Below are 56,445 nucleotides of genomic sequence, written 5' to 3'. Positions count from 1 at the left end.
CGCCCGGTACGAGAGGCGGCCGTGGTCAACCTGGCCAGCTCGGCGTCGCGGCCGACGAACGGCTCGGGCTCCAGCGGCGGCGGCTCGACGTGGGCGGCGGCCGGCCGCGGCGGCCAGGTGTCGGTGACCGGCGCGGGCCTGGCCGCGCGCAGCCGCGCGGCCAGCTCCAGCTCAGGGGACTGGGCCAGGATGTCGGACTCCAGCTTGCGCAGCGCGGGGCCCGGGTCGATGCCCAGTTCGTCGGCCAGCATGTTCCTGGCCCTGCGCAGCGCGGCCAGCGCGTCGCCCTGCCGGCCGCAGCGGTAGAGGCCGAGCGCCAGCAGCCGCCAGCCCTCCTCGCGCAGCGGATGCTCGGTGGTCAGCGCCTCCAGGTCGGGCACGGTCTCGGCGTGCAGGGCCAGCCGCAGGCCGGTGTCGGCGTGGCGTTCGCGGGCCACCAGGCGCAGCTCGGCCAGCCGGTTGACCTCGGCCTCTGCCCAGGGCTGGTCGGCGAAGTCGGAGTAGGGGGTGCCGCGCCACAGGCCCAGCGCCTTCTCCAGGCGGCCGCGGGCGGACTGCGGGTCGCCCTCCTCAAGGTGCTCGCCCGCCGCCCTGACCAGTTGCTCGAACCGCAGCGCGTCGACCTGGTCGGCGGCCACGCGCAGCGCGTAGCCGGAGGCGACGGTCACCAGCAGGCGGTTGGGGCCGCCGCGCGGGCGGCCCGGTTCGAGCACCCTGCGCAGGCGGGAGATGTAGACCTGGAGACCCGACTGGGCGCCCTTGGCGGCGTCGTCGTCCCACAGATCGTAAAGAAGCGTGTCAACCGGCACGACCTGACCTCTGGCCACGAGAAGTCGGGCGAGGACGGCCCGCTGCCGCAACCCGCCGAGGTCGAGTTCGTCGTCGTGTTCGTACGCCTCGACTGGCCCCAGAACTCGGAACGCCACCATGTCAGCCGCCACGCTATGCGCGCTTCCGAATCGCGCACAAGGTCTTTGATGGGTTTGGGATTGTCACTGGGGGGCCTTCGAGATCGCGGACGGGGACTCCGCGGCGGCGTTCCGGCCGTTGCGCCTGCGCAGGAGCGCCCACGCGCCCAGCGCGAGGCCGCCGAACGGGATCTCGATAGTGTAAGTCCAGAAGCCGAAAAGTAGTGCTGTCGCGACCGCCGGAGTGCCCGGCACCCCGAACGTGATCAGCAGCGCGGCCACCCCGCTCTCCATGATCCCGGCTCCGCTCGGCGTGATCACGGCGCTGGTCAGCACGCGTGACAGCGCGAAGACGGCGATCGACTGGGCCAGGCCCGGCCAGGCGCCGGTGGCCGACATGCACGCGGCCATGATCGCCCACTGGAAGCCCAGGAAGAACACCATGCCGAGCGACAGGCCGAGCGAGCGCAGACGGACGATCTCGGCGGTGTCGGCGCGCAGCCGGTGGAAGGCGTCGGAGGCGTGCACCTTCAGGCGCAGCAGCCGGGTGAGGCCGTCGAGCGCCTTGCCGAGCACGACGGCGGCGCGGTCCCAGTAGAGGGCGGCGGCCACGATCGCGCAGAGCGCCAGGATGGAGATCGCGCCCGTCCAGCCCGCCTTGACGAACATCGGGGTGAGCACGCCGCCCGCGAGGATCAGCGCGATGATGCCCACGGCCGGCAGGATGAACCTGAACAAGGTGTTCCAGATGCCGCTGACCAGCGTCATCACCACGATCGGCCGGTTGGCGAAGCCCCAGCCCCTCGTCATCGCGAACGACACCGCCACCCCGACCGCGCCGCCGAACGGCAGCAGGTTGCTGACCGCGCTGCCCGCCGCGTTGAGCGTCAGGCCTTGGAGGTTGGTCAGCCCCGGCAGCGAGTTGGTCAGCACGAACGTGTACGCCAGCAGGCTGAGCAGCCACAGGGTGGTCATCAGGGCGATCTCGCCGAAGCTGAGCGTGCCGAAGACCGCGCCGATCTCGTGCCAGGAGACCGGTTTGCCCGTGAGCGCGCGCACGATCTGCGGCAGGTAGACCACGAGCAGCATGGCCAGCCCGAGCGACACGACGGACAGGGCGATCTGGAGCGGCTTGTTCTTCATCGCCCACCAGTCTGACGGCTCATCGGACCCGGCACGTCACTCTCAGGTGCTACTTCGGCCACCGGTCGAAAGGATGAGTGAGTCTGGTGCCCGGGGGGAGGTCGCGGCGTACGTACCATTCGGTGCCGAAGACCAGGCGGTAGAGCGCGCCGGGGACCTTCAGCATGACGGCGAGGGTGCGGTCGCTGTCGCCGCCGGTGGCCTGGGAGGCGTGCGCGGCCATCGAGGCCCGCTTCTGCCGGGTGTACCGGCGGACGTTGACCCGGTGGGTGATGGCGTCGTTGGCCGAGTACGCGCTCTCGAACGTCCGTACGTCGAACTCCGGCGGGAACTTGTACACCCGGCCCGCCAGGCGCAGCAGACGTACCAGCGGGTCGCGGTTGACCGTCGCCTCCAGGACGATCTCCGTGCCGGCGATCTGCGCCGCCCGCTTGCCCACCCGGTAGACCTGGACGTGGTCGGGGTGACCGTAGCCGCCGGCCGGGTCATAGATCGACAGCAGGTCGGCCTTCTCCTCCTCCAGGATCGCCGCCAGCGCCCTGGCCGCGGCCTCGGTGTCGGCGTCGATGAAGGCGTTGTCGGGGCGTTCCTCGGCGATGCCGCCCTTGGGACTGAGCCCGGAGTCGCCATAGCCCAGGCACTCGACGCGGGCGCAGCCGAGCAGCGCGGCCGACTCGTAGAGCTCCTTGAGCCTGGTCTCGCGCAGTTCCTCCCCCGGGCCGATCTCGGCCAGGCCGCGCTCGCCGGCCGTCGCGACCACGAGCACGACGCGGTGCCCCTCGGCCGCGAGCATCGCCATGGTGCCCGCCGTGAGCAGGGCCTCGTCGTCGGGATGGGCGTGGAAGAAGACCGCGGTACGTGGAGGCACACGCCCAGATTAGTCTGGGAGGGGTGCGGATCTTTCACGTGAGTGACTGTTACCTGCCGAGACTCGGGGGGATCGAGGTCCAGGTGGCCGACCTGGTGCGCGCGCAGCGCGACGCCGGGCACGACGTGGTCGTGGCCACGGCGACCAGGGGCGAGGCGATGCCGGGCGTGCGCAGGGTCGTCGCCAGGATGCCCTTCGACCTGCCGGTCCACCCGTTCGGAGTGGGGCATCTCACTCGGGGCATCACCGTCATCCGGCCCGACGTGGTGCACGTGCACACCGGCGCGGTCTCGCCGTTCGCCTGGATGGGGGTGCGGGCGGCGCGGCGGGCGGGGGTGCCGTGCGTGGTGACCGTGCACAGCATGTGGGACCCGGTCACGCGGGGGCTCTACCGGCTGTTGCGGCTGGCCTTCGGGTGGCAGCGCTGGGGGCTGGTGGCCACCACGGTGAGCACCCCGGCGGCGGCGCCGATCAGGGCCGTGGCCGGGCCGGGCGTGCCGGTGCGGGTGGTCTCCAACGGCCTCGACCTGTCGGGCTGGGCGCCCTCCCCGGACGTGCCCGCCGCGCGGGAGGAGGTCCACGTGGTGGCCGTCGGCCGGCTGGCGCCGCGCAAGCAGCCCGTACGGCTGCTCAGGCTGCTGCTGGCCGCGCGGGCGCGGGTGCCTGCGGAGATCCCGATGCGCGCCACGATCGTGGGCGACGGTCCCGCGCGCGGTCGTATGGAACGTTTTCTCGCCAAGCACGACATGACCGGCTGGGTGTCGCTGCCGGGCCGCTACTCGCGCGAGCAGATCGCCAAGGTGCTGGGGTCGGCCGACGTCTTCGTGGCCCCGGCGGCCAGGGAGTCGTTCGGCATCGCGGCCCTGGAGGCGCGGGCCGCCGGGGTCCCGGTGGTGGCGAGGGCCCAGAGCGGCGTCGCCGACTTCGTCAAGGACGGCACCGAGGGGCTGCTCGGCCGCACGCTGGGCGACCTGGCCGGGGCGGTGGCCCGGCTGTGCTCCGACGCGGGGCTGCGCGGGGCGATCGCCGAGCACAACCGCTCGACGCCGCCCGTCGCGGGCTCGTGGGCCGGGGTGCTGGAGGGGTTCGACCGGGCCTACGAGCAGGTGATCGCGCGTTAGGCCAGGCCGCCCCTGCGCAGCGTGTACTCCGCGGAGGCGAAGTCGCCGCCCTGCGGGACGCCGTCGGTGAAGAAGTCGCCGGGCACGCCGGTCACGTGGGCGGCGTAGGACTCGGCGTCGTCCTGGGGCTCGTAGCCGAGCTCGGGGGAGAGTTGCCAGAAGCGGCGGGTGTTGGCCGAGACGGCGTAGGCGGCCAGGAAACGCAGGCCGGGCGTGGTGACGGCGGCGTGGAAGAAGCCGGCGCAGTCGCGGGGGCTCAGCCAGGTCGCCAGGTGGCGGACGTCGACGGGCTCGGCCTCCAGGCTGCCGATCCGCAGGCAGACCACCTCAAGTCCGAACTTGTCGGAGTACAGGCGGCCGAGGGCCTCCAACGCGGCCTTGCTGACGCCGTACAGGCCGTCGGGGCGCGGCGGGAGGTCGGCGGAGATCGTCGCGGTCGCCGGGTACATGCCGGTCATGCGGTTGCTGCCGGCCAGCACCACGCGCGGCACGCCGGCCAGCCGGGCCGCCTCCAGCACGCGGTGCGTGGTCAGGACGTTGCCGTCGAGCAGGTCGGGCAGGGGAGCCTCGTCCGGCACCCCGGCCAGGTGCACGATCGCGTCGGCGCCCTTGACCAGCGCCACGGTCTCGTCCAGGTCCGACAGGCCGGTGCGGACGGCCTCCTCGCCCGGCTGCGCCTCCATGGGCGCCCGGTCGGCCAGGACCAGCCTGGTGGCGGTCTCGCGGAGCCGCTCGCGTACGGCGCCGCCGACCATCCCGGCGGCGCCGGTGAGCACGATCATTCCCATGCAGGCATTCTGCGCCATCGGCCGGGTACGGTCAGCCGCGCCGGAGCACGACGTAGCCGTCGCGTTCGAACACCTTCGTGTACCCCTCGCCCAGGAGTTGCCCGACCCGGTTGCGCTGGTCGTCCGGGGAGCCGAACGGGAACTCCCAGCGGGCGGTGTCGGCGACGATCCACGGCGCCCCGCGCGGGGCGGCGCTCCACAGCAGGACGGTGGTGCGCGAGGTCAGCGCCGGGCCCAGGGAGTTGACCGCCTCGACCGTCACCCCCGAGGGCACCTTGCTCACCGCCTCGGCCGCCGCGGCGGCCTTGTCCTCCTTGTAGAAGGCCGGATGGTAGAGCTGGTCGAGCGCGAACTTGGGCACCAGCGTGAGGGCGACGGCGCAGGCCGCGGCCGCCCAGGCCAGCCTGAGCCCCCTGCCGTCGGCGCGGCCGGTCCAGCGCAGCAGCCTGGCCAGGCCGTCCACGCCGGCGCAGAACAGGATCATGACGGTGAACGCGCTGTACTGGAAGTCGGCCTGCCACCACTGGGGACGGTCGGAGAGCAGGCGTTCGAGCACGTGCGGCAGCGCCGCCAGCGACAGCGGCGACAGCAGGCACAGCAGCAGCGTCGGCCAGACCAGCAGGAACAGCGTGTCGACCTTGGCCTCTTCGCTGAAGGGCAGCAGCAGGGTGGCGAGCGGGTCGCGCACCATCGCCAGCAGCGCGGCGGGCGCGTCGGGCCCGAGGTGGCCGTAGGCCCAGAAGTCCTTGCTGTCGCCGCCGAACGAGGTGATCAGCAGGCCGCGGACGAGCACGACGGCGCCCGCGCCGATCGCCGCGCACATGACGCCGCGGATCCGGTCGCCGACGGCGAACAGGTAGAGCCCCGCCCCGATCACCAGGAGGCCCATGTCCTCCTTGACGAGGAGCAGCCCGAGCATCGCCAGGAACGCCGGCAGCACGCGGCCCGCGTGGTAGCGCTCGATCATGATCGCGGTGAGCAGCGGGACGAACATCACCTCGTGCGCGTCGAAGGCGACGGCCTGCGCGATCGGCCACGACAGCGCGTACGCGACGGCGACCAGGTAGGCGGGCCCGATCCCCAGCACGCGCCGGGTGAACAACCACAGGAACGGGATCGCCCCCGCGAACAGCAGCGCCTGCGCCACGACCAGCGACTCGGGGCCGTCGTGCACCCAGTAGAACGGCGCGAGCAGCGCGTAGATCGGTGAGAAGTGGTCGGCGAGCTGGAGGTAGTCCGCGCCGCGCCCGTGGAACACGCCGAGCACGGGCACGGCCGGCGGGCGGAAGTGCGCGTAGTTGCGCACCGCCTGATCCACGATGACCAGGTCGAACGTGGTCGCCCGGAACGTGGCCAGCTTGACCAGCCCGAGAACGGAGTACGCCACCGCGGCGAGCAGCGCGACGGCGCCGACCCGCACGCGATGGCGGAAGAGCACTCTGGCGGGGAGTGCGGTGCTTGCCGGAGGCCGTGCGATCACCGTTTCGTCCGTCACGGCAGCAAGCGTAAAGGGATCATCCGGCGATGTCCGTCCCCCGGTCCGGCGAGCCGGATGACGCGGCCGCCGCGCCGGCCTGCCCCCCACAGGCGGTGCGGCGGCCGCGGGCCGGTCAGGTGCAGGCGGCGGTGATCTTGGACTGGAACCCGGTCATCTTGCCGCTGAACTCGGTCGCCTTGCTGATGTCGCCGCTCTCCAGGCTCTCGAAGCCGGAGGCGAGGTCGTTCAGCGCGGCCGCGACGTCGCCGTCGTACTTGCCGGCGAGCTCCTTGGTCTTGGCGGCAGCCGTCTTGGAGGCTTCCCCGAGCGCCGCGGTGTCCGTGGCGTTCTTCGTGATCGCGCTGCTCCAGTCGGTGGCGATCTTGGTGACCTCGTTGGCGGCGCTGTTGCAGTCAACGGCCTGGCCGACGGCACCGCAAGCGGTGGACAGAGCGGCAAGAGAGATCGTCGCGACTGCGAGGGCGAGTCGGCGAGGGGGAGTCATTTTTGGTGCCCTTCGTTGGTTTTCCGAACGAGAGAGACATTATGGATCAATGCTTGATCGCCACTTGCACGCCGCTAACATCTGGGCCGTCAGGCGGGCGTAAAACCACGCAACAGCACCCGTACGGTCTCGTCGGGATCGGGCATGGGCAGGTCGAGCAGGCCGCGGTAGGTCACGAGACCCGCGAACAGGTCCGTGAGCAGCCACAGGTCGGCGTCCGGGGGCAGTTCGCCGCGGTCGATCGCGCGCTCGTAGACGACCTGCGAGCGTTCCATCCGGGTGCGCATGCCGGTGCGGATGATCTCGGCGACGGCGGGGTCGCGGCCGGCCTCGCCGTACATCTGCCTGGCCAGGCGGGCGACGCCGGGGTGTTGCCAGAGGGCGAGGGTGTCGGAGACCACCACGCGCAGGTCGCCTTCGAGCGAGCCGGTGTCGGGGACGGCGACGTGGGTGTTCATCAGGCCGCCGAGCGATTCGAGCAACATGTCGCGCTTGGTGGCGTAACGCCGGAACACGCTCGCCCGGCCCACGCCTGCCGCCCTGGCGACGTCGTCCATCGTGAAGTCGAGGCCGTGGGAGAGCAGCAGCTCGGTGGCGGCCTGCCTGATGCGGTGATCGACCGTGGGATCGGGCTTGCGGCCGCGCGCGGACATTGTGATACTCCTAGTATCTGATACTTGCAGTCTCTAAAAATGGGGCTTCTATGAGAGTAATCGTGGCGGGGGCCGGAGTGGCCGGACTCGCGGCGGCGCGCGGCCTGCTGGCCGCCGGTCACGACGTCGAGGTGTACGAGGAGGCGCCCGGACCGCGGACGGCGGGCGGCTCGGTCACCCTCTGGCCCGGCAGCACGGCCATCCTGGACGAGCTCGGCATCGGCTACGCGAACCTCGGATGGCGGCTGGAGACCATGGAGTCGTGGACCGAGGACGGCCGCCGGCTGTTCACCGTCGATCTCACCTCGGCCGAGCGGCGCTACGGGCATCCGTGCGTCCACGTGGCCCGCCGCGAACTGGTCGCGGCGCTGGCCGGCGACCTGCCCGTCGTCTACGGCGCGGGCGTCGAGCACGCGGTGCCGGAACGAGCCGAGGCACGACTGGCCGACGGGCGTACCGTGCGTGGCGACGTGCTCGTGGGGGCCGACGGCCGCAGGTCGGCGGTGCGGCGTGCCCTGTGGGGGGACGATCCCGCCACGTTGAGCGGCTGGGTCACCTGGCAGGGCTTCACCACCGCGCCGACCTCGCTGACCGGGGAACGCAGGGCGGTGATGATCGCCGGACGGCGGGAGTTGTGCGGGCTGATCCCGGCGGGCGGGGGCAGGCTGCTGTGGTGGTTCGACGTCCAGGCGTCGCCCGGCGGGCCGTTCTGGAAGGACGACCCCGACGTCGTGCGGCGGCTGCGTGAGCGGTTCGGCGGCTGGGCCGACCCGGTGCCCACGGTGCTGGAGACGATGAACGAGATCGACTTCTTCCCGCACCATCGGCACACGATCCCCGCGATCTGGGGCAAGGGGCCGACGACGCTGGCCGGGGACGCGGCCCACACCATGCCGCCGACCATGGCGCAGGGTGCCAATCAGGCGCTGGAGGACGCCTGGCTGCTCACCCGGTCGATCGGCGGCGACCTGCGCGCGTACGAGCGGGCCAGGGCGCGGATCGCGCGGCTGCGCGCCCTGCTCGCCGGCAGTGAGGTGACCAACAGGCAGCGGTCGTACGCGGGGCTGTTCCCCGACTGGATGGCGACCCGGCTGCACACGGCGTCGCTGCGCAGGTTCAGCAGCTACCTCTTGACAGCCTCGTGAAGGCCGCCGGACGATGTCGCATATAGAGCAACTCGGTGCGTAATACGCAACAAGGGGTGTCGGTTGACCACCACGTCGAGCTTGATCTCCACCCTTCCCGGCCGCTCCTACACCGATCCCGACCTGTTCGCCGAGGAGCAGGCCAAGATCTTCGAGGACATGTGGTTCTGCGCCGTACGGGCTGGTGACCTGCCGGGGCCGGGCGCGTTCCGTACCGTCCAGGTGGGCGCGGAGAGCGTGATCGTGGTCCGCGGGCGCGACGGGCGGCTGCGTGCCTTCCTCAACGTCTGCCGCCACCGCGGCGCCCGGCTGTGCATGGAGGAGCAGGGCGAGGTCAGACGGACGATCAGGTGCGCCTACCACGCCTGGTCCTACGACCTGGACGGCCGGCTCGCCGCCGCGCCCAACCTGGCGAAGATGCCCGACGTCGACCGCGTCGAGTACGGCCTGGTCCCGGTGCACCTGCGCGAATGGCTCGGGTACGCGTGGGTGTGCCTGACCGGCGAGCCGCCCTCCTTCGAGGACACCGTCACGTACGCGGCCACCGAGCGCCTCGGCGACCCCGCGGCCATCGAGAACTACCAGGTCGACCGGCTCGCCCTGGGCCGCCGGATCGTCTACGACGTCAAGGCCAACTGGAAGCTCGTCGTCGAGAACTTCATGGAGTGCTACCACTGCGCCACGATCCACCCCGAGCTGGTGGCCGTGCTGCCCGAGTTCGCCGGCGGGTACGCCGCCCAGTACTACGTGGGCCACGGAGCCGAGTTCGCCGAGCGCGCCGAGGGCTTCACCGTGGACGGCGGCGCGGGCTTCGGCCGGCTCCCCGACCTGGCGCCGGAGCAGGACCGCCGCTACTACGCGATCACGATCAAGCCGCAGGTGTTCGTCAATCTGGTGCCCGACCACGTGATCCTGCACCGCATGTTCCCCATGGCCGCCGACCGCACGGTGATCGAGTGCGACTGGCTCTACCACCCCGACGTGGTGGCCTCCGGCGCCGATCTGTCGTCGTCGGTCGAGCTGTTCCACCGGGTCAACGAGCAGGACTTCGACGCCTGCGAGCGCACCCAGCTCGGCATGGGCTCACGCGCCTACCGGGCGGGCGGGGTGCTGGTGCCGAGCGAGCACCACATCTCGGCCTTCCATCAGTGGGTGAACCAGCGCCTGCGCGGATAGCGCACCCGCAGGCCGCCGTACTTGGCCTGGCCGCTCACCACCACGTAGAGCGTGCCGGGCCGCCGTCTGCCCGGTACGTCGGAGACGGAGGTCTGGCCCCACTCGGTGTGGAAGGCGTCCACGTTCACCACGGCGCCCTCGGGCACGATGATCTTCGCGGAACCGTACGTGAGGTCGAGTTCGAGGTCGACGACCGGGTGGGGGATGACGGCCTGGGACAGGTCGAGCTCGGCGCTGCCGTACTTGGAGGAGACCCGCAGCCGCCGGGGGACGGCCCAGTCGCCCGAGCGGCGTACGTGGCCGCTCTTGGACTCCAGCTCGACCACGTCGTCGGCCGGGGGCGCCTCGGCGGGCAGATCGGTCAGGCGGCCGAGCAGGTCGCCGTAGGTCTTCGAGGTGAGCGCCAGCTCAAGCCGGTCTTCGAGCTCGGGGCGCGTGAGGCGGCCTTCGGCGAAGGCCCGCTGGAGCTGTCCTGTCGCACGCTCCCGGTCCTCGTCGGAGACCCGCATCTGCATTTCCGGCATGTCTAGAGCATAGGTTCGAAGCGGTCAGAACGGGAGGCGTCGCCCCGAAGGGGTCCGCAGATCGAGGTGGGAGTGCTGACGCCCCCGCCGGGGCCTGCGCACGATCTGAAGTCTCTTCACACCCCGTAGATACCCAGCAATTTGTCGGGAAGTCCTCAAGCGGAGGTAGCGTGAGCCTGATGTCGGCTGAGCCTTTCGCGCACCCGGCCCTCTTCTACCGAGGCGACCGGGAGTACGTGGCTGCCACCACGGCTTTCGTACGCGAGGGGCTGGCCGCGGGCGAGCCCGTCGCGGTGGCGGTGCCCGCGGGGAACCTCGCCAGGATCGAGGCCGGGCTCGGCGCGGACGCCGCGCGGGTGACCCTGCTCGACATGGGCGTGGCGGGCCGCAACCCCGGGCGCATCATCCCCGCCGTGCTGCGGGAGGTCGCCGACCGGCATCCCGACCGGCACGTACGGATCATCGGCGAGCCCGTCTGGCCGGGGCGCTCGGAGACCGAGTACCCGGCCTGCGCCCAGCACGAGGCACTGATCAACCTGTCGTTCACCGGCCGCCGCGTCACCATCCTGTGCCCGTACGACCTGGAGGGGCTCAAGCCCGAGGTGCTGCGCGAGGCCGAGCGCACCCACCCGGTGCTGCGCGACGCCACCGGCGAGCGGGCCAGCCCCCACTACGCGCCCGGCCTGGTCGTCGAGGCGCACAACCGGCCGTTCGGCGAGCCCGCGGGGGGCGTCGCGCTGCGCTTCGACCGCACCAACCTGTCGGCGCCCCGCGACCTGGCCGCCGAGCGGGGCGGCTCGGCGGGCCTGGCCGGCGACCGGCTCGACGACCTCCGCCTCGTGGTGGCCGAGCTCGGCGCCAACAGCCTCGACCACGGCGGCGGCGCCGGCCTGATCCGGGTCTGGACCGAGGACACGCGGCTGGTCTGCGAGGTCGCCGACACCGGTCACATCACCGACCCGCTGGCCGGGCGCAGGCCCGTCGAGGCCCACCGGTTCGGCTCGCGCGGCCTGCTCATCGTCAACCTGCTCAGCGACCTCGTACGCGTCCACACCCGCGCCGGCGCGACCACGATCCGCGTGTATTTCGACCTGCCGCCCTCACTGGTGTAGACATCGGAGGGTGATCCGCCTCCGGCCCATGCGGGCGCGCGACGTGGGCGAGTCCCATCGCACCGCCACCAACCTCGAACTCTTCTTCGACCTGTGTTTCGTGGTCGCGGTCTCGTTCGCCGGCTCCCAGCTCCACCACGCGCTCAGCGAAGGGCACGTGGCCCAGGGCGTCCTGGGGTATCTGACCACGTTCTTCGCCATCTGGTGGGCGTGGATGAACTACACCTGGTTCTCCTCCGCCTACGACAACGACGACTGGCTGTTCCGGCTGACCACGCTCGTGCAGATCTCGGGTGTGCTGGTGCTGGCCGCCGGGGTGCCCAGGGCGTTCCAGGACCACGACTTCCGGGTGGTCTACGCCGGATACCTGATCATGCGCCTGGCCATGGCCGCCCACTGGCTGCGGGCGGCCTCCGCCGACCGGCCAGGACGGCGTACGGCCGTCCGCTACGCCGTCGGGATCTGCGTCGCGCAGGCCGGCTGGATCCTGCTGCTGGTCGCGCCGGGGGAGTGGTACCTGGCCGCGTTCGCGCTCGGCGTCGTGCTGGAGCTCTCGGTGCCCGTCTGGGCCGAGCACGGCAGCCCGACCGCCTGGCACCCCCACCACATCGCCGAGCGGTACGGCCTGTTCACGATCATCATGATGGGCGAGAACGTGCTGGCCGCGACGGTCGCCGTCCAGGCCGAGGCGCGCGGCGTCGGCCTGGGGCCCGAGCTGATCGTCCTGGCCCTGGGCGCGCTGGTGATCGCGTTCGCCATGTGGTGGCTCTACTTCGACTCGCCCACCGCCGAGATCCTCGACTCCAGCAGGCGCGCCATCCTCTGGGGGTACGGCCACTACGCCATCTTCGCGGCCGTCGGCGCCTTCAGCGCGGGCGTCGAAGTGAACATCGACCACATCTCGGGCACGGCCCACCTGCCGTCCACGGGCGTGGCGCTGGCCGTGTCGGTGCCCGTCGCCGTGTTCCTGTTCATGGTGTGGGCGCTGCACGTGCGGCCCCACCGCTACGGCGTGGCCGACGACGTGGCGTTCCTGGGCGCGGCCCTGCTCGTGCTGCTGTCGGCGCTCACGCCGGCGCCGATCCCGCTGACGGCCGTCGTCCTGGTCGCGCTGGTGGCCGTGACCGGCGTGACCAGGCCGCGGGACTAACGCTCGACCTCCGCCATGCTCGCGTAGCGGTCCCCGCGGACGGCGTCCGGCGGCACGGCCCTGGCCAGCGCGTCGAGCTGGTCGACGGTCAGCGTGACGTCGGCCGCCGCGGCGTTCTCCTCCAGGTACGTCAGGCGCTTGGTCCCGGGGATCGGCACGACGTCGTCGCCCTGGGCGAGCAGCCAGGCCAGCGAGAGCTGCGCGGCGGTGATGCCGGCCGCCTCGGCGATCCTGCGCACCTCGGCCACCAGGGCGGCGTTGTGCTCGGCGTTCGCGCCGGACATCCGGGGCATGTGCTTGCGGAAGTCGTCGTCCGGGAGCTGGTCGGCGCTCGGCAACGTGCCGCCGAGCAGGCCGCGGCTGATCGGCGAGTAGGCCACCAGCGCGGTGCCCACCTGCCTGGCCGCGGGCAGGATCTCGGCCTCCAGGCCGCGGGTGAACAGCGAGTACTCGCTCTGCAGCGCGGCGATCGGGTGGACGGCGGCGGCCCTGCGCAGCGTGTCCGCGCTCACCTCCGAGAGGCCGAGGTGGCCCACCTTGCCCTGCTCGACCAGCTCGGCCATGGCGCCGACCGACTCCTCGATCGGCACGTCGGGGTTGCGGCGGTGCATGTAGTAGAGGTCGATGTGGTCCACGCCGAGGCGGCGGAGGGAGGCGTCGCAGGCGGCCCTGATGTACTCGGGGCTGTTCTCGACCGTACGGGAGCCTTCCTGGCGGTTGATGCCGAACTTGGTCGCCAGCACGACCTCGTCGCGGCGGTCCTTGACGGCCCGGCCGACCAGCTCCTCGTTGCGCCCCATTCCATATATGTCGGCTGTGTCTAGAAAATTCATGCCAAGGTCGAGGGCGCGGTGGATGACCGCGATCGACTCTTTTTCGTCGCCTTCGCCGTAGAACTCTGACATGCCCATGCAGCCCAGGCCGAGGGCCGAGACCTGCGGGCCGCCGGTTCCGAGAACACGCTTGTTCATACCCGTCCCTTGTAGACGTCGATCTTGTAGTCGAGGACCTTCATGTCCTGACTGAGCTCGGCGATCCTGGCCCGTACGCGCTCGCGGTGCAGCTCCAGCATGGCCAGGCGCTCGCCGGAGGTGTGCTCGCCCATCCGGCGCAGCTCCGCGTAGCGGCACATGTCCGCGATGGGCATGCCGGTGGTCCTGAGCTTGGTGAGGAAATCCAGCCACTGGAGATCCTCCTCCGCGTAGTCCCGATGCCCGCTGTGGTTGCGGCCGACCGAGTGGATGAGCCCAATACGCTCGTAGTAGCGCAATGTGTGGGCGCTGAGGCCCGAACGCTGGGCGGCCTCTTGGATCGTCATGCATCCAGGTTCACCCTTTGAGTGCACTCGAAGTCAAATCAGCGTGCAGTCAGCTGTAGCCACCCTGAGGGGGCAAGCCCTACCCAGGGTCATCTTTTCCCAGGTCGTGAGCACGACCCCGGAGTCCCGCGACCAAGGTATTAGGGGATGAGTCAGGGCTCGCTGGGGCTCATCTCCGATGTTGGTAAAAGCCGTGTTCCGCGAGCTTTAAGGCATGAGGGGATTGCTTGTCAGTGGATTCGCGGCCATCGGCACCGGGACCGGCGCCATGCTCACCTTGCACGCCGAATCGGGCCTCGACCCGTTGCACAGCGTCATCAGCGAGTACGCCTTCCAGGCGTCCGGATGGCTGCTGCCGACGTCGCTGACGCTGTTCGCCGTGGGCTCCGGGATGATCGCCGAGGCGCTGCGCCGTTCCGGGGCGAACCGCTGGGTTGTCGCGCTGCTGCTGGCGTGGGGGGCGAGCATGTTCCTGATCGGGGCGTTCCCGACCGACCGTCCGGGTGTGCCGCTCTCGCTGTCCGGAGGCATCCACCGGTACGCCGCCTTCGCCGCCTTCCTGGTGATGCCCGCCGCGGGCTTCCTGCTGGCCAAGGCCAGGATCCGGTACGCCAGGTCGATGCGCGTGCTGAGCGGGATCGCCCTCGGCGCCCTGCTGCTGGTCGTGGTCCCGTACGTGGTGCGCATGTTCGGCATCCCCCTGAGCAACGACGACATCCCGGCGGGCCTGACGCAGCGGGTCGTGGTCGTGACCGAGCTGGGGGTGCTGGCGCTGGCGGGCCTGTCGATGCTCAGGCCGGCGGCGCGGCGGGTGTCGGCCGTACTGGCCTGACGGGCGCCGGCCGGTGGGTCGTCGGGCAGGGGCGGGATGATCTTCCCGCCCCTTTCGCGTGAGAACGGTCCGCTCCTGGTAAGAGGACAGGCACCTGACCTCGGCCAAGGAGTTGTGAAGATGAGCATTTTGATCGCCTACGACGGTTCGGACGACGCCAAGGCCGCCATCGCCTTCGCCGGACGGGCCGTGCAGGACAGGTCGGCCGTCGTGCTGACCGTCTGGGAGCGGTTGGCGATGACCTCGGCCCGGGCCTCGGCCGGGCTGATGATGACCCTCGACAACACCGCCGCCGAGGACGAGGCGATCGGCCAGGCGATGACCGAGCTGGCCGGGCACGGCGCCGAGCTGGCCCGCGAGGCCGGACTTGACGCCACGCCCCGGTGCGACCTGGACTCGGTGGCGGTGTGGTCGACCATCGTGGACGTGGCCGACGAGATCGACGCCACGCTCATCGTGACGGGGACGCGGGGGCTGGGCGGGGTGCGGTCGTTGTTGCTGGGCAGCACGTCGGACCGGGTCCTGCATCATGCCCGCCGTCCGGTGCTGGTGGTCCCGGGGCCGGAGGCGATCTCGCGGGCCTCCTGACGGCCGCCGCGTCGTCCGGCTGCTCGGGGGCGCGGGGCGGGAATGTCCGTGGGATGCGGCAGAGCGGGGGCTGCGGGGCGGGAACGGCGGGCTTGCCTGACGGGTCTCCCGACCCCACGATGGGATCCGTCATCGGCGACGCCGCTGACCGGGGGTGTCCGTCACGGGGCCCGCGTGGTGGGCGTTGGGCGGGGGCGTTTCTGGTGGGTGGGTGTGGCTGAGGGGCTGGCGCGGCGGCTCGGGACCGGTGACGCGGTCGTGGTCGGGCTGAGCGCGATGATCGGCGCCGGCGTGTTCGCCGCCTTCGCCCCGGCCGCCGCCGCGGCGGGAGCCTGGCTGCTCGCCGCGCTCGCGCTGGCCGCCGTCGTGGCCTACTGCAACGCCACGTCCTCGGCCCGCCTGGCCGCCCTCTACCCCGAGTCCGGCGGCACGTACGTCTACGGCAGGCGGCGGCTCGGCCCGCTGTGGGGCTACCTGGCGGGCTGGGGCTTCACGATCGGCAAGACGGCCTCGTGCGCCGCGATGGCCCTCACCTTCGGCGCGTACGTCGCCCCCGGCGCGGCCAGGCCCCTGGCCGTCGCGGCGGTCGTCGCGCTCACCCTGCTCAACCTCTACGGCGTCCAGCGTTCGGCCACGGTCGCCCGGGTGATCGTCGTGCTCGTTCTCGCCGTGCTGGCGGCGGTGATCGCCGCCGGGCTGACCGGCGAGAGCACGCCGCCCGTGGCGCCGGGTGTGCTCGCCGGGCCCGGACTGTGGGGGGTGCTCCAGGGCGCCGGGCTGCTGTTCTTCGCCTTCGCCGGGTACGCCAGGATCGCCACGCTGGGCGAGGAAGTACGTGATCCGTCCCGGTCCATCCCGCGGGCGATCGGCATCGCGCTGAGCGTCACGCTCGTCGTCTACACGCTGATCGCCGTGGCCGCGCTGCGTACGCTGGGGCCGTCCGGGCTGGCCGGGTCCAGGGCGCCGCTCGCGGACGTCGCGCGCCGGGCCGGGGTCGAGTGGCTGGTCCCGGTCGTGGGGGTGGGGGCGGCGGTGGCCTCGCTCGGGGCGCTGCTCGCGCTGCTGCTCGGCGTCTCGCGTACGGTGCTGGCGATGGCCCGGGAGCGTGACCTGCCGGGGGCGCTGGCGGCGGTCGACCCGGTGCGCCGGGTCCCGCGGCGGGCCGAGGCGGCGGTCGGGGCCGCGGTGGTCGTGCTGCTGCTGGTGGCCGACCTGCGTGGCGCGATCGGGTTCTCGTCGTTCGGGGTGCTGGTCTACTACGCGATCGCCAACGCCTGCGCGCTGACGCTCTCGCGGGCCGAGGGCGCCCCGGTCAAGGCCGTTCCGCTGTTCGGGCTGGTCCTGTGCCTGGTGCTGGCGTTCACGTTGCCGCCCGCCTCCGTGGTCGCGGGCGCGGCCGTGTTCACCGCCGGTCTGATCGCCTGGGCGGTACGCCGTCGCCGCCGCGCGTGATCGTGCCGCCGGGGCCCGGTGGCGTAGACTGGCGGCGATTCCCTTCGGAGATGGCCCGGGCGTGCCGACGAAAGCGCCCTCCTCGTGAACGTCCGCGTTAGGAACCTCCGCCCGGCCGCATGAGCGGGATCCGGGTGCGTACCCCCAGAGAGCTCCGGGCCCAGCGGCGGCGCAGGCGGCCCCGATGCCTCGGCCACCTCACCGTCGCCCCCCTGTGGCCCATGTACGGCGTCAACCTCGGCACCCTGCTGCGCACCTGCGACGCCGCCGGAGCGTGCATGGCCGTGCCGCGACTGCCCTGGGTGCCCGACGCGCTGGCCAAGGGGAACACCCTGCGGGCCGGGGCGTGCGTGCACTGGGTGAACCCGCTGCCCTGGCTGGCCTCGCGGCGCGACCGCGTGCTGGGCGTCGAACTGGCCGAGAACGCCATCAGGCTGGCCGACCTGCCGATGGCCCGCGAGCCGACCGTCGTCGTGCTCGGCCACGAGGCCACCGGCATCCCCGCCGAGGCGCGCGGCCTGCTCGACGCCGTGGTCGAGATCCCGATGATCGGCACCGGGGCCAGCCTCAACGTGGCCGTGGCCGGATCGCTGGTGCTTTACAAGCTCGCCGGACTGGCCTGAGAACGGTACGATCCCAGGTATGACGACCAGCCCGGTGATGATGACCCCGTAGGGGGTTTCACCGGCGACGTCCACTTGAGGCCCTGCGATCCGGGGCCTCTCGTCGTGTTCGGGCCCCTTCTGGAGGCGACCGATGTACATCACGACGACCATCCCCTACGTCAACGCCCGCCCGCACCTCGGCCAGGCGCTGGAGCTCGTCCAGGCCGACGTGCTGGCCCGGCATCACCGGCGGCGCGGCGACCCCGTACGGTTCCAGACCGGGACCGACGACAACTCGCTCAAGAACGTGCTGGCGGCCGAGGCGGAAGGGGTGCCCGTACGGGAGCTGGTGGACCGGAACGCGGCCGCCTTCGAGGGGCTGCGCGGGCCGCTGGACCTGTCCTTCGACGCCTTCATCAGGACGAGCAGCCACCCCGGCCACCGGGCCGGGGTCGAGCGCATCTGGAAGGCCGTCGAACGCGACCTCTACCAGCGGCACTACGAAGGGCTCTACTGCGTCGGCTGCGAGCAGTTCTACCCCGAGGGCCTCTGTACGGAAGGGCACGAGGCGCCGCTGCAGGTCGTGTCGGAGCGTAACTGGTTCTTCCGGCTCTCCCGTTACCAGGACGCCCTGCTCGACCTGATCCGCGGCGGCGGCCTGCGCATCGAGCCCGCGGCCCGGCGCAACGAGGTGCTGGCGTTCGTCGAGGCGGGCCTTGAGGACATCAGCGTCTCCCGGTCCGCGGCCCGTGCCCGCGGCTGGGGCATCCCGGTGCCGGGGGATCCCACCCAGGTCGTGTACGTGTGGTGGGACGCGCTGGCCAACTACATCACGGCCTTGGAGGGCGACGACCACCAGCGCTGGTGGGTGGCCGAGCCGCACAAGGTCCATCTGCTCGGCAAGGGGGTGATCCGCTTCCACGCGGTCTACTGGCCGGCGATGTTGCTGGCCGCGGGCGAGCCGCTGCCCTCGGAGATCTTCGTGCACGACTACCTCACCGCGGACGGCCGCAAGATCAGCAAGTCGTCCGGGACGGCCGCCGATCCGGTGGCGCTGGTGGACGCGTACGGCGTGGACGCCGTGCGGTGGTGGCTGCTGCGCGAGGTGCCGCGCGTGGGCGACGCCGACTTCACCGAGGAACGCCTGATCGCCAGGGCCGACACGGACCTGGCCAACGGCGTGGGCAACCTGGTCAACCGGGTGGTCACCATGGTCCACCGCTTCCTGGACGGGCACGTCCCGGACGCCTGCGCGGAGTTCGGGCCGGGGGACGTGCACGGGGCGCTGCGGGACTTCGACTTCCGCCGGGCCGCCGGGGCGGTGTGGCGGCTGGTGGAGGAGGCGAACAAGTACGTCGAGACCGTCCGGCCGTGGCAGCAGGGGGCCCGGGAGCGGGAGGCGTCGCTGGGCGTGCTGGTGGCGGCGTGCCGGACGCTGGCCGTGGAACTGGAGCCGTTCCTGCCGACGGCGGCGGGGCGCGTGGCGGCGGCGGCGGCGGGGGAGCGGCTGCCGCGACCCGAGCCGCTGTTCCCACGACTGACCCGCTGACTCTGGTGTGCCCGCCGCTCCGCTGACCCGGTGCGTGGTGCGGACACGCCGGGGTGATCTCGTCACGAATGGTTGACGGTGCGGCAGGGGCGGCCTAGGTTGGGCGCACTTCCCGACCAGTCGGTATGGAGGCTCCCATGCCCACCGTCAACACCGTCCGCGGCCCGGTCGACGTCGGCGAACTCGGCCAGACGCTGATGCACGAGCACGTGTTCGTCGTGGCCACCGAGCACCTGGACAACTACGGCAAAGGCGCCTGGTGGGACGAGGAGTTCCGGGTCGCCGACGCGATCGCCAAGCTCGGCGCGGTGGCGGCCAAGGGCGTACGCACGATCGTCGACCCGACGGTGTGGGGGCTGGGCCGCTACATCCCACGCGTCCAGCGCGTGGCCGCCGGGGTGCCCGACCTCAACATCATCGTCGCCACGGGCATCTACGCCTTCGAGGAACTGCCCCACCAGTACGAGCACCGCGGCCCCGGCCTGTTCATCGACGTGCCGGACCCGATGATCGACGACTTCGTCAGGGATCTCACCGAGGGCATCGCCGACACCGGGGTGAAGGCCGCGTTCCTCAAGTGCGTGGTGGAGCACAAGGGCCTGACGCCGGGTGTCGAGCGCATCTGCCGGGCCGTCGCGCGGGCACACGTACGGACCGGGGCGCCGATCACCGTACACACGAACTCCTTCACCCAGAGCGGGCTGCTCGCGCTCGACCTGTTCGCCAAGGAAGGGGTGAACCTGGAGAAGGTGGTCATCGGGCACGCCGGCGACAGCAACGATCTCGACTACCTGATGCGCCTGGCCGACACCGGCGCGACGCTGGGGATGGACCGCTTCGGGCTCGACGTCTACAACCCGACCGAGCAGCGCGTGGCCACGATCGCGGCCCTGTGCGGGCGCGGATACGCCGACCGGATGGTCCTCAGCCACGACGCGGCCTGCTTCATGGACTACTTCGGCGGCGCATGGGACGAGGCCAGGGGCACGCTCGCGCCGAACTGGCGCTACGATCACATTCACGATGACGTTTTGGCCGCACTGCTCGCCTCTGGTGTGACCGACGACCAGATTGAGCAGATGCTGGTGTTCAACCCGAGTCGCTACTTCTCGTAAAGTGGTCGGGAAGTGACGGCAAACGGGAAGCGACGCGGGTAGGTGGAGCTGGGTGACTTCGGAGCAGGCCTTGTCGATCAGCCTCGGACTCCAGGGACCCTGCGTCATCGCACGGCTGACAGGGGATTTCGACTTCGGGTCCGCGGCCGAGGTTCGCGACCGTGTCACGAAGGCGCTCGACCTCACCCAGCCGCCGCTCCTCGTCATCGACATGCAGGCCGTCAGCGTCTGTGACTCCTCCGGCCTGTCCGTCCTGGTCTACCTGCACAAGGCCGTCACCGCCTCCGGCGGCAAGCTGCTGCTGTCCGGGCTCAACGGCCGGTGCAAGCATCTGTTCGCGATCACCGCGCTGGACAAGTTCTTCGACATCCGCAGCACGGCCGAGCTGGCCATCGCGGAACTCAACGAAGCCGGGAGTTCACCGCCGTTCAGCGGGTAGTGCCGGAACATGTCGGCTGCAGAGCCCGACCTGCTCGGTCTGTACCTGAAGCAGATCGGAAAAACTCCCCTGCTCTCCGCCGCGGACGAAGTCGACCTCGCCCGGCGGATCGAGGCAGGACTGTACGCGGGACACCTGATCGAGCGCGGCGCGGACACATCGGAGCTCCAGCTCGTCGTACGTGACGGGCGGCGTGCCAAGGACAAGCTGATCAGGTCCAACCTCCGCCAGGCCATCGAGCGCGGCATCCACGACAAGAGCCGTACCGTACGGCTGCCCATCCACGTGGCCGAGGAGTTGTCGCGGCTGCTCAGGATCGGGCGGCAGCTCGCCGCCGACCTGGGCCGCGAGCCGACGGACGGCGAGCTCGCCGCGTCGGCCGAGCTGTCCCGCGCCCAGGTCGCCGCGTTACGCCGGGCCGGCCAGGAGATGATCAGCCTGGACATCCCGGTCGGCGAGCTCGGAGAGGGCCGCATCGGCGACATGATCGCCGACGAGGACGGCCTGGAGGTGCAGGAACTCACCGAGCGCCGCGCCATGAGCGCCGACGTCCAGCACGTGGTCACGTCGCTGCCGCCGCGCGAGGCGTTCGTCATCAGGCTCCGGTACGGGCTCACCGGGCAGCAGGCGCAGAGCTACACCGAGATCGCGGCCCGGCTCGGGCTCACCAGGGAACGCATCAGGCAACTGGAACGGCAGGCCCTGAAACGCCTCCGCCAGGATGGCCCTCTACTGGCGTGGGCGTCCTGACACCCTGCCGTCGCTCAGAGGCCGCGTGCGCGCAGTGAACGGGGACCGAGCTCGTGCCCGGCCCCCTTCTCGGGTCTTGGCGGCTCAGGAGGTGACGAGGAGCGCAACCCCGATCAGCACCGCAACCGGGACGAGCCACATGACGGCCTCGACAGCGAACTCCTTGTACATCGCGCAAGTCTCCCTCGAAACGCCCAAGTGGGGCACTGCTAAACGTCACTGCGCAGCATAGCCGCCCCAACCCCCAACCCGATCCACCCGCGCACGCCGGCCTTCCCGCGACGCCGCCGGTGCCGTGGGCCGGGGTTCGGGGTCAGGGACGTTGCTGGGCGAGGCGTTTGACGAGGCCCGCCAGCGACTCGTCGGCCATCAGGGCGGGCAGGCGCGGGGCGTCCTCGTCGATCTGGCGCAGTACGGCAGGCTGGTCGCCGTTGAAACGGCTCCACGCCCGGACCACCTCCGGCATCGCGGCCACCGCCGCGTCCGACAGGATCGCCTCCCTGGGCAGCCACGACGTCAGGAACTGGCTGACCCGCGCCGGACTCCACCACAACGGACGTTCCCCCACGAACTCCGCAAGCCTCTCGAACGCCTCCCGCGCCCCCGGCACATCAGGCAGATCATGGAAATCGGCCGGCGTGCCGTCGGGCGCCTGCCGTACGAGCCCGGGCACGGCGAGGGCCCGGGCGATGGCCAGCGGCCGGACGGCGGGCAGCGTGTCGGCCACCTGCGCCCCCATGATCCGGTCACCCAGCTCGAACGCGTCCAGCACCCGCCCCGCCACCACCCCGGGCTCGGCCGGACCCAACCCCAGGTCGTCGAGGAACTTGACCTCCTCGACCACGGCGTCCACGGCGAGGCCGCCGTTGGGCTGGTCGATGCCGACGACGAGGATGTGAGGTTCCTTGCCGTTCTCGTACCGGAAGGACAGGACGGCCAAGGTCTGCTCGCCGTACGGGTCGGCCTTGCCGTACCAGGCTTCTTCGCAGGTCACCCGGCCCATACGGTCGACCCATCCGGGCAGGCCGAGGCCCGTGCCGGGCACCTCCACCCCCAGAACCCGCCCGCCGGCCGCCGTGTCGCCCGCCTCGAACGACCCACGCCCCTCGGACGGCTCCTGATCCTCGGACGGTTCGCGATCCTCGTCCAGGAGAGAGCCCGTTGCCGCCCGGTCGGTGATGTCGACCGCGGCCAGGGCGGCGAGGGTGAGACGCGACTCGGCGCTGCCGTCCGCGGCCAGTTCGCGCAAGAAAGGCTCCACCTCGCCGGGCTCCAGACCGGCGGCGAGCCGGGCCGCCCAGAGCTCGGTCCGCAGCGGCGAACGCCACCTGAGCAGGTCGCGGGCTTGGGCGACCGCCGTGGAAAACGCAGTTGTGCTCACCCTCCGACCGTATCGCCCCACCCACCGGCAACGCCCCCACCCAAGGGCCGGTGCCCTGGGCCGGTTAGTTCAACGAGCGGGCCGGTACGGCTCAGCCAGCCGGCCGAGCCGACTTGGCCTGTCTGAGCGGCGGCCCGGTCCGGGTTGGCCTGTGTGAGCGGCGGCCCGGCCCCGGGTTGGCCTGTCTGAGCGGTGGGCCGGGTTGGCCCACCGCTCAGTCGTTGGCGAGGTCAGCGGTTGTCGCCGCCGAGGCCGGCCTTGCGGAGGGCTTCGGCCATCGCGCCCATGGGAGCCGGACGGTCCTGGCGACGCTGCCCGCCGCGCTGGCCGTCACCGCGGCCCTGGCCGCGACCGCCGTCACGGCCACCGTCACGGCCGTCCCCACGACCGCCGTCGCCGCGACCGCCCTGACCGCCCTGACCACCCTGACCACGACCGCCACCGTTCCGGCCGCCGTCGCCCCGGCCGCCGTCACGACCGTCACCGCGGCCGCTGCCGTCGCGGCCGGCTTCGGCGCGGGGAGCGCCCCCACGGTTGCCGTTGCCGCCGCGGCCCTCGTTGCCCGCACCCTCGGCGCGGTTGCCGGACTTGCGGGGCGGGCGGCCCTCCTGGGACGGTTGGGTGACGTCGTCCTCCAGGCGCAGGGTCAGGGAGATGCGCTTGCGGGGGATGTCCACGTCGAGAACCTTGACGCGGACGATGTCACCCGGCTTGACCACGTCGCGCGGGTCCTTGACGAAGTTGTGGGACATGGCCGACACGTGCACCAGGCCGTCCTGGTGGACGCCGATGTCGATGAACGCCCCGAAGGCGGCCACGTTGGTGACCACGCCCTCCAGGATCATCCCGGCCACCAGGTCGGAGATCTTCTCCACGCCCTCCTTGAACGCGGCCGTCTTGAACGCCGGACGCGGGTCGCGGCCGGGCTTCTCCAGCTCGCGCAGGATGTCGGTGACGGTCGGCAGGCCGAAGGTGTCGTCGGTGAAGTCCTGCGGGCGGAGCGTGTGCAGGGCGGAGGTGTTCCCGATCAGCGTCTTCAGGTCGGTCTGGACCGACCCGAGGATGCGCCGGACCACCGGGTAGGCCTCCGGGTGCACGCTGGAGGCGTCGAGCGGGTCGTCGCCGCCCGGGATGCGCAGGAAGCCGGCACACTGCTCGAACGCCTTGGGCCCGAGCCGGGAGACGTCCTTGAGCGCCGTACGGCTCCGGAACGGCCCGTTGGCGTCGCGGTGGCGGACGATGCTCTCGGCCAGCGTCGAGCCGATGCCCGACACGCGCGTGAGCAGGGGCGCCGAAGCCGTGTTGACGTCGACCCCGACCGCGTTGACACAGTCTTCGACGACCGCGTCGAGCGAGCGCGAGAGCTTGGACTCGGCCAGGTCGTGCTGGTATTGGCCGACGCCGATCGACTTGGGGTCGATCTTGACCAGCTCGGCCAGCGGGTCCTGCAACCGGCGGGCGATGGAGACCGCGCCGCGCAGCGACACGTCGAGCTCGGGCAGCTCCTGGGAGGCGTAGGCCGAGGCCGAGTAGACCGACGCGCCCGCCTCCGACACCACGATCTTGGTGATCGACGGCATGAGCTTGACCAGGTCGCCGGCCAGCTTGTCGGTCTCGCGCGAGGCGGTGCCGTTGCCGATGGCGATCAGCTCGACGTCGTGCTTCTGGGCCAGCGCGCCGAGCACGGCCAGCGACTGGTCCCACTGGCGCTTGGGCTCGTGGGGGTAGATGGTGGCGGTCTCGACGACCTTGCCCGTGGCGTCGACCACGGCCACCTTCACGCCGGTGCGCAGGCCGGGGTCGAGACCCATGGTCGAGCGGGTGCCGGCCGGGGCGGCGAGCAGCAGGTCGGCCAGGTTGGCGGCGAACACGCGCACCGCTTCGTCCTCGGCCGCCTGCCACAGGCGCATCCGCAGGTCGATGCCGAGATGGACGAGGATGCGCGTGCGCCAGGCCCACCGCACGGTCTCGGACAGCCAGCTGTCGGCCGGACGCCCCTTGTCGGAGATGGCGAACCGGGCGCCGATGCGCAGCTCGTAGTCGGCGGTCTCGTCGGGCTCCAGCGCGACGCTGAGGACCTCCTCCTTCTCGCCCCTGAACATCGCCAGGATGCGGTGGGAGGGCAGCTTCGTGAACGGCTCGGTGAACTCGAAGTAGTCGGAGAACTTCGCCCCCGCCTCCTGCTTGCCCTCGCGCACCTTCGACACCAGGCGGCCCCGGCTCCACAGCCGCTCGCGCAGGTCGCCGATGAGGTCGGCGTCCTCGGCGAAGCGTTCGATCAGGATCGCCCTGGCGCCTTCGAGGGCCGCGCCGGTGTCGGCCACGCCTTCGGTGACGAACTCCGCGGCGACCGTGGCCGGGTGGAGGGTCGGGTCGCCGAGCAGCTTGTCGGCCAGCGGCTCAAGGCCCAGCTCACGGGCGATCTGCGCCTTGGTACGCCGCTTGGGCTTGTAGGGCAGGTAGATGTCTTCGAGCCTGGCCTTGGTCTCGGCCGCCATGATCTGCGCGCGCAGCTCGTCGTCGAGCTTGCCCTGAGACTCGATCGACTCCAGGATCGCCGACCTGCGGTCGTCGAGCTCGCGCAGGTAGCGCAGCCGCTCCTCAAGCGTGCGGAGCTGCGCGTCGTCGAGGGCGCCGGTGACCTCCTTGCGGTAGCGCGCGATGAACGGCACGGTGGCGCCGCCGTCGAGCAGCTCGACCGCCGCCTGCACCTGCCCGTCGCGCACGTCGAGCTCTGCCGCGATCCGCTGGTGAATAGAGAGCACTTGCCTGCCTTTCGATGGTCCCGCCGGTCAATTGTGCAGGACGACGCCGTCCTTCATGACCAGAGTGCGCCGAGGGTGAACGACCACTGCCTCTCCTGGGCCGCTCGCGGGCACCACGACGAGGTCGGCGCGGTCGCCCGGAGCGAGGCCGTAGTCGGGCAGCCCGAGGGCCAGCGCGCCGCCCACGGTCGCGGCCTCCAGCGCGAGCTCGATGTCCTCGTCGGCGCGGAACGCGCTGCGGTAGGCGAGGTGCATCGCGCGCTCCAGCATGTCGCCCGAGCCGTAGGGGCCCCACAGGTCGCGGATGCCGTCGTGGCCGCAGGCGACGGTGACGCCGGCCGCGCGCAGCTTCTTGACCGGCGGCACCGGGTAGCTGTAGACGGCGGCGGTCGCGATGGCCACGCCCGCGTCGGCGAACCCCTGGATCAGGCGGTCCTGGGCGGCCTCGCCGAGCTCGCCCAGCGCGTAGGCGTGGCTGACCGTCACCCGGCCGCCGAGGCCCAGCGCCCTGGTGCGCTCGGTGATCAGCTCCAGCTCCCAGCCGCCCAGCGAGCCGCCGTCGTGGAGGTGGATGTCGAGGCGCGCGCCGAGCCGGTCGGCCAGGCCGAAGATCAGGTCGAGGTGGCGCACGGGATCGCGGTCGACGCCGGCCGGGTCGAGGCCCCCGATCGCCTCGACGCCGCTTCTGAGTGCCTCGGCCAGCAGGTCGGCGGTGCCGGGGTTGGTGAGCACACCGTGTTGCGGGAAGGCGACCTGCCGCACGTCGACGGGGGAGCGGGCGGCGGCCTCGCGCACGGCCTCCACGCCCCGCAGGCCCACGACGGGGTCGATGTCGGTGTGGGTGCGCACGTGGGTGGTGCCGGCCTCGCTCATCCGGGCCAGCAGCGCGACGGCGCGCTCGACGCTCGGCACCCCCAGCTCGGCGCGGCGGCCCAGGTCGTTGGCGATGCGGCCGGCGAGCGAGTCGTCGGCGGAGTGGGGGACCCACGGGCCGCCGTAGAGGGTCTTGTCGAGATGGCAGTGGGCGTCGACGAGGCCGGGCAGGACGAGCTGCCCGGAGACGTCGTGGACGACGGCGCCGGGCGCGTCGAGCGCCGCGCCGACCCGGTGGACGCGGCCGTCGCGGACGAGCAGGTCGGCGGTGAACGCGAGCCCCCAGGGCCGCCCGCCGCGGATCAGCACGTCGGTCATGGCAAGCACCCTAGACGGCGCCACCGACGATTTCCGTGCCCGCGAGTGTGACGGGCCCGAACCCGTACCGCCCGTCCACGGAACGGCGCCCCCGGCCCGGAGCGGGTCGGCCGGGTCAGTCGGGGCGGTTGGCGAAGAGTTCGAGGTGGTGACAGTGGCGGCAGCGGTAGGCGTCGATCTCCCACTTGGGACGTCCCATCAGCCGCGCCCCGCCGAAGATCCCGCGCTGCAGGGCCCCTTCGACCCATCGGGCATACCCGCGGGCGTGCTCCCCCTGGTCCGCTATGAACCCGGGTTCGAGCGCCTCCTCGCCGCAATGCGTGCACCGTAAGTTGTCCATGCCGCAGAGCCTAGATCTCCGCGAGGTGCGCGACGTTGGCGACGTCGGCGGGATCGGTGCTGGGCCGCCCGCCGAACCAGGCGTCGAGGATCTCGCCGAGCACGACGTCCGAGGTCAGGCGGAGGCTGAGGGCCAGGACGTTGGCGTCGTTCCATGTGCGGGCCCCGTCGGCGGTGTAGGCGTCGACGCAGAGCGCGGCCCGTACGCCCGGCACCTTGTTGGCCGCGATCGAGGCGCCGGTGCCCGTCCAGCAGCAGACCACCGCCTGGTCGGCCAGGCCGTCGGCGACGTCTCTGGCGGCCCGCTCGCAGGCCCACGCCCAGTCGTCGCGTTCGCCGTCGTCGAGGGCGCCGTGGGTCAGTACGTCGTGACCGCGCCCACGCAGCTCGGACACGACCCGTACGGCCACCCCGTCCTTGCTGTCCGCCGCTACCGAAATCCGCATGAGCCCATCTCTACCAGCAATCCGGTGGCGGGTGCGGGGATCGAACCCGCCTGGAGCGGCTTATGAAACCGCCGGGCACACCAGCGCCCCCACCCGCCTGGAACGTCGTCCAGGCCCGGGGGCCGCGGCCTCAGAGGCGGGGACCCCCGGACGGGTGCGGCACGCGCATTCGCCGGTTGACCATGGAACGAGCATGCCGCCCGCGCCGCCGGTCCGGCAACGCATTTTTCAGAGGTACCGGGCGCGCATGCGCTCGCAGAGGTCGTCCGACAGCTTCGTCATCAGCCTGGCCAGCTCGGCCCGCTCCGATTCCGGCCAGTCGGACAGCGTCTCCTCGAACCACTCGGTGGTGACCTGGCGGCACCTGCCCGCCACCTCGGTCCCCTCCTCGGTGAGCGCGATGCGCCAGGCCCGCCGGTCGTCGGCGTCGCGTACGCGCTCGACCAGCCCGCGCTGCTCCAGGGCCGCGACGTGCCTGGTCACGTGCGGGCTCTCGACCTGCAGCCCTTCGGCGATCACGCCGACCCTGCGCGGCTCGCCGGCGTCCAGCAGGTGGACGAGGATCTGCACGTCGGGCCGGTCCAGCCGGACTCCGGCCGCCTGGGTGAGCCGTTCGTGGGTCTTGGCGCGGTTGAGAGTGATGATCAACTTCCGGAACGCCGACACCGTCTTGTTGAGATCTTCGCCCATCTGTTTGCTTACCTAACTTACGTATGTATCATCGTTGCTCGGTTACTTACCTAAGTTATCTAAAGGAGCCGACATGGCGACAGCCGTCGCGTCCGCGGCGCGTGAGACGTCGATGCGCAACCCCTGGCCCACCGTGGTCTCACTGGCGTTCGCGGCCTCCATCGCCGCCCTCCAGAACACCGCGGTGGTCCCGTTGCTTCCCGTGCTGCAGCGCGAGCTGCACGCCTCTCTCTCGGCCGTGAGCTGGACGCTCACCATCAGCCTGCTGGTCGCCGCGGTCGCCACGCCGCTGCTGTCACGCTTCGGCGACATGTACGGCAGGCGCCCGATGATCCTCGGCGCGCTGGCCCTGCTGGTGGCGGGCTCGGTCATGGCGGCGCTGGCCACGTCGCTGACCTGGTTGATCGTCGCCCGGATCCTCCAGGGGGCGGTGGCCGCGCTGGTCCCGCTGTCGATCGGCGTGGTCCGGGACATGTTGCCCAGGCAGCAGCTCGCCACCGGCATCGGCGTGCTGAGCGCGACGATGGGGTTCGGCAGCGGCGGCGGCATGATCCTGGCCGGGCTGGCCGCCGGCGACTACCACCTGGTGTTCTGGATCACCGGCGGGATCTCCCTGGTGGCGGTCGTGATCGTGGCCTTCCTGGTCCGCGACGTCGCGCCCGCGGGCAAGGGCCGTCCCGACTTCGCCGGGGCCGTACTGCTGACCGCCTGGCTCGTGGCGCTGCTGCTGGCGATCAGCGAGGGCGGCTCGTGGGGCTGGACGTCGCCCGGCGTGCTCGGCCTGTTCACCGCGGCCGTCGTGCTGGCCGCGGTCTGGGTGCTGGTCGAACGCAAGGTGGCCGAGCCGCTGGTGGCGATGTCGATGTTGCTGCACAGGGGCACGGTCGGCGCGACCGTCTCCTCGATGCTGCTCGGCTTCTCGTTCTTCACGATGCTGACCGGCATGTCGCAGTTCGCCCAGGTCCCGGTGGCGACCGGCTACGGCTTCGGCGCCTCGACACTCCAGGTCGGGCTCTTCCTGCTGCCGAGCACCCTGTTCATGCTGGTCATCTCGCTGTTCGCGGGGCGGATCATGCGCCGGTTCGCGGCCTCGTACATGGTGGCCACGGGCGCGGCGGTGACCGGGCTGTCGGGAGCGTGGCTGGCCGTCGAGCACGGCACCCCGGCCACCCTGTACGTGGCCTCCTCCCTCATGGGCGTCGGCCTCGGCGTCGGCTACGCCGCCCTGGGCACGATGGCCGTCGAGCACGTCGAGCCGTCCAAGACCGCGCTGGCCGCGGGCGTCAACGCGCTGGTGCGGATCGTCGGCGGCAGCGTGGCGGGCGCGGCCATCGCCGCGATCCTGGCCGCGCGGCCCGGCGTCCTGGGGTTCCAGTGGGTGTTCGGCACCGCCGCGGTGGCCGGGCTGTTCGCGGCGGTGTTCGCGGCGGTCTACGGACGGCTGAACAGCAGGGTCGTCACAGCGCCTTCAGCCCACTGATCACTTCCAGCAGCACCTTGGCGTCCGGCGCCGGCGGCGGCAGCTCGACCTGTACGAGTTGCCGCGCGTGCAGGTCGCCGACGAGCACCCTGACCACGCCGATGGGCAGGTTCAGCTCGGCGGCCACGTCCACCAGCCGGGTGGGCCTGGTGCACTTCTGCATGATGATCAGATGCTCGGGCCCGAGCCCGACCGGCGGCGTCAGCCCACCGGCGGTGACGATGACCGCGATGAGGTCGATGGCCTCGCTCGCGGGCACCGTACGGCCCCTGGTCAGCAGGTAGGCGGGGACGATCGGACCGGCGTCCTCGTCCAGCCAGCGCTCGTCACTCACTTGGCACCACCCGCATCACAGGACGGGCGGGCTCCTTCACGTCGGCCTCCGGTTCCGGATCGGCCACGTGCTCAGCCGGGATCAACACGATCGCGGTGGTCCCTCCATATGGTGAACCGCGTAGCGTCACGCGGATGTCATGCCTGGCGGCCAGGCGGGAGACGACGAAAAGCCCCAGCTTGTCGCTGTCGGCCAGGTCGAACTCGGGTGGGCTGGCCAGCCGCTCGTTGAGTTCGGCCAGCTCCTGGGGGCTCATCCCGAGCCCGCGGTCCTCGACCTCGAAGGCGAAGCCGCGGGCCGTCTCCTCGCCGCGCACGATGACCTGCGTGTGCGGGGGCGAGTAGACGGTCGCGTTCTCGATGAGCTCGGCGACCAGGTGGATCATGTCGCCGACCACGGGCCCGGCCAGGCGCTGGCCGGACATCGGCTCGACGGTGACCCGGCGGTAGTCCTCCACCTCGGCCGTCGCGCCGCGGGCCACGTCGAGCAGCGGCACCGGCTTGCTCCAGCCGCGGCCCGGGGTGGCGCCGGACAGGATGATCAGGCCCTCGGCGTGGCGGCGCATGCGGGTGGTCAGGTGGTCGAGGCGGAACAGGTCGTCCAGGGCCTCGGGGTCGGTCGCGCGGTGCTGCATGTCCTCCAGCTGGATGCGCTGGCGGTGCAGCAGCGCCTGCGAACGCCTGGCGAGGTTGCGGAAGACGTGCCCGACGCCCTCGCTGAGCTGCGCCTGGCCGATCGCGGCCTCGACGGCGGTCTGCTGGACGGTGGAGAACGCCTGGCCGACGTCGCCGATCTCGACCGTGCTGGTCGCCACCGACAACTCCGGCATCTCGACCGTCTCGCCCTTGCGCAGCTTGGCCACGACGTGCGGCAGCCGTTCCTGGGCCACCTCCAGCGCGGCGAGCCTTAGCGCGCCCAGTTCCTTCGACAGCCGGTTGCCCATCCGCAGCGAGAACACGATCGACACGATGACCAGCAGGAAACACGTACCGGCCAGGATGAACGCCCGCGACAGCACCTGGTCGGCCACGGGGTCGGCGCGCGAGTTGAGCAGCGTGCCGGCCCGCATGAGCGACTCCCCGAACGTCTGGGACATCGCCTCGGTCGTGGACAGCCAGCCGCGCGGCGGCGCGGCGCCGGCGATGATCCGGTCCTCCATCAGCCGCATGTGCTGGTAGGCGGGGGAGGTGACGAGCGAGACCTGCGTGTCGCGCATGCTCGGGTCCAGCTCGCCGAGCCCCTGGTCGATCAGGAAGCGCCGGTTGCCCACGATCTGGGCGAACTGCCGGCGCTCGGCCGCCGTGACGGGCCCGAGCGCGATGGACTGCTCTCTGGTCAGCAGCTCCTTGGCGTAGCCCAGCTCGATGATCACGCGGGACTGCTCGTAGATCGGGATGTCGTCGATCAGCGCGACGCGCCGGTGCAGGCCGTAGAGGGCGTCGATCACGGTGTTGTACGCCTCGCCGGCGAGCAGACGGTCGGACAGGCCGTCGTCGATCTCACCCCGGATCGCGTCGAGCCTGTCGAGCTGCGTGTACACCGCGTCCACCTGCGTACGGATCTCTTCCGATCGGTCCTTGGAGATGCTGGAGAGCTTTCTGAACGCGTCCCTGGCGGCGTCGGTGCGGATGCGCTGGTCTGCCACGTCCTTCTGGGAGGAGGCCCGGCGCAGCAGCTTGGCCGAGGTGAGACGCTCGTCCTGGAGCTCGCTGATCAACGTGTACGCCGGATGGCGGAGGTTCGTCCAGAGTGTCTTGTACTGACGCAGCTCCAGGCTCTCGCCGGCGGTGACGGCGGTGATGACCCCCCACAACACGACCATGGAGGTCAGGGGCACGAGTAGTAGTCCGATGATCTTCATGCGGATCGTCCGGCTACGACCCATGGCACCTCACTCCGGTCGGTCCCCTGCTGGCAACCCCGGACGGGACAAGCCCAGAGGATAGCAATTCGATCACCCAATTGCCCAATTTTTCGGGACTTTTGGACATCTGTCAGTGATCTTGCAGTAGGTTTCCCCCAAATCGGTTACAGAGGGAGATGCGTTGCGCCGTCGTCTCGTAGCGGCCGCCGCGCTGGTGCTCCTGTCGGCCTGTTCGGCATCCCCGCAGGACCCGGGCGCCCCCGAGCCCTCCCGTTCCCCGGCTGCCGAGTCGGCCTTCGTGTACGCGCAGAACCTCGACGTCATCTCCGACTGGGACCCCGCGAGCTCCTACTCCAACGAGATCATCGCCTTCCAGAACGTCTACGAGACCCTCACCTACTGGAACCCGTTCACCAAGAAGTCGACCCCCCGCCTGGCCACGTCCTGGCGCTCGACTCCCGACGGCCGCACCTGGACGTTCACCCTGCGCGAGGGCGCGACGTTCCACACCGGCAGGCCGGTGGACGCGGCGGCGGTCAAGGCGTCGATCGAGCGCACGATGAAGACCCACGCGGGCGCGTCCTACATCTGGGACGCCGTCTCCTCCATCAGGGCCGAGGACCCGAGCACGGTCACGTTCGCCCTGAAGTACGCCGTGCCGCTCGACCTGATCGCCTCCTCCGGCTACGCCGCCTACGTCTACGACACGCAGGCGGCGCCGGACCTGCGCTCCTGGCTCGGGAAGGGCAGGGACGCGGGGTCGGGGCCGTACACGGTGGCGGCCTGGAGTCCGGGGCAGGAGGAGGAGCTGACGCTCAAGGCGTACCCCCGATACTGGGGCGGCTGGGACAAGCCGCACTACAGCATCGTCAAGTACCGCGTCGTGCCCGACCCCGACCGGTCGTGGCGGATGCTGGCGCGCGGCGAGGTGAGCTTCGTGGACCGGCTCGACCCCCGCCTGTTCGCCAGGGCCGCGGTCACGCCGGGGGTGCGTACCAGCGAGCGGGACTCGTACCAGACCGCGTTGATGTTGTTCAACACCGCGAGCGGCCCGATGAAGGACGTACGGGTGCGTCGCGCGGTGCAGAAGGCCGTCGACTACCGCGGCCTGCTCAGGGCGCTCAGGGGAGCGGGCACGCCGGCCAGCGGCGTCGTCCCCGAAGGGCTGCTCGGCCACGTCCCGGGCCGCCCGCCCCGGCAGGACCTGGCCGGCGCGGCGCGGCTGCTGACCCGCGCCGGGTACGGGCCCGGCGGCCGGCCGCTGCGGCTGCGGCTGACCTACGCCCAGGGCGACAGCGACCAGCGGCTGCTGGCCAACAACCTGGAGGCGGTGCTGAGGCCGCTGAACGTCACGCTCGACGCCCGCGCCATGTCCTGGAACGCTCAATGGCAGCAGGGCAGGAAACGCGGCCAGGACATCTTCGTCATGTACTGGTGGCCCGACTACGCCGACGGCTACTCATGGTTCGGCAACGTCTTCCGCAGCGGCAACCCGCCCGTGTTCAACCTGTCCTACCTGCGCGACAGGACACTGGACGAACTGCTCGAGGGGCTGCCCGAGCTGAGCGTGACCGACAAGGAGGCGGCGCAGGCGGCGTACGAGCAGGCCACCGGGCGGGTGCTCGACGTACGGGCCGCCGCGGCGTTGCCCTGGGTGGTGAAGTACCAGAGGGCCTACCTCGGCGGCGTCCAGGGCTACGACGACAACCCGGCCTACCCCGACGTGGTCTTCGCCTACGACCTGCGGCCCTCCGGCTGATCCGGATCGGCGGCGGACGCCTCGACACGCTCCCGCAACCGGGTCCTGATCTCCTCCGGCGTGTACGCGCGGCGGCGGCGTTCGGCCCGCGCGATCACCACCCCGGTCGCCGCGACTCCCGCGATTCCCGCCAGACCGAGCATCTTCCACCAGCGCATGTGCCTAGGCTAGCGATGTGCTGACTCTCGACGAGGCCGTGAAGGTGACCCGCACCGGCGATCTGTGGATCTTCCGCGGCCGGTCCGTGCCCGACCGGGCCATCCAGACGATGACCAACAGCCCGGTCAACCACGTGGGCATGGCGATCGTGATCGAGGACCTGCCGCCCATGATGTGGCACGCCGAGCTGGGCAAGTCGCTGCTCGACCTGTGGGCGGGCGCCCATCATCGCGGGGTCCAGCTCCACGACCTGCGCGACGCGGTCACCGTCTGGGCCGACCGCTACGGCCAGCGTCCCTGGCTGCGTCAGCTCGAACCCCAGGCCACGCCCGAGATGGAGGACGCCGCGCTGCGCACGGTCGCCCGCCTCGACGGCACCCCGTTCCCGTCCACGGCCCGGCTGGCCGCCCGCTGGGCCAGGGGCCGCATCCCGCGGCGGGCCAGGGACGACCGCACGCTGGAGAGCGCGTACTGCGCGGAGGTCGTGGCCGTCACCTACGAGGAGATGGGCCTGCTGCCCGGCGGGCGCCGTCCCAACTGGTACGACCCGGGCAGGTTCTGGAGCGGCGACGACCTGGAGCTGCTGACCGGCCACCGGCTCGGCCGGGAGATCACCGTGGGAGTGGCGCGTACGCGGGCCTGACCCTAGCCAGCGGGATCGTCACCGCGACGAGCCCGGCCACCAGCGCGAACCCCAGCCGGTAGCCGGTGTGCCCGAGCACCAGCCCCAAACCCGTCGCGCCCACGCCCATGCCCGCGTCGTAGGCCAGGTTCCACAGGGCGCTGACCCGGGCCGCGCCGCCGCGCTCCAGCATCAGGGCCAGCGTCGCGTTCTGCAGCACGCCGAACCCCGCCCCGAACAGCGCCATCCCGGCCACGACCGGCACGGGCGCGTCCGTCCACGCCTGAAGCGCGGTGCCGGCGGCGGTGGCGAGCAGCCCCGGCATGAGCAGCCTGGCCGAGCCGTGGCGGTCGCCGAACCGGCCCGCCCACCAGCGGGCCACGGGCGTGGCCAGCGACTGGGCGAGCAGGGCCGCCGAGGCCAGGCCGGGCGAGCCCGCCAGCGGCAGGAACGTCACCAGGACGCCGAAGGAGACCGTGACCGAGCCGAAGATCAGCATCGGCGCGGCCGGCACGCGCTCCCGCCCTCCCGCGGCGGTGGCGCCGGGCCGGGCGGCGGGCAGGCCGGTCACGGCCACGAGCCCGGCCAGGGGCAGCAGCCCGGCGACCACGAAGACGGGCGCGAACCCCAGCACGTCGGCCGCCCACAACCCCAGCGGCAACCCGAGGACCGAGGGCACGCCGACGGCCAGGCCGTACAGGCCCAGCCCTTCGCCGCGGCGCTCGGCGGGCACCAGCTCGGCGGTCAGCGCGGTGCCGGTCACCACGAGCACGCCGAGACCGGTCCCGCGCAGCAGGGACACGGCCAGCACCACGGGCAGTTCCGCCGACAGCGGCAGCAGCAGGGCGGGCAGGCCGAGCAGGACCAGGCCGAGCACCATCGCGGCGCGGTAGCCGTGCCTCGACAACAACCAGGGGACGGCCAGTTCGGCGAGGACCGTGGACGACATCATCGCGCCGGTGGCCAGGCCCGCGCCGGACGCGCCGGCGCCGCCCGTGGCCGCGTACAGGGGGACTGCGGAGAACAGCAGGAAGAAGCCCAGCATCCCGGTCACCGAGGCGGCCATCATCAGGGCCAGCGATCGCGTCATCATGCCCTTGACGGTGACAAATCCTGCCTTGGGTGGGATCGGGCATGATGCGTAGCCGCCTCTTCATAATGTGAGGTGTGTTCGTCGGACGTGAGGCCGAGCTGGGCCGGCTGGCCGCGGTGCGGGACCGTGCCCCGGGCGCGGCGCTGGTCGTGGGGGAGGCGGGGATCGGAAAGTCCGCGCTGGTCGCGGAGTTCGTCCGCGGGCTGGACGCGCTGGTCGCCGAGGGCGGGGCCGATCCCGGCGGGCCGGCGTACGCGCCGTTCGTGCCCGTGCTGCGCCGCCTGGTCAGGGAGTACGGCGCGGGGCTCGTACCGGGCGGCGGGCGCAGGGGGCTGGCGTGCCTGCTGCCCGAGCTGGGGGAGCTGGACGACACGCCCGACCTGGGCCGGGCCCGGCTGTTCGAGGAGGTGTTGCTGCTGGTCGAGCGGGCCGCTGAGCGCCGTCCCCTGGTGCTCGTGCTCGAGGACCTGCACTGGGCCGACCAGGCCGGCCGTGACCTGCTGGTGTTCCTGCTGCGCAACCTCATGCGTCCCGGCGTGACGGTGGTCGCGACCTCGCGCGAGCCGCTGCGGCTGCCCGGCGCGGAGGTGATCAGGGTGCCGCCGCTCGGCCGCGACGAGGTGGCCCGCCTGCTCGGCCGCGACGACGTGGACGCGATCATGGCGCGCAGCGAGGGCAACCCGCTGTTCGCCGAGGCGCTGGCCGACGCGGGCGCCACGACCCCCGCCTCGCTGCGCGAACTGCTGCTCGCCGGCGCCGAGAAACTGCCGGGAGCCGGGCTCGACGTGTTGCGGATCGCCGCCGTCGCCGGGCGCAGGACGCCCCACGAGGTGCTGCGCCAGGTCGCCGGGCTCGACGACCTGGCGCTCGACGAGGCGCTGCGGCCGGTCGTACGGGCCCGGCTGCTGCTCGTGGACGGCGACGCCTACGTCTTCCGGCACGCGCTCATCCGCGAGGCGGTCTACGACGACCTGCTCCCCGGCGAACGCCGCCGCCTGCACGCCCGCTGCGCCCCCGCCCAGCCCGACCTGGCCGCCGACCACTGGCACGCCGCCGGGGACGGGCCGCGCGCCTTCGAGGCCGCCTGGCGGGCCCGCAGATGGGATCTCGTACTGGAGCTGTGGGCGTACGCGGACGGCCAGGACCACGCCGAGGTGCTCGAACACGCCGCCAGGGACGCCCTGTGCGAAGGCGCCGCCCACCGCGCCGAGGACCTGGCCACCAGGGCCCTGGCCGAGGTCTCCGACCCGCTGCGCGCGGCCCACCTGCTGGAACTGCGCGTCGCGATCCGCGACCTGCTCGGCGAGGAGGGCCTGGACGACCTGCGCGAGGCCGTCCGCCTGGTCCCGCGCGAGTCCAGGCTGCTCGGCGCCCTGGCCCGCACACTGGCCTGGAACGGCCAGGACGACGAGGCCCGCGCTCTGGCCGAGGAGGCGTACGGGCTGGGCGACGCCAGGTCCCTGGCCACCCTGGCCGAGCTCACCGCGCTCGACGGCGACCTCGCCACCGCCTCGGCGCTGTACGCCCGCGCCAGGACCGCCGCGCCCGACGACGACGCCCTGCTCGTGTCGTACGCCAGCGAGGCCGACGTGCTGCAGGCCGCCGGCGAGCACGTCAAGGCCGAGGCCGTCGCCCGCCGCGGCATCGCCGAGGCCGCCCGCCTGGGCCTGGCCCGCGCGCGCGGCGCCCACCTGGCGGCGAACCTGGCCGAGCCGCTGGCCTCGCTGGGCCGCTGGCGGGAGGCGCGCGAGGCCGGCGCGTCCGCGCTGGAGCTCGACCCGCCGCCGATCTACCGCGCCTGGATCCTGCTCGTGCTCGGCTGGGTCGCCGTGCAGGAGGGCTCGCTCGCCGAGGCCGCCGGCCTGCTGGCGCAGGCCCGGCCGTTGATGCGCGGCCGGTCGCGCGGCTACGACTCCTGCCTGGAGCCCGACCTGCTGGAATGCCGCCTGGCCGAGGCCGGGGGAGACCTGGGACGGGCCGGCCGGCTGATCGACCACGTGTTGTCGGAGCACGATCTCACGCGCAGCCGCCGCTACGCCTGGCCGCTGCTGGCCCTTGCCGCCCGCATCGGACGCGTACGCGCCGCGCCCGCCGGTCTGGCCACCGTCGGGCGGGTGCAGGAGGCGTACCGGGCCACGTTCGAGGCCGAGTGCGGCGGCTCGTGGGCGGAGGCGGTGACGGCCTGGCGGGCGGTGGGGCAGCCGTACGAGCTGGGGCAGGCGCTGGTCAGGACGGCCGAGCAGGACCCCGCGCGGGCCCGCGAGCCGCTGCGCGAGGCACTGGCCGTCGCCGCCGCGCTCGGCGCGGAGCCCCTGCGGCGGCGGGCCGAGGCGGCGGCCGCCACCGCGCGGGTCGCCCTGTCCGCGGCGCCCGGGTTGTCGGTCCGCGAGCTGGAGGTGCTCGGCCTGGTCGCCGAGGGGCTGAGCAACAGGCAGATCGCCGAACGGCTGTTCATCTCGGCCAGGACCTCCGGCGTGCACGTGTCGAACATCATGGCCAAGCTCGGCGCCGCCTCCCGCGTCGAGGCCGCCGCCGTGGCCCGCAGAACCGGGCTGATATGAACGTCCGCATGACAACCGTGAACGTCGCCCTGATCGGTGTTGGAAACTGCGCGTCGTCCCTCGTACAAGGGGTCGAGCACTACCGGGACGGCGACGCGCCCGGCCTGCTCAACCCCGTGTGCGCCGGCTACGCCGTCTCCGACGTGCGCTTCACCGCGGCCTTCGACGTCGGCCGCGCCAAGCTCGGCCTGGACCTGTCACAGGCGATCTGGGCCGAGCCGAACAACGCGCGCCGCTTCGCCGACGTGCCCCACCTGGGCGTGCCGGTGCGCGAGGGCGTCCTGGCCGACGGCGTGGGCGCGGGCTCGGCCGAGCTGGTCGACCCAAGCGGCGGCACCACCGTCGCCGACGTGGCCGCCCACCTGCGTGAGACCGGCTCGCACGTCGTGGTGAACTTCCTGCCCACCGGCGCCCAGCGCGCCACCGAGTTGTACGCCGAGGCCGCGGTCGAGGCCGGCTGCGCGTTCGTCAACTGCATGCCGGCCGTGCTCGCCCGTTCCGAACAGTGGCGCGACCGCTTCGCCGCGGCCGGGCTGCCGCTGCTCGGCGACGACCTGAAGAGCTCCTTCGGCGCCACCCTCGTGCACCGCGCCCTGGTCGACGCCCTGACCGCGAACGGTGTGCGCCTGACCGCCGGCCACCAGCTCCTCGCCGGGGGCAACATGGACTTCGCCAACCTCCAGGACCCGGCCAGGATGGCGGACAAGCGGGCCACCAAGACGACCGGCGCCGGCACCTCCATCCACGTCGGCGCCCAGTACCTGCCCTTCCTGGACGACCGCAAGATCGCGTTCATCCGGCTGGAGGGCGAGGGGTTCGGCGGCTCGCCGCTGGAGGTGGAGCTGCGCATGGTCGTGGAGGACTCGCCGAGCGCGGCGGGCAACGTCCTCGACGCCGTACGGCACGCCAGGGCCGCCCTCGACGCGGGCGGCGGCGGCTTCCTGCGGGAGATCTCGGCCTCTCTCATGAAGGCGGTCTGAACCGCCGGTCCGTGCCGCTCCCGGGCACGGACCGCCTGTCGGTGGCAGGCTGGGAGGATGCGTCTGGCGACCTGGAACGTGAACTCGGTCAAGGCACGGCTGCCGCGCCTGCTCGACTGGCTGGCCGGGACCGAGCCCGACATCCTCTGCCTTCAGGAGACCAAGTGTCCCGCGGAGTCGTTCCCCGTGGCGGAGGTGGGCGAGCTCGGCTACGCCGCCGCCGCCCACGGCGACGGCCGGTGGAACGGCGTCGCGGTGTTGTCGAGGGTGGGGCTGGAGGAGGTCACGCTGAGCTTCCCCGGCGAACCCGGCTTCGCCGAGCTCGACGGCGTGGGCGCCGCCCGTCCCGAGGCCCGCGCGCTCGGCGCGACCTGCGGCGGCCTGCGGGTCTGGTCCCTGTACGCGCCCAACGGCCGTGCGCTCGACTCCCCTCACTACGCGTACAAGCTGGCCTGGTTCGCCGCGTTGCGGGACGCGCTGGCCGAGGAGATGGGCACGCCGCTGGTGGCCTGCGGCGACTACAACGTGGCGCCGACCGACGCCGACGTCTGGGATCCCGCGCTGTTCGTCGGCGCCACGCACGTCACCCCAGCCGAACGCCGGGCGCTCGCCGAACTGCTGGATCTCGGGCTGCACGACGTGGTCCCGACGCCGATGAAAGGGCCGCACCCGTACACGTACTGGGATTATCGGGCCGGGATGTTCCACCAGAACAAGGGCATGCGAATCGACCTGGTGTACGCCTCCACCGACGTCGCGGAACGGGTCAGGAAGGCGTACGTCGACCGCGAGGCGCGCAAAGGGAAAGGGCCGTCCGATCACGCGCCCATCGTGGTGGATCTCGACCCGATTAATTAATCCCAAACAGCTGTGATGCGAGTATCGTAAGTGTCCACTGTGCGGGGGCATAGCTTCTTCAAGACCGACAAAGGGGGCCGTGTCGTGGAACCTGCCGATGGTCGTGTCATCCTCTTCGTCCTCATCGGGCTGGCATTGTTCGCACTCGGACGCCGCTTCCAGAACATGATCATGCTCAGGCAGGTCTGGAAGCAAACGCAAAGGCAGGTGACGGTCCGGCGGGAGACCGCGCACCACGCGCTGAAGGGTTTGGTCGGCGTCACCGCGGTCGCGGCATTCGTCATCTGGCTTGCGATCAATCTCAATCGGATAATGAGCTGACCGCCATTAGCTGATTACCGCAGTCCTCCGGAACGGCGGCGAAGGTTCCATGTGGTGAGCGCCGCTATCCGGGACGGCGGCGAAGGCTCCATGCGGTGAGTACGGCTATCCGGAACGGCGGCGAAGGCTCCATGCGGTGAGCACCGCTATCCGGAACGGCGGCGAAGGCTCCATGCGGTGAGCACGGCGAGCCCTGCCGCGGCCAATCCGACCGCGTGGGTGAGGCGGGCGGCGCGCCGGATGTCCTTGACGTCCGGCTTGGGGCCGTCGCCCATCGTGGGACGGTGCTCGACCCTGCCGCCGTACACGTTCGTGCCGCCGAGGGTGACGCCGAGCGCGCCGGCGAAGGCTGCCTCGCACCTGCCCGCGTTCGGGCTGGGGTGGCGGTGGCCGTCCCGCCGCAGCACCCGCAGCGCCTTCGCGGGCGCGGGCGCCAGCGCCGCCGTCAGCAGCCCGGTCACCCGTGCCGGTACGTAGTTCGCCACGTCGTCCAGCCTGGCCGCCGCCCAGCCGAACCGTTCGTAGCGGGGGGAGTGGTGGCCGATCATGGCGTCCAGCGTGTTGACCGCCCGGTAGGCCAGCAATCCGGGAACGCCCGCCACCGCGCCCCAGAACAGCGGGGCCACCACGGCGTCGGAGGTGTTCTCCGCGAGTGACTCCACCGTCGCCCTGGCCAGCTCCGGCGCCTCCAACTGGGAGGGGTCGCGGCCGCACAGGTGGGGGAGCCGGGCCCTGGCCCGCCGGAGATCGCCCTGCTCCAGGGCCTCGGCCATGTGCGTGCCCTCGCGGGCGAGGGTGGTGCCGCCGAGCACCGCCCAGGTGGCGAGCGCCGTCACCGCCGTACGGACGGTCCGGTCGCCGCTGTTCTGAGCCAGTACGCCGAGTGCGGTCGCGCCGCCGACGCAGATCCCGACGTGCGCGACGCCGCGCCACCTCGTGTCGCCGTACGACGACTTCTCCAGCTTCGCCGCCGCCCGTCCGAAGAGGGCGACGGGATGGGCGGAGCTACGCGGGTCGCCGAGAACCTGGTCAAGCGCGACACCGAGGGCGAGACCTAGCGGGTCATACCAAATGCGCATGAAGCTCATCTTCGTGCACATCCAGCCAGGCCGCAGCCCGCCGGATACGCTGGCCCGCGCCGCCCGTCCACATCTTGGCCCAGTTGCCGCCCGCGGCCGCGCGGGTGCGCATGACGTCGTAGGAGCGGTGGAAGCGCAGCCTGGACAGTTCGAGCAGGCGCCGCCGCTCGCGGGGCGGCAGGCCGTACGCGTCGCAGAACAGGCGGATCCGGGCACCGACGTCGACGTTGCGCTGGAGCGGATGACGGTCGACGGGGTCGGCGATCGGGGCCCAATGGCGCAGGGTGGTGACGATGTCGAACAGGCGGGTGGTCGGACGGGCCAGATCGAAGTCGATCAGCGCGCAGGGCGTGGCGGCGGGTGTGGCGGTGGGTTTGGCAGTGGGTTTGGCAGCGGGCGGAGGGATGAGCGTGGGCGGCGGGATGAGCGGGGGTGTGGTGGTGGGCTGGAGATAGGTCGTCGTGGTGGCGTCCTGGCGGAAGACCACGTTGTCCGGCGTTAAATCGCAATGTCCGATGATCTCCGGCGCGCGGTCGTCGTTCGACCCGCCTTCCCACCCGCCTGCGGACAACGAGAACCCCGCCGTCGCGTCGTGGAACTCCCGTACCAGCACGGCCAGATCGGCCAGGAACGCATCGGTCGAACTCGCCGGCACCAACCCGCTCCGCCCCGGGACGTACGTGAGGATCTCGCGTCCTGACCCGTCCGTCCCCACGACCCGCGGCGCACCCCCGAACCCGGCTGACTCAAGGTGTCTGAGCAGGGCGTGCACGGCGGGCGTGGCCGGACCGACCGGCCTGCGCACCGTGTCACCGACGCGCACCACCCCGTCTGTCACGTCCCCGCCCTGCAGCGGAATCTCATGCAGGAGCGTCGCGACCATGCCACAACAGCTTAGCCCCATTTGCCCCACGCCCGCCTGCACTTTTCCCCTCCCTCACCCGACCTCCCCGCCCCACCCGAACCCCCGCTATGCGGCCCTTGGGCATGTGCGGCCCTTCGGCGTGTGGGCCCTTCGGTTGTGCGGCCGTTCGGCGTGTGGGCGCTTCGGTTGTGTGGTCCTTCGGTCTGTAGGCCCCGCCTCTACCTCGCTCCCTTGCGCGACCTTCGCTGAACCAGCCCCACCTTTTGCGACGGGAAGCGGCGACGGGAAGCGGCGATGCGCGGCGGCGATGGGAAGCAGCGGCGATGAGCAGCGGTGACGCGGACACAGACGGGCCGGACCCTCAAAACGCCAGGCCGAGTGTCGTACCACCCGCCCACCCCTCACCACCCCTAGCCTGAGGAACCGTGCCCATCCTGCTCTCCTTGGCGGCCTTCCTCATGACGCTGCTGGGCGGGCTGGTGGCCGACCGCGTCAAGAACAACCGCCACCTCGTCCTCGGCGCCGCCGCAGGCGTGATGCTCGGCGTGGTGGCCTTCGACCTCCTGCCGGAAGCCCTCACCCGGGACGCCGTCGAAGTCCTCGGCGTGCCCCTCCCGATGCTCATGTTCGCCCTGGCGTTCCTGGGTATCCACATCGTCGAACGCGCCATGGGCATGCACATCGCCCACGAGAGCGACTATGCCGTCCACCGCCACGCCCGCGCCGGCGTAGGCATCACAGCGGGATCCGCCCTGGTCATCCACAGCTTCCTGGACGGCGCCGCCATCGGCGCCTCCTACCAGGCGGACGCCTCCCTCGCCGTGGCCGTGGCGATAGGAGTCATCGCGCACGACTTCACCGACGGCTTCAACACGTACACGATCACGTCTCTGTACGGAAACGCCCGCCGCCGCGCCCTCACCCTCCTGACCCTCGACGCCCTGGCCCCCGTACTGGGCGCCACCCTGACCTTCCTCATCGCCATCCCGTACCCCATCCTGACCGCCTACCTGGGGCTTTTCTCCGGTTTCCTCCTCTACCTGGCGACCTCCGACATCCTCCCGGAGGCCCACACGACCAGGCGCTCGACCGGCTGGACCCTCGCCGCAACGGTCTCAGGAACGCTGTTCATGTGGGTGGTGATCGGTTTGTCGACCTGACACGACCAAAACGTGTGCGTGACAAGTCGCCGGATCATGCACAATAAGGCAGGAGCGCCCTTAGCTCAGCTGGATAGAGCACCGGACTTCTAATCCGACGGTCGCAGGTTCGAATCCTGCAGGGCGCGCTTTGATCATGGCCTGACCTGCGCAAATGCAGCGTCGGACTCGTTCTAGAATTTTCGTCTAGCGCTTGCGTGCTCCATACGTGCTCGGTTGCACCAACCCTGCACGCACCATGATCATTCGACATTCCCGCTCCTGTGCGGCAAGCGCAAGGGCCCCGCGTCGCCGCGAGCAGGCGGCGAACGCGGGGCCGGATGCTTAATCCGACTGTCAGCTCCTCAACGAGACGACTCTCGCGCCCTCGGCCTGGTCTTCCTTGCCGAACAGCAGGGCGGCGGTCTTCTCGGCGGCGGCGGTGGCCACCTGGGGGTAGACGGAGGTGTAGGTGTCGGCGGTGAAGGCGCTGGAGGTGTGGCCCAGCGTTTCCTGCACCACTTTCATCTCCACCCCGGCGGCCAGCATCAGCGAGGCCGCCCCATGCCGAAGGTCATGAAGCCTGATGGGCGGTAGGCCGGCCAGGTAGGCCAGCCACAGGAACTGGTCGGAGACGTGCTGGGGGTGCAGGCGGTTGCCGTCGGGCTGGGTGAACACGAACCCGGTGTCGACCCATGCTTCGCCCATGGCCAGGCGTTCCTGCCGTTGCTGCTGGCGGTGGGCGCGCAGGACTTGGGCGGTGTCGCTGTCCAGGGCGATGGTGCGGACCGAGGCGTCGGTCTTCGGGGTGCCTTCGTGGACCTGCCAGGCCAGCTGCACAAGCTGCCAGTTCACCGTCAGACTGTGGCCGTTGAGGTCGACCTCTTTCCACCGCAGCCCGCATGCCTCGCCTCGGCGTAGCCCGCGCAGCGCGATCAGCTGATACAGGGCGAACAGGCGGTGGCGGCGGGCATGGTCGAGGAACAGGCGGGTCTGAGCGGGCGTCCACACCATGACAGGGGAGGGGCGGGGAGCGCTGGTGTAGGCGTCGATCGGGTTGACTCGCTGCCCGCTCCGGCGCTGCTTTTCCGCCTCCCGGTGCTGGGCGAAGTCGGCTTGCCAGGCGCGCACGCGGTCCTCGGTCCACACCAGTGGCTTGGGCCGGACGTGGGCGGGCATCTCCAGCACGGCGGCGGGGTTGAAGTCGATCAGCCGGTCCTGGCGCATGGCCATGTTGAGCGCGTGGCGGAGGGTGGCGCGGATGCGGTGCATGGTGGCGATGCTGATCGGCCGCCGGAACTTGACGCTCTCACGTATCTGCAGGTCAGCATTGGTACGGCGTTCGGCGATGGTGTCGTTGAACTCCTCGATCTGCTCGAACATCAACGCGATGTCGCTGACCTTGAGCTGATCCAGCCGCAGCCGCCCCAGATACGGGGTGAGGTAGAGGCGGATGTGGCTTTCGTAGGAGCGGCGGGTGGTCTCCTCGATTCTGCGCTTGCGGTGGAGGAACTCGGTCAGCCACTGCTCGACGGTGATCTCCTGGGTCAGGTGCTGCCCGGTCTTGATCTTGCGGCGGACTGTCTCCAGCGTCGGGAGGGTGTCGGTCTCGGTCAGCGTCCGCTTGATCAGGTCGGCGATCTGGATGCGGGTGGCGGGCTCGCGCGGATCGGCCAGCGCCAGCAGGTCACGCACCTGACCGAGCTCGGCTTCTGCGGCGTCTTGGGAGGCGAAGCCGCCGCGGCGCAGCGGCCCGCGCCGCTTACCGTCCGCGGTCGGCGGGAGTTCGATCTGGTAGTTCCAGATGCCGTGCCGGTAGCTCCACCCACCACCGGGGCGGCGCAGTTTGGGGCATTTTTGCCCGAGCGCCTTGCCGTCATCGTTGCGGCAGGAGCAGCGTTTGAACGTACGTCCCTCAGCCATCGTGTGTCTGGTCTCCTTCTCTTCGGGTGCTGTTCGATCGAGCCGACGCTGTCGCGAGCTGGGCGCGGTCGGGCGGCGTTCGGCACGGTGCCGCTACCTGACCGCACTGATCGCAGACGGATCCAGGTAGGTGTCTGTATCGAGCGCTGACCCCGGAGCGGCCCTGGTGGTCACCGTCGGCGCTAGCTGGATGGGGTAGCGGCACACCCTCGGTCGCGGCCGTGTGGCGTAGCACGGGGCGTATCGGGGCCATCCGGTCCGGCACGATGCGGTGGGCCTGATCACGCGAGCACGCCCGTGGTGATCGCCCCACCGCGTTCAGGACCGTGTCGGACAGGGCGTATCGACGCCCACCTGGATGGCAATGGTCAAGCCGAATCCGACGGTCACCGCCGGCCCCGGGACCTGCCGGTCTCCGCCTTGCCGCGCGGCCATCCGGCCGCATATCGCCTCTGGCGGTCGTCTCAGAGCAGACTGCTCTGATGTGCAGGCACGCCGTCATCCGCACGGGGAGAAGGGCAGCCGTCTACCCGGAACCAGCTTCGAAAGACCGTGCGGCCGATGATGAGCAGTCTTATCGGGCAGCGGTCGGGCGCCGCCCATGTGCTGAACGATGCGGGCGAGGGCGGCTGAGTTGCCTGCCGGGATGACGCGGTTCGGTTGTGTGGCGCTGTGGCGAGGTGGTGGTGTCATGTGAGTGCGGCCCAATCAGCCGGGCCACCTGCTCCCTGTCACCTCTCCAAATACCTGTTATCGGCCCCGAGTTCGGACATCACACGAAGCAAAGGTCCGGCCATGATTACCGGACAAAGCGCGCGCATCAGGGCGCTCATGTGCCTTGAGCAGCGGCAAAGCGACAGCCGCATGGGTAACGGTGCTGAGGTGTGCGGGGATGCCTACAGCAATACGAGGGCCACCTGACACCTGCGGACTAAAAGGTAGTTACGGGTTCGTCAACTGCCTCATCGAGGAGAAGGGCGCGGGCCGCTACGGCTTAGGTGTGTTTTGGGAGAGGCGGACGCGGTGGCCTTCTGCGGTGTCGCCGAAGTCGCGTTCATCGTCGTCTCGGAAGCGTTTGTAGAACCACTCGGGTACTCGGGTGGTGTCCAGGCGGGTGCGGAGTATGCCGTCCTGCACGTCCCGTGCGACGTTCCGTAGGCGGTGCCATTCGTCGTCGGGAATGGGGCCAGGGCGTCCGTGGTGTAGCTCGGTGTTGACGATCTTGGCGAGTCGGTCGCGTTCGTCGGCCACCTTGCGTTGGCCGGACCAGATCTCGTAGGAGATCTGGTAGGCCGCGAGGGAGGGGACGAAGAAGCTGAGGAGAGTGTCGAGCAGCGTGGCGTCCGCGACCGCGAGACCGGCAACGAGGCCGATGGTGGTCCACAGGATCGTGGTGGTGGCGATGAGGTGGCTGTAGCGGCGGCGGAGGCGGGCGTCCCAGGCGAGGTTCTGTTCCTGGGCGATGAACACGTCGTAGGGGTGGTGGACGTCGTTGGTGGGGTCGTACCAGCCGTCGGTGATGCGCTTGTCCTTCGCACCACCTCGGGGGAGCTTGCGTGCGAGCCGGCGGACGTCAGGTTGGGGGATGGGGTCGCCGGCAGTGGTGGCGCGCCACGGTAAGTGGAATAGGGCGGTATCGAACATCTCCTGAAGCAGGGCTCCCTGGCGGGCGGTGTTCCCGGCGATGCCCTTGAGCAGGAACGCTGAGACGACGAACCAGAAGAACCCGACGATCGAGACGGGTGCCCGGCCGTGTCCGATAAGAGTGACCAGGACACCGGCCCCGGCGAGCGCGACGGCGGCGGTGACGCGCACGGCTTCGAGGAGCTGACCGCGCTGGTGACTTGCCGCTGCGGCGCGCTGGAGGAGCAGCATGGCGTCGTCGAGCTGCCGCTCATGGATGGCCCGAGGCGTGATCCCACGGACGCCGCCGGGGTCGGTGGACAGGCTCATGGCTTGGTAATCCGGCTCCCGAACAATTGCTTCCACTTATCGTAGGCCGCGCGTTCCTGGCCCTCGTCCTCCAGGTCGACCGCCCGTTCTGCGATGGCGCGGGCCTGGTTGAGCGCGTTGGCGGCGGTGAGTTTCTGGGTGGCGTTCATGACAGCGTTGACGTCACCGCCCAGGCCGGCGGGGTCGGGCCACTCGTCACTGATGCGTTCGGCGGCGGTGGCCAGGAACAGCACGATCTCGTCCTGGTAGCGCCCGATCGGCGGCTTCACCAGCGACTGGGCCATGACCTCCAGCAGGAAAGAGGGCGACACAGGCTCGCCGAGTTCGCGGTTGATGCCCTTGATCATCTTGACGAAGGGTACGTACTTGCCGTCGCAGTCGGCGTTCTTGGCGATACTCAGCTCGTGGTGGCGCTTGGGGTTGGTCGCGATCCAGTCGCCTGCTGAGGGATTGGGGATGTGGTAGCCGCCGTTGTCGCGCTTGAAGGCGGGGACTACGTCGATTGACATGACGTCGTCGTCGGGGCCGTAGGGGATGACGACGGCCATGCCGTCCCGGGCGGCGGTGCTCCACTTCTGACGGAGCAGGGTCTCCAGGGCGTTGATCACCTCGATGGGGGCCTGATCGCGGAAATCTGCCTGGGAGCCGTTGGCGTCGAGGACCACGAAGATGTCGATGTCCTTGAGTTTCTTCGTCTTGGTGTCGCGCCGGTAGCTGCCAGTCAGGAAGTCGTCGATGAGGTCCCAGTGAGATCGGACGAAGTCGCGGATGGCCTCGTGGCGTGCCTTCGCCAGATTCTGCTCGGTCTGGGTGATTTCCAGGTTGTGCTTGAGGTTGGTGAAGGCGTCGTCGATGTATCCCATGGGGCGTGTTCCTGCTCGTGGTCTCAGGTGTGGAGGTACCGCATGCCGGTCGAGGCGTGCGGGGCGGAGCCGAGGGTGCCGAAGGTGATGCCGCGCAGACCATCGATGCTCGCCCGACGGCCGGGACCCCACCCTGGTTGGGGGGTGCGCGGCCCGTTGAACGTGCAGAACAGCCGGTAGGTGGTGCTTGTGGGCACCCGGTCGAACTTGGCTCGAAACCGGGCGGCTCGGGCACGAGAGGCGGTGAACTCGGTGTTGCCGTTCCCGGAGGTGGTGTAGGAGACCGGGAACTCGATCACCGGTGCTACCGTGCCTGAGGGCTGGTGGCACTCGAGGACGACCGTGTCGAGGGAGCCTTCCTCGATCCACGCCTTGATCGCGTTTTCGTTCTGCACCCAGTCGCGGTGCAGCTGGTCCATGTTGATCCCCAGGTCGGCGAGGATGTCGGTGATGGTGCCGAGGATGACGTCGGTCAGGTGCGTGGCGGTGTGGGTTCGGGTGTAGCTGTAGGTGTGCGTGGAGGTCATCGCTGAGTCACCGCCCGTCGCAGAGCCTCACGGTCGATCAGCGGACCGGCATTGGCAGTCTTCGTCTCCGGAGCGGGCGGGACAGCGTCAGACAATCGGGCGTGACTGTCAGCGGCTGCCTTCACCTGCTCCTGGAGCGGGGTTGGAGAGGACAGGTGGATCATAAAGGTGTCGGTGCCCGCCGCACCGGGGACGGGGTTGAGGTTCTCCTCCAACGTCAGCGCCGCCGTGCCGGAGACCGTCGTGATCTCGCAGTACATTTTGCCGGCCGGTGACCGGGAACGGCAGCGCGAGCTGGACGCCTTGCCGGGCGCGCCTCGCTGATGCGGCAGCCGCATTCGGTGCCAGCGCGGGCGGGGTCGGGGCTGGCAGGTTGAGCGGAAGTTCGAGCTGCTGCCAGGTGGGTGCGCGGTTGGGCATGGCGGCTCCTGGTGATGCGGTGGGCGAGGCCTTCGGCCGGCGACCCTTCGGTCCGTACGGTCCGCCGAGTCGGCCACGAGGCCGTGTTCGGCCGTGCCGGTGCGGGGCCCGAACGTTGCCCTTGCGGGTGGCTGCGCGGCCGGTTGGGCCCAGGGCGCGGGCGGCGCCGAGCGTCTTATAGACGATCAGGGCCTTGAGCAGGCGTTTGAGCATGTGGGGCTGGCCCTGCTGCCAGATCGTGCGGGCCACCCAGCCGGGGATCTTGATCAGGACGAACAGGATGCCGATCACGACGAGCGCGTCCAGGGCCCGGTTCGCGGTGGGCCGGACCAGCGCCTCGATCGCCTCGCCCGTACCGGGGGTTGCGGGTTTGAGCGGGTAGGCGGCGGCGGAATCGGTGAGGAACAGCTTGAACGCCAGAATCAGGCCGAGGGCCTGCAGCACCTGGATGGCCAGCAGGCCGAAAAAGCACCGCCACCACAGCTTGGCAATGCCCTCGCTCTGCGGGAGCGCGTGACACAGCAGCGCCAGCGGTGCGGCGATGATGAGGAACAGCAGCAGCGTGATGCGGATGATGCCGATGAAGGCGAGCACCAGGCCCATCAGCGCCGCCGCGCCGACTAGCAGCACCAGGAACAGCATCGTGCCCTTGGGGTCCTTGATCAGGCCGTCCACCTTGGCGGCGATCAGGTTCCCGGCCCGCTGCCCGTCGACCCCATCGCCGAGCAGCGCCGTGACCATGGCGTTGGTCAGCTCGATCGCCTGCTGGCAGATGGTCAGCGAGGCGTTCAGCGCGATCACCGCAACTACCAGGCGCGGGATGACCTCGCTGGGTGTGGTGGACGTCTGCAGGCTGCCGTGGGCCATCATGATCACGCCTGCGGCCAGCACCATCAACGCCAGCAGCGCGTTGGCGACCAGGCGCACATGGCCGGACAGCTCCTGAACCCGTTCCAGCATCATGGGCGGCGGGGAGGACAGCAGGACGCTGCCGACCAGGACGAAGGCCGGGTTGATCGCGTCGGTCACCAGGCTGGTGAACCAGCCGTTCATCGCCTGGTTGATCTTGCAGCCGATGTCCATCCACCCGCACTCCTGCACACTCCCGGGCGGCGGAGACGGAGTGGCCGGCGAGGGCGGTGACTGCTGTACTGACGGAAGCCAGGTCACCTGCGGCGACGGAGCCAGGCCGACGGAAGGCGATGGCCCTGGTATGGGTGTAGGTGCGGGGGCGGCATGAGCCGGTGTGGTCACGGCGAGCCCGGTCAGGAGAGTGACTAGGGCCAAGGCCAGCGCTGTGCCCAGCCACGGCAGCCTTCTCGATGCCGGGAGCCGTGCGAGGTAGGGCATCCTCAGGCTCCGACGATGCCTTTGAGGATGCTCACCAGCAGGGGTGCCAGGACGGCGATGCCGTAACCGAGAGCGGCATAGCGCAGAGTTTTCTTGGCGGCTTCCACCTCACCGGGATCGCCGCCGGCCAGGATGTAGCGCACTCCACCGACGGTGAGGAAGAGAGTGGCCAGAGCCACTAGCAGGCCGACGATGACGTTCCGCAGGTTGTCGATCACCGCGATCAGCGAGGACGGGGCCGCTGCTGCGTTGGTCGGGATCAGGGGTGTGGAGTCGGAGTAGGCAGCGGCGAAGGCGGCGGCATGGACGATGACGTAGTCGACCAGGGTGCCCACGACGAGACCGCCGAGCACGACCAGGACGATGAGGCAGATCTTGAGGTTAAGGGGCTGTGGTGAGGTGGTGGTGCGGCGCGGTCGGGTCATGAGCTGCCTCCCAGGGTGTGAAGCGGAGCCAACGGCGACCAGCAGGGGTCGCGGGCGGGGTGATGGTGTGGTTGGTGGTGTGGGGAGAGGGCGGCGCGGAGGTGCCGGGCCCGGCTGCGGGGCCGGGTGGGCGTCCTCCTTCGCAAGGGCGGAAGTGGTGGGCTGGGCCGGGTGACAGGGACCGGTGACCAGGGGCCCCGGCTGCCAGGGCTCGGCGCCCTCCGCGCTGCCTTCTCACCTGGCTAAAGACCAGGTCGAAGAGTCGAGTTAGGACATCGGCGCCAGCGGATTTTGTGCAGGCTTTGCTGCTCGGCTCACCGCTGGCGCCGATGGCGGTCGCTACCGGATGTGCTCGAGAAGGGCTCGGGAGAGGGCGTTCTCGGCGCGCTGCCGGCGCTTGAGCGCGGTGCAGTAGAGCAGGCCGCGGCGTCGGCAGTAGGAGCTGAGCGAGACGCCCTCCAGTCGGGTCAAGCCGATGAGTTCCGCCTCCGCCTCGGTGATGACCCCTTCGGCCACTGCCTGGGCCAGTAGCAGGTCGGGGTGGCCGGCCGGGTAGGTGAGCGGCTGCTGCCCGGGCTCGGCGCGGTCGATGAGGTCGGGGTCGGCCAGCAGAACGGGTCGCTGCGGCGCGTAGGCGCGCAGGACGGTGAACTGGGTGAGCCGAGACAGCCGTAGCACCGGGTGCGACCAGGCCACGTTCACCCGGGTCAGGGCTTCCATGTAGGCGGCCAGCACTTCGGCTTCCAGGTCCTCCCGATCGGCACGAATCGGGCGGTCGGCCTGCTCGGGGTGGATCTTGGTGGTGAGTGTGGTGACGAGGCGGCGCAGCATCGGGAGGGCGAGCGCGACGGCGGCGACCATCCACGCTCCCCGGTGGGTGCGGGCCTGCTCGATGAGATGCCGCCAGACGTGGTCGCGGGTCATGCGCGTGCAGGATGGGTGCAGCAGCATCATCCGCAGTTCGTCCATTGGGATCGGCCTGGCAGGGAGTCCTTGCCCGAGGGCCACGCCGTCGACCGACAGTGGGTCCGGGCCGCGCATGAGCAGGTCGAAGGCGTGCTCGGCCACGTCCAGCGCCAGCGAACTGGCCAGCCCGGGCACGGGGGCGAGGTCGCGGCGGGTCTGGTCTGTGGTTTCGAGGGTGAGGGTGGACGACGATTCGGCGGTGGGCCGGTCAGCACCGATGGACGGGGTTTCGGCGTGGGTGGGCGAGGGGTGGGTGGTTGTGCTGGTGGTGGTCGAGCTGGCGATGTCTGCCGACAGACGGGTTGAAGGGTGAGCCATGGCGACGCTCCCGATAGGTGAGTTCGGTTCGGACGTCGCCATCCCGCCAAAGGCTCTGAGCAAGATCCGGACGGGAAATGATCAGACATCGGACAGGGCAAAGATCACGCCAGTCTTGGATCATGTCGCGAAACTAGGGATGACCTGCGGCAACGTCGAGAAATGGCGTCTGAGCCTGGAAGTGGCGCGAGGTCGCATCCCGCGATGCCTGGGGTGGAAATCTGCCTGACCAGCGAGAACAGGATGAGACTGAGAATCTCGCGTCAAGATTGCGTCAACAGGATTGGGCCTGACCTCGAGCCGAAGGCCGTACCTAGGCTCAGGCGTTGGCGTGCAGCGCGGGGGCGAGCTACCGCGCGGGTAGGTCAGGAGTTTTCGTCGAAATTGAGTAGCTGGGTGACGGGTTGGTTGGTGCGGAGCACGAGGGGCTGGGACCAAGCGCGGGAGATGAGGGCCGAGACGGCGTCGGCCGTGCGACGGTCTGGCAGAATCGGCGGATCTGCTGGAGAGGTCTCCGGGCGCGGATGGCCAAGAGGGCTCAGTTGCCGGCGGCGGTGCGAATGCATACATGCCAGCCGAGCCGGGCTCCGGCTGCTCGTTCGCCCCAGCGCATGTCGGCGAGCTCTCTCAGTTCCGTCACGGCGCCGTGGTCGAGAACGAGTTGACCCCAGCTAGAAGCCGCGGCACTCCGGTTTGAGGCTGACGATCGTCGCCTTGAGCTGGTCGACGAGCTTGGCAACGCGGCGTTCGGCCAGTTCGCCTTCTGCAACTGCGCACGCGCACCACCTCCCTCTGACATAGCTGGGCCCGTGCCTTCTGGGCGTAGGCCGAGGCTGCCCCGAAGCGGCGGCGTGCGGGGATGAAGCCGGGACGGGCACTGCACGGAGCATGTACGCGACCTGCACGAGAATGCTGTGACCTGGGAGAACATGCCTTGTGGGAGATGGTCGTCGGTGATGGCAGGGCGCATGTGCTGGCCTGGCGTGAATGACGGCCACGCCAGCACATCCCCGAACGGACTGGGCCCCTCCAATGTCCAGCCCGCCGGGACGGGCCGGACCCCCTCGGTATCCGACCCCGCATGGCACACCAGAATCTGCGTGATCAGTCGAATACAGAAGGTAAGCGACGTGATTGAGATGCGGAAGTGCGCTCTTCCAGATGAGGCAGGGCCTCGAAACCCCGGCAGGTGCCTCGCCGGGGGCTGAACCTGCCCCGGCCCGATGACGGGCTCGTAGAGAAGAGCGAGCCGAGGACACCCACACGCACATCGCGGAGCCGGATGGTAGCGGCAGGCATTGCGCAACGTTTGCTTGACGGCCTGTCCCATCTCAGGCTCTGGCGTCGGTATTTGGATCAGTGACAGGGATCGCTGACCCGGTTTCGGGCCACACCCACATGAACGAACCCGCCGCCACCTCCTCATCCAGCATCTCCGCCACCTCCACACCGGCCATCGACCTCTTCCGCGAACTGTGCACGAGCCGCCAGCCGCAGGACCCTTCGTCGGGACATCTACCGCTGACCGTTTGGCTGGCGGCAGCCGGCACCGAATCCATCCCCACCTGCACGCAAGGCTGCTGCCACCCCGTCAGCGGACCGCTGGCCCGTCATCTCATCGCGGCGTGCGCTCGCCTGGGCAACACGGTGGTCCATCTCGGCGCCAGCGATCACCAGCTGGTCTCGGCCGCGTTGACGGCGGGCTGCCTGCCGGTGGCCGTCTTCACCGACGCCGCCCGTGCAGGCGTGATCTGGACCCGGCTCGCGCGCACCCATCCCGGCCACGACCTGGAGGTCACCGATCTGCGTATCACCGACCTCGATGACGATGAAGTCCCGCTGGCCGACGTCGCAGGCAGCGCGGGACTGGTGGTGACAGAGCAGACCTGCGAACGGCCGGGCCGCCACCCCGCCCATCAGGACGTGCACCCGGCGGCCAAGGCGTTTGGCATCATGTCGGCGGCGGGGCTGGTGAAGCCGGGCGGGCATCTGGCGGTGGTGACCGGCCTGCGCCGCCAGGGCGCAGTGGTCGACCCCCTCCCGGAGATCATCGGCCAGGCGCGGAGCGCAGGGCTGGTGTATCTGCAGCACATCATCGCGTTGCGTCACCCCGCCCGTGGTGATCACATCGAACCGGACCTCTCACGTCGCGGTATGGATACGCTGCGGGAACTGCCGCAGTGTGACGGATTGTCGACAAGCGCGCGCGTGCACTCGGACGTCTTGCTGTTCACCCGCCCGAGAGGGCTTCCCCTGTCCGACGAACCTGAAGCCCCGCCAGCTGGCGATGACGGCCCGCCGGCCGCTTCCAGGGCCGCCACCCCGGTGGGAGGTGGGCGTTGATGGCCGAGGTGACGACGTCGGTGTGGGCGACCGGGCAGCAGCCCTCGCGCGTGCAGCGGCAAGGCCGGTACGTGCCGGAGTCGATGCGGCATCCGGGGAAGATGCTTCCCGCCATCGCGGCGCGGGTGATCGCCTCCTACACCCGGCCAGGGGAGCTGGTGGTCGATCCGATGTGCGGGATCGGCACCACTCTGGTCGAAGCCGTCCATCTCGACAGGCACGCCGCGGGCGTGGAGTACGAGGAACAATGGGCGCGCCTGGCCGTCGCGAACCTCGGCTTCGCCAAGAAGCACGGGGCGTCCGGCTTCGGGCGAGTGGTGGTCGGGGACTCTCGCAACATCGCCCGGCTGCTACCGGATCTGGCCGGGCAGGCGGCGCTGGTGCTGACCTCCCCGCCGTACGGAGCGGTGACGCACGGGCACATCCGCTCCACCCGCGACACCGGGGAGCCAGGCGTGCGCAAGTGGAACCACCACTACTCGACCGACCGCGGCAATCTCGCCCACCAGCAGCTCCCGGCATTGCTAGACGGGTTCGGCCACATCCTGGCCGGCTGCGTGGAACTACTGCGTCCGGGCGGGATTGCGGCGATTACCGTGCGGCCATACCGGATGCGCGGTGAGCTGGTCGACCTGCCGGGTCACATCCACCAGGTGGCCGAGGACGCCGGTCTGGTGTTCGCCGATCGGATCGTGTGCCTGCTGTGTGGCCTCGGCGATGGCCACCTTCTGAACCGGGCGTCGTTCTTCCAGCTATATGAAGCACGCAAGGCATGGGCGCGCGGCCTGCCCATCCACGCCGTCGCGCACGAGGACCTGCTGGTGTTCCGGAGAGTCACGAAGCCCGTGAGTTCGCAGAAGCTGCATAGTCTTCAGCAGGAACCGACTCCGGCATCAACTCAGTCGGATTCCGGCCTTGGAGACGGCCGCGAGCTGAAGTAGCCCGAATCGTCCCGCGTCCCGCGTCCCGGTCCTGATCCTGGCCATGGGCGTAGACCTGCGGATATCGCTTGGCGCGTGCCATGAAGGTAAGCGTCGACAGCGCCACAGTCAGCCGGTACTGCGCCAGACCCATATGCCTAGGGCTGTGGCCGTCCGTCTATGAACGGCGGTCCCCCCCCAGCAGGGGCCGGTCGGGGCCGGGCCGGTGGCGTAGCGCTCACCGCAGCCCGCCACGGTCACAGCGGCTGCGCATCCCGGGTGGCCCACCACGGCTCCTGTTCATCAACGTCACGGAGGTCATGCATGACTAGCACCATCCCAGCCCAGTCCCAGGCGACTGAGGCCCTTGAACGGCCGGAGGTAGTCAGCCTGCTGACGGCCGGACGGCTACTCGGGATGGGCCGCACCAAGGCATATCGCCTGGCCAAAGCGGGCGAGTTCCCGTGCCGGGTGCTGCGCATCGGCGGCCGGTACGCGGTGCCGGTGCGCGGGCTGCGGGCGCTTCTTGAACCCACTACCCGGAGCGGCAACGACAGCCGCTCGGCAGGCTAGGGCGGATGACCACGATGGTCAAAGATCCGGAACAGACGGTGGCGAAGACACCGAGAGTCGCCAAGGGCACCACATTCAAGAGCCGCACGACTGGCCGGTCTTCACCTTCTCCCTGCTCTTCAACGGAAGGAGGCCTTATTAGAAAGGGATGAGGCGCCTGGCAGGTGTGACCCCGTAACAGGTGCTTTCTGGAGACCCTGGGTCCGGCAGCAGCACACGCTGGGAAGGGAGCGCGCTGCTGCCGGACGTCTACGGAGATGGGCGGCCCCTCAGTCGCAGGGCCCTTGCCTCTGCGACGCCACTTCCTTGCGAGGGGCCGCCCGGCGACGATCAGGCGGACGGGGGCACCGCCGTGATCGTCGCAGGGGCGGCTCACCGGGCTCCGATTATCGGCCAGCCGTCCGGGCGTGACCGCGTCCATGCCTTCACGCGAGGCGCTCGCGGTCACCGCCCTCTCAGAAGCGCTTCGTGTCGAGCTGCGCACGACTCTCGCGCTCCCGAGAGGCAGGGGATTTGCCCTAATCCGGCGCTCTCGGATGTGGCCAGATGAGGGCGCTGCATCCACACAAGTCCGCCTCCGGGGCGGTCGCGGTTATCGAGGTTGAAAGCGTGAAGTCGTCAGGGCGGGTGGGGGACGAGTCCGGTGCCGGCCAGGCAGCCGTCGAGAACGTCGTGGCGGTACTGGAGTCGGCGTAGGCCTTGGCGGACGGCGGTGATCAG

Annotated in this window: 53 protein-coding genes and 2 tRNA genes (1 of these 55 only partly in view); 25 read left to right on the top strand and 30 right to left on the bottom strand. The window is 70.8% G+C overall.

Annotation, left to right across the window (positions count from 1 at the left end):
- The 3 genes from DMB42_RS22340 to DMB42_RS22330 all read right to left on the bottom strand — a co-directional run.
- Nucleotides 1–929 carry the 5' end (the start) of a BTAD domain-containing putative transcriptional regulator gene (locus DMB42_RS22340; protein WP_125636945.1) on the bottom strand. Its footprint begins 2,476 nt before the window's first position, so only the first 929 of its 3,405 coding nucleotides appear in the window; the start codon lies at nt 927–929; its stop codon lies beyond the left edge, outside the window.
- A gap of 63 nt (nt 930–992) precedes the next feature.
- Nucleotides 993–2,051, bottom strand: a complete 1,059-nt coding sequence (locus DMB42_RS22335) for a lysylphosphatidylglycerol synthase domain-containing protein (protein ID WP_125636944.1) — start codon at nt 2,049–2,051, stop codon at nt 993–995.
- A 49-nt stretch (nt 2,052–2,100) separates the two neighbouring features.
- Nucleotides 2,101–2,919 (bottom strand): PIG-L deacetylase family protein, encoded by an 819-nt coding sequence (locus DMB42_RS22330; protein WP_125636943.1) that lies wholly within the window; start codon nt 2,917–2,919, stop codon nt 2,101–2,103.
- A gap of 38 nt (nt 2,920–2,957) precedes the next feature.
- On the opposite strand from DMB42_RS22330, the gene DMB42_RS22325 reads away from it, so the two are divergent.
- Entirely contained in the window at nt 2,958–4,040 is a 1,083-nt protein-coding gene (locus DMB42_RS22325) for a glycosyltransferase (protein WP_125636942.1), read from the top strand.
- Here the strand turns inward: DMB42_RS22325 and DMB42_RS22320 are convergent.
- The 4 genes from DMB42_RS22320 to DMB42_RS22305 form a co-directional block, all read right to left on the bottom strand.
- Nucleotides 4,037–4,828, bottom strand: a complete 792-nt coding sequence (locus tag DMB42_RS22320) for an NAD(P)-dependent oxidoreductase (protein ID WP_221762291.1) — start codon at nt 4,826–4,828, stop codon at nt 4,037–4,039. The genes DMB42_RS22325 and DMB42_RS22320 overlap by 4 nt on opposite strands.
- Before the next feature lie 31 nt (nt 4,829–4,859).
- Nucleotides 4,860–6,323, bottom strand: a complete 1,464-nt coding sequence (locus DMB42_RS22315; RefSeq protein ID WP_260477856.1) for a DUF2079 domain-containing protein — start codon at nt 6,321–6,323, stop codon at nt 4,860–4,862.
- 115 nt (nt 6,324–6,438) lie between these two features.
- A complete protein-coding gene (locus DMB42_RS22310; RefSeq protein WP_125636940.1) occupies nt 6,439–6,810 on the bottom strand; it encodes a hypothetical protein in 372 nt (123 codons plus the stop codon).
- Between the two features lie 89 nt (nt 6,811–6,899).
- Entirely contained in the window at nt 6,900–7,463 is a 564-nt protein-coding gene (locus tag DMB42_RS22305) for a TetR/AcrR family transcriptional regulator (RefSeq protein WP_125636939.1), read from the bottom strand.
- Between the two features lie 50 nt (nt 7,464–7,513).
- Between DMB42_RS22305 and DMB42_RS22300 the strand changes: the two genes are divergently transcribed.
- A complete protein-coding gene (locus DMB42_RS22300) occupies nt 7,514–8,608 on the top strand; it encodes an NAD(P)/FAD-dependent oxidoreductase (protein ID WP_125636938.1) in 1,095 nt (364 codons plus the stop codon).
- Between the two features lie 63 nt (nt 8,609–8,671).
- Nucleotides 8,672–9,784 (top strand): SRPBCC family protein, encoded by a 1,113-nt coding sequence (locus DMB42_RS22295; RefSeq protein ID WP_125636937.1) that lies wholly within the window; start codon nt 8,672–8,674, stop codon nt 9,782–9,784.
- On the opposite strand, the gene DMB42_RS22290 is transcribed toward DMB42_RS22295, so the two are convergent.
- Entirely contained in the window at nt 9,754–10,308 is a 555-nt protein-coding gene (locus DMB42_RS22290; RefSeq protein ID WP_260477855.1) for a DUF1707 domain-containing protein, read from the bottom strand. The genes DMB42_RS22295 and DMB42_RS22290 overlap by 31 nt on opposite strands.
- Nucleotides 10,309–10,487: 179 nt before the next feature.
- Here DMB42_RS22290 and DMB42_RS22285 point away from each other — a divergent pair, with 179 nt between their 5' ends.
- Both DMB42_RS22285 and DMB42_RS22280 read left to right on the top strand, forming a co-directional pair.
- Nucleotides 10,488–11,420: an anti-sigma factor RsbA family regulatory protein gene (locus tag DMB42_RS22285; protein ID WP_125636936.1), complete on the top strand. Its 933-nt coding sequence runs from the start codon at nt 10,488–10,490 to the stop codon at nt 11,418–11,420.
- A gap of 10 nt (nt 11,421–11,430) precedes the next feature.
- Nucleotides 11,431–12,570, top strand: coding sequence for a low temperature requirement protein A (locus DMB42_RS22280; RefSeq protein ID WP_221762290.1), 1,140 nt, complete (start codon nt 11,431–11,433; stop codon nt 12,568–12,570).
- Here the strand turns inward: DMB42_RS22280 and DMB42_RS22275 are convergent.
- Nucleotides 12,567–13,541 carry an aldo/keto reductase gene (locus DMB42_RS22275; protein ID WP_125636935.1) on the bottom strand — a complete coding sequence of 325 codons (975 nt, stop codon included), beginning with the start codon at nt 13,539–13,541 and terminating at the stop codon, nt 12,567–12,569. The genes DMB42_RS22280 and DMB42_RS22275 overlap by 4 nt on opposite strands.
- Complete coding sequence (locus DMB42_RS22270) at nt 13,538–13,888, bottom strand: MerR family transcriptional regulator (RefSeq protein ID WP_125636934.1); 351 nt, start codon at nt 13,886–13,888, stop codon at nt 13,538–13,540. The genes DMB42_RS22275 and DMB42_RS22270 overlap by 4 nt, the downstream gene beginning before the upstream one ends.
- Before the next feature lie 214 nt (nt 13,889–14,102).
- Between DMB42_RS22270 and DMB42_RS22265 the strand changes: the two genes are divergently transcribed.
- From DMB42_RS22265 to DMB42_RS22230, 8 genes are all read left to right on the top strand, one after another.
- Nucleotides 14,103–14,720, top strand: a complete 618-nt coding sequence (locus tag DMB42_RS22265) for a DUF998 domain-containing protein (protein ID WP_125636933.1) — start codon at nt 14,103–14,105, stop codon at nt 14,718–14,720.
- Between the two features lie 120 nt (nt 14,721–14,840).
- On the top strand, nt 14,841–15,308 hold the full coding sequence (locus DMB42_RS22260; RefSeq protein WP_125636932.1) for a universal stress protein: 468 nt from the start codon (nt 14,841–14,843) through the stop codon (nt 15,306–15,308).
- 213 nt (nt 15,309–15,521) lie between these two features.
- Nucleotides 15,522–16,760, top strand: a complete 1,239-nt coding sequence (locus tag DMB42_RS22255) for an APC family permease (protein WP_260477854.1) — start codon at nt 15,522–15,524, stop codon at nt 16,758–16,760.
- 134 nt (nt 16,761–16,894) lie between these two features.
- Nucleotides 16,895–17,383: a TrmH family RNA methyltransferase gene (locus DMB42_RS22250; RefSeq protein WP_260477853.1), complete on the top strand. Its 489-nt coding sequence runs from the start codon at nt 16,895–16,897 to the stop codon at nt 17,381–17,383.
- Between the two features lie 133 nt (nt 17,384–17,516).
- Complete coding sequence (gene metG / locus DMB42_RS22245; protein ID WP_125636929.1) at nt 17,517–18,914, top strand: methionine--tRNA ligase; 1,398 nt, start codon at nt 17,517–17,519, stop codon at nt 18,912–18,914.
- 137 nt (nt 18,915–19,051) lie between these two features.
- The gene (locus DMB42_RS22240; RefSeq protein ID WP_125636928.1) at nt 19,052–20,029 is read left to right on the top strand and encodes a phosphotriesterase; all 978 of its coding nucleotides are present in this window, start codon (nt 19,052–19,054) and stop codon (nt 20,027–20,029) included.
- 52 nt (nt 20,030–20,081) lie between these two features.
- A complete protein-coding gene (locus DMB42_RS22235; protein WP_125636927.1) occupies nt 20,082–20,468 on the top strand; it encodes an STAS domain-containing protein in 387 nt (128 codons plus the stop codon).
- Between the two features lie 9 nt (nt 20,469–20,477).
- Nucleotides 20,478–21,218 carry an RNA polymerase sigma factor RpoD/SigA gene (locus DMB42_RS22230; protein WP_125636926.1) on the top strand — a complete coding sequence of 247 codons (741 nt, stop codon included), beginning with the start codon at nt 20,478–20,480 and terminating at the stop codon, nt 21,216–21,218.
- Nucleotides 21,219–21,531: 313 nt separating this feature from the next.
- Here the strand turns inward: DMB42_RS22230 and DMB42_RS22225 are convergent, their stop codons facing one another.
- The 7 genes from DMB42_RS22225 to DMB42_RS22200 form a co-directional block, all read right to left on the bottom strand.
- Nucleotides 21,532–22,599: a hypothetical protein gene (locus DMB42_RS22225; protein WP_125636925.1), complete on the bottom strand. Its 1,068-nt coding sequence runs from the start codon at nt 22,597–22,599 to the stop codon at nt 21,532–21,534.
- A 230-nt stretch (nt 22,600–22,829) separates the two neighbouring features.
- Nucleotides 22,830–25,364, bottom strand: a complete 2,535-nt coding sequence (locus tag DMB42_RS22220; protein ID WP_125636924.1) for a Tex family protein — start codon at nt 25,362–25,364, stop codon at nt 22,830–22,832.
- A 27-nt stretch (nt 25,365–25,391) separates the two neighbouring features.
- Entirely contained in the window at nt 25,392–26,555 is a 1,164-nt protein-coding gene (locus DMB42_RS22215) for an amidohydrolase (protein ID WP_125636923.1), read from the bottom strand.
- 115 nt (nt 26,556–26,670) lie between these two features.
- A complete protein-coding gene (locus DMB42_RS22210; protein ID WP_125636922.1) occupies nt 26,671–26,895 on the bottom strand; it encodes a hypothetical protein in 225 nt (74 codons plus the stop codon).
- A gap of 10 nt (nt 26,896–26,905) precedes the next feature.
- Complete coding sequence (locus tag DMB42_RS22205; RefSeq protein ID WP_125636921.1) at nt 26,906–27,340, bottom strand: RpiB/LacA/LacB family sugar-phosphate isomerase; 435 nt, start codon at nt 27,338–27,340, stop codon at nt 26,906–26,908.
- Nucleotides 27,341–27,365: 25 nt separating this feature from the next.
- Nucleotides 27,366–27,438: transfer RNA gene (locus tag DMB42_RS53355), tRNA-Met, on the bottom strand.
- Nucleotides 27,439–27,568: 130 nt separating this feature from the next.
- Complete coding sequence (locus DMB42_RS22200) at nt 27,569–28,030, bottom strand: MarR family winged helix-turn-helix transcriptional regulator (RefSeq protein WP_125636920.1); 462 nt, start codon at nt 28,028–28,030, stop codon at nt 27,569–27,571.
- 73 nt (nt 28,031–28,103) lie between these two features.
- Here DMB42_RS22200 and DMB42_RS22195 point away from each other — a divergent pair, with 73 nt between their 5' ends.
- Nucleotides 28,104–29,510, top strand: a complete 1,407-nt coding sequence (locus tag DMB42_RS22195; protein ID WP_260477852.1) for an MFS transporter — start codon at nt 28,104–28,106, stop codon at nt 29,508–29,510.
- Here the strand turns inward: DMB42_RS22195 and DMB42_RS22190 are convergent.
- Both DMB42_RS22190 and DMB42_RS22185 read right to left on the bottom strand, forming a co-directional pair.
- Nucleotides 29,488–29,844, bottom strand: coding sequence for a DUF742 domain-containing protein (locus DMB42_RS22190; protein WP_125636919.1), 357 nt, complete (start codon nt 29,842–29,844; stop codon nt 29,488–29,490). The genes DMB42_RS22195 and DMB42_RS22190 overlap by 23 nt on opposite strands.
- On the bottom strand, nt 29,837–31,729 hold the full coding sequence (locus DMB42_RS22185; protein WP_260477851.1) for a nitrate- and nitrite sensing domain-containing protein: 1,893 nt from the start codon (nt 31,727–31,729) through the stop codon (nt 29,837–29,839). The genes DMB42_RS22190 and DMB42_RS22185 overlap by 8 nt, the downstream gene beginning before the upstream one ends.
- Before the next feature lie 160 nt (nt 31,730–31,889).
- On the opposite strand from DMB42_RS22185, the gene DMB42_RS22180 reads away from it, so the two are divergent.
- Entirely contained in the window at nt 31,890–33,467 is a 1,578-nt protein-coding gene (locus DMB42_RS22180) for an ABC transporter substrate-binding protein (RefSeq protein WP_125636918.1), read from the top strand.
- Here DMB42_RS22180 and DMB42_RS22175 read toward each other — a convergent pair.
- Nucleotides 33,443–33,625, bottom strand: a complete 183-nt coding sequence (locus DMB42_RS22175; RefSeq protein WP_125636917.1) for a hypothetical protein — start codon at nt 33,623–33,625, stop codon at nt 33,443–33,445. The two genes, DMB42_RS22180 and DMB42_RS22175, sit on opposite strands and share 25 nt — an antisense overlap.
- Before the next feature lie 20 nt (nt 33,626–33,645).
- Between DMB42_RS22175 and DMB42_RS22170 the strand changes: the two genes are divergently transcribed.
- On the top strand, nt 33,646–34,269 hold the full coding sequence (locus DMB42_RS22170; protein ID WP_221762303.1) for a hypothetical protein: 624 nt from the start codon (nt 33,646–33,648) through the stop codon (nt 34,267–34,269).
- Here the strand turns inward: DMB42_RS22170 and DMB42_RS22165 are convergent.
- On the bottom strand, nt 34,238–35,341 hold the full coding sequence (locus tag DMB42_RS22165; protein WP_221762289.1) for an MFS transporter: 1,104 nt from the start codon (nt 35,339–35,341) through the stop codon (nt 34,238–34,240). The genes DMB42_RS22170 and DMB42_RS22165 overlap by 32 nt on opposite strands.
- A gap of 74 nt (nt 35,342–35,415) precedes the next feature.
- Here DMB42_RS22165 and DMB42_RS22160 point away from each other — a divergent pair, with 74 nt between their 5' ends.
- The 4 genes from DMB42_RS22160 (at nt 35,416) to DMB42_RS22145 (ending at nt 40,061) form a co-directional block, all read left to right on the top strand.
- Nucleotides 35,416–37,902, top strand: a complete 2,487-nt coding sequence (locus DMB42_RS22160; RefSeq protein WP_125636915.1) for an AAA family ATPase — start codon at nt 35,416–35,418, stop codon at nt 37,900–37,902.
- A gap of 8 nt (nt 37,903–37,910) precedes the next feature.
- The gene (locus DMB42_RS22155) at nt 37,911–38,882 is read left to right on the top strand and encodes an inositol-3-phosphate synthase (protein WP_125636914.1); all 972 of its coding nucleotides are present in this window, start codon (nt 37,911–37,913) and stop codon (nt 38,880–38,882) included.
- Nucleotides 38,883–38,939: 57 nt separating this feature from the next.
- Nucleotides 38,940–39,740, top strand: a complete 801-nt coding sequence (locus DMB42_RS22150; protein WP_125636913.1) for an exodeoxyribonuclease III — start codon at nt 38,940–38,942, stop codon at nt 39,738–39,740.
- 84 nt (nt 39,741–39,824) lie between these two features.
- Nucleotides 39,825–40,061, top strand: coding sequence for a hypothetical protein (locus DMB42_RS22145; RefSeq protein ID WP_125636912.1), 237 nt, complete (start codon nt 39,825–39,827; stop codon nt 40,059–40,061).
- A gap of 146 nt (nt 40,062–40,207) precedes the next feature.
- Here the strand turns inward: DMB42_RS22145 and DMB42_RS22140 are convergent, their stop codons facing one another.
- Nucleotides 40,208–41,140, bottom strand: coding sequence for a cobalamin biosynthesis protein (locus tag DMB42_RS22140; protein ID WP_125636911.1), 933 nt, complete (start codon nt 41,138–41,140; stop codon nt 40,208–40,210).
- Nucleotides 41,124–42,023, bottom strand: a complete 900-nt coding sequence (locus DMB42_RS55085) for an aminoglycoside phosphotransferase family protein (protein WP_260477850.1) — start codon at nt 42,021–42,023, stop codon at nt 41,124–41,126. The genes DMB42_RS22140 and DMB42_RS55085 overlap by 17 nt, the downstream gene beginning before the upstream one ends.
- A gap of 407 nt (nt 42,024–42,430) precedes the next feature.
- On the opposite strand from DMB42_RS55085, the gene DMB42_RS22125 reads away from it, so the two are divergent.
- Nucleotides 42,431–43,165, top strand: a complete 735-nt coding sequence (locus DMB42_RS22125) for a ZIP family metal transporter (protein ID WP_125636910.1) — start codon at nt 42,431–42,433, stop codon at nt 43,163–43,165.
- 54 nt (nt 43,166–43,219) lie between these two features.
- Nucleotides 43,220–43,293 (top strand) — tRNA-Arg (locus DMB42_RS22120).
- 208 nt (nt 43,294–43,501) lie between these two features.
- On the opposite strand, the gene DMB42_RS22115 is transcribed toward DMB42_RS22120, so the two are convergent.
- The 7 genes from DMB42_RS22115 to DMB42_RS22085 form a co-directional block, all read right to left on the bottom strand.
- Entirely contained in the window at nt 43,502–45,067 is a 1,566-nt protein-coding gene (locus DMB42_RS22115) for a tyrosine-type recombinase/integrase (RefSeq protein ID WP_125636909.1), read from the bottom strand.
- Between the two features lie 987 nt (nt 45,068–46,054).
- A complete protein-coding gene (locus tag DMB42_RS22110) occupies nt 46,055–47,020 on the bottom strand; it encodes an S-4TM family putative pore-forming effector (protein ID WP_125636908.1) in 966 nt (321 codons plus the stop codon).
- Complete coding sequence (locus DMB42_RS22105) at nt 47,017–47,883, bottom strand: CBASS oligonucleotide cyclase (protein WP_125636907.1); 867 nt, start codon at nt 47,881–47,883, stop codon at nt 47,017–47,019. The genes DMB42_RS22110 and DMB42_RS22105 overlap by 4 nt, the downstream gene beginning before the upstream one ends.
- Nucleotides 47,884–47,906: 23 nt before the next feature.
- Nucleotides 47,907–48,410, bottom strand: a complete 504-nt coding sequence (locus tag DMB42_RS22100; RefSeq protein ID WP_125636906.1) for a hypothetical protein — start codon at nt 48,408–48,410, stop codon at nt 47,907–47,909.
- A 108-nt stretch (nt 48,411–48,518) separates the two neighbouring features.
- Nucleotides 48,519–49,913 carry a hypothetical protein gene (locus tag DMB42_RS53350; protein WP_185844804.1) on the bottom strand — a complete coding sequence of 465 codons (1,395 nt, stop codon included), beginning with the start codon at nt 49,911–49,913 and terminating at the stop codon, nt 48,519–48,521.
- A 269-nt stretch (nt 49,914–50,182) separates the two neighbouring features.
- Nucleotides 50,183–50,605 carry a pilin gene (locus tag DMB42_RS54330; protein WP_221762288.1) on the bottom strand — a complete coding sequence of 141 codons (423 nt, stop codon included), beginning with the start codon at nt 50,603–50,605 and terminating at the stop codon, nt 50,183–50,185.
- A gap of 339 nt (nt 50,606–50,944) precedes the next feature.
- The gene (locus DMB42_RS22085) at nt 50,945–51,889 is read right to left on the bottom strand and encodes a hypothetical protein (protein ID WP_125636905.1); all 945 of its coding nucleotides are present in this window, start codon (nt 51,887–51,889) and stop codon (nt 50,945–50,947) included.
- A 1,398-nt stretch (nt 51,890–53,287) separates the two neighbouring features.
- Between DMB42_RS22085 and DMB42_RS22080 the strand changes: the two genes are divergently transcribed.
- From DMB42_RS22080 to DMB42_RS22070, 3 genes are all read left to right on the top strand, one after another.
- Nucleotides 53,288–54,232 (top strand): hypothetical protein, encoded by a 945-nt coding sequence (locus DMB42_RS22080; RefSeq protein WP_125636904.1) that lies wholly within the window; start codon nt 53,288–53,290, stop codon nt 54,230–54,232.
- On the top strand, nt 54,232–55,173 hold the full coding sequence (locus DMB42_RS22075) for a TRM11 family methyltransferase (RefSeq protein WP_125636903.1): 942 nt from the start codon (nt 54,232–54,234) through the stop codon (nt 55,171–55,173). Before DMB42_RS22080 ends, DMB42_RS22075 begins: the two co-directional genes overlap by 1 nt.
- Nucleotides 55,174–55,476: 303 nt before the next feature.
- Nucleotides 55,477–55,725 (top strand): AlpA family transcriptional regulator, encoded by a 249-nt coding sequence (locus tag DMB42_RS22070; RefSeq protein ID WP_125636902.1) that lies wholly within the window; start codon nt 55,477–55,479, stop codon nt 55,723–55,725.
- The last annotated feature ends 720 nt before the right edge of the window (nt 55,726–56,445 follow it).

Origin of the sequence: Nonomuraea sp. WAC 01424 (genome assembly GCF_003947315.1) — a bacterium.
GTDB lineage: Bacteria > Actinomycetota > Actinomycetes > Streptosporangiales > Streptosporangiaceae > Nonomuraea > Nonomuraea spiralis.
Note: the sequence above shows the minus strand (reverse complement) of the source record. Positions and strands in the feature narration are given on the sequence as shown.

Excerpts from the sequence above, each read along its gene's own strand:
- DMB42_RS22335 (WP_125636944.1), bottom strand. The coding sequence starts at position 2,051 with ATGAAGAACAAGCCGCTCCAGATCGCCCTGTCCGTCGTGTCGCTCGGG.
- DMB42_RS22320 (WP_221762291.1), bottom strand. The coding sequence starts at position 4,828 with ATGGGAATGATCGTGCTCACCGGCGCCGCCGGGATGGTCGGCGGCGCC.
- DMB42_RS22310 (WP_125636940.1), bottom strand. The coding sequence starts at position 6,810 with ATGACTCCCCCTCGCCGACTCGCCCTCGCAGTCGCGACGATCTCTCTT.
- DMB42_RS22305 (WP_125636939.1), bottom strand. The coding sequence starts at position 7,463 with ATGTCCGCGCGCGGCCGCAAGCCCGATCCCACGGTCGATCACCGCATC.
- DMB42_RS22300 (WP_125636938.1), top strand. The coding sequence starts at position 7,514 with ATGAGAGTAATCGTGGCGGGGGCCGGAGTGGCCGGACTCGCGGCGGCG.
- DMB42_RS22290 (WP_260477855.1), bottom strand. The coding sequence starts at position 10,308 with ATGCCGGAAATGCAGATGCGGGTCTCCGACGAGGACCGGGAGCGTGCG.
- DMB42_RS22285 (WP_125636936.1), top strand. The coding sequence starts at position 10,488 with ATGTCGGCTGAGCCTTTCGCGCACCCGGCCCTCTTCTACCGAGGCGAC.
- DMB42_RS22275 (WP_125636935.1), bottom strand. The coding sequence starts at position 13,541 with ATGAACAAGCGTGTTCTCGGAACCGGCGGCCCGCAGGTCTCGGCCCTC.
- DMB42_RS22270 (WP_125636934.1), bottom strand. The coding sequence starts at position 13,888 with ATGACGATCCAAGAGGCCGCCCAGCGTTCGGGCCTCAGCGCCCACACA.
- DMB42_RS22265 (WP_125636933.1), top strand. The coding sequence starts at position 14,103 with ATGAGGGGATTGCTTGTCAGTGGATTCGCGGCCATCGGCACCGGGACC.
- DMB42_RS22260 (WP_125636932.1), top strand. The coding sequence starts at position 14,841 with ATGAGCATTTTGATCGCCTACGACGGTTCGGACGACGCCAAGGCCGCC.
- metG (WP_125636929.1), top strand. The coding sequence starts at position 17,517 with ATGTACATCACGACGACCATCCCCTACGTCAACGCCCGCCCGCACCTC.
- DMB42_RS22240 (WP_125636928.1), top strand. The coding sequence starts at position 19,052 with ATGCCCACCGTCAACACCGTCCGCGGCCCGGTCGACGTCGGCGAACTC.
- DMB42_RS22230 (WP_125636926.1), top strand. The coding sequence starts at position 20,478 with ATGTCGGCTGCAGAGCCCGACCTGCTCGGTCTGTACCTGAAGCAGATC.
- DMB42_RS22215 (WP_125636923.1), bottom strand. The coding sequence starts at position 26,555 with ATGACCGACGTGCTGATCCGCGGCGGGCGGCCCTGGGGGCTCGCGTTC.
- DMB42_RS22210 (WP_125636922.1), bottom strand. The coding sequence starts at position 26,895 with ATGGACAACTTACGGTGCACGCATTGCGGCGAGGAGGCGCTCGAACCC.
- DMB42_RS22205 (WP_125636921.1), bottom strand. The coding sequence starts at position 27,340 with ATGCGGATTTCGGTAGCGGCGGACAGCAAGGACGGGGTGGCCGTACGG.
- DMB42_RS22200 (WP_125636920.1), bottom strand. The coding sequence starts at position 28,030 with ATGGGCGAAGATCTCAACAAGACGGTGTCGGCGTTCCGGAAGTTGATC.
- DMB42_RS22195 (WP_260477852.1), top strand. The coding sequence starts at position 28,104 with ATGGCGACAGCCGTCGCGTCCGCGGCGCGTGAGACGTCGATGCGCAAC.
- DMB42_RS22185 (WP_260477851.1), bottom strand. The coding sequence starts at position 31,729 with ATGGGTCGTAGCCGGACGATCCGCATGAAGATCATCGGACTACTACTC.
- DMB42_RS22175 (WP_125636917.1), bottom strand. The coding sequence starts at position 33,625 with ATGCGCTGGTGGAAGATGCTCGGTCTGGCGGGAATCGCGGGAGTCGCG.
- DMB42_RS22165 (WP_221762289.1), bottom strand. The coding sequence starts at position 35,341 with ATGATGACGCGATCGCTGGCCCTGATGATGGCCGCCTCGGTGACCGGG.
- DMB42_RS22155 (WP_125636914.1), top strand. The coding sequence starts at position 37,911 with ATGACAACCGTGAACGTCGCCCTGATCGGTGTTGGAAACTGCGCGTCG.
- DMB42_RS22150 (WP_125636913.1), top strand. The coding sequence starts at position 38,940 with ATGCGTCTGGCGACCTGGAACGTGAACTCGGTCAAGGCACGGCTGCCG.
- DMB42_RS22140 (WP_125636911.1), bottom strand. The coding sequence starts at position 41,140 with ATGCGCATTTGGTATGACCCGCTAGGTCTCGCCCTCGGTGTCGCGCTT.
- DMB42_RS55085 (WP_260477850.1), bottom strand. The coding sequence starts at position 42,023 with ATGGTCGCGACGCTCCTGCATGAGATTCCGCTGCAGGGCGGGGACGTG.
- DMB42_RS22115 (WP_125636909.1), bottom strand. The coding sequence starts at position 45,067 with ATGGCTGAGGGACGTACGTTCAAACGCTGCTCCTGCCGCAACGATGAC.
- DMB42_RS22110 (WP_125636908.1), bottom strand. The coding sequence starts at position 47,020 with ATGAGCCTGTCCACCGACCCCGGCGGCGTCCGTGGGATCACGCCTCGG.
- DMB42_RS22105 (WP_125636907.1), bottom strand. The coding sequence starts at position 47,883 with ATGGGATACATCGACGACGCCTTCACCAACCTCAAGCACAACCTGGAA.
- DMB42_RS22100 (WP_125636906.1), bottom strand. The coding sequence starts at position 48,410 with ATGACCTCCACGCACACCTACAGCTACACCCGAACCCACACCGCCACG.
- DMB42_RS53350 (WP_185844804.1), bottom strand. The coding sequence starts at position 49,913 with ATGGACATCGGCTGCAAGATCAACCAGGCGATGAACGGCTGGTTCACC.
- DMB42_RS54330 (WP_221762288.1), bottom strand. The coding sequence starts at position 50,605 with ATGACCCGACCGCGCCGCACCACCACCTCACCACAGCCCCTTAACCTC.
- DMB42_RS22085 (WP_125636905.1), bottom strand. The coding sequence starts at position 51,889 with ATGGCTCACCCTTCAACCCGTCTGTCGGCAGACATCGCCAGCTCGACC.
- DMB42_RS22080 (WP_125636904.1), top strand. The coding sequence starts at position 53,288 with ATGAACGAACCCGCCGCCACCTCCTCATCCAGCATCTCCGCCACCTCC.
- DMB42_RS22075 (WP_125636903.1), top strand. The coding sequence starts at position 54,232 with ATGGCCGAGGTGACGACGTCGGTGTGGGCGACCGGGCAGCAGCCCTCG.
- DMB42_RS22070 (WP_125636902.1), top strand. The coding sequence starts at position 55,477 with ATGACTAGCACCATCCCAGCCCAGTCCCAGGCGACTGAGGCCCTTGAA.